The 57,671-nt window shown below is 68.4% G+C and carries 42 protein-coding genes and 1 riboswitch (1 of these 43 only partly in view); of the genes, 19 read left to right on the top strand and 23 right to left on the bottom strand.

Going from position 1 to position 57,671, the window contains the following annotated elements; genetic code table 11:
* Both QO033_RS15975 and QO033_RS15970 read left to right on the top strand, forming a co-directional pair.
* Nucleotides 1-900: a CpsD/CapB family tyrosine-protein kinase gene (locus QO033_RS15975; RefSeq protein WP_284481983.1), complete on the top strand. Its 900-nt coding sequence runs from the start codon at nucleotides 1-3 to the stop codon at nucleotides 898-900.
* A 129-nt stretch (nucleotides 901-1,029) separates the two neighbouring features.
* Nucleotides 1,030-2,277 carry a GumC family protein gene (locus tag QO033_RS15970; protein ID WP_284481982.1) on the top strand — a complete coding sequence of 416 codons (1,248 nt, stop codon included), beginning with the start codon at nucleotides 1,030-1,032 and terminating at the stop codon, nucleotides 2,275-2,277.
* 132 nt (nucleotides 2,278-2,409) lie between these two features.
* Here the strand turns inward: QO033_RS15970 and QO033_RS15965 are convergent, their stop codons facing one another.
* Nucleotides 2,410-3,774 (bottom strand): oligosaccharide flippase family protein, encoded by a 1,365-nt coding sequence (locus QO033_RS15965; RefSeq protein WP_284481981.1) that lies wholly within the window; start codon nucleotides 3,772-3,774, stop codon nucleotides 2,410-2,412.
* A gap of 273 nt (nucleotides 3,775-4,047) precedes the next feature.
* On the opposite strand from QO033_RS15965, the gene QO033_RS15960 reads away from it, so the two are divergent.
* Complete coding sequence (locus tag QO033_RS15960) at nucleotides 4,048-5,262, top strand: glycosyltransferase (protein ID WP_284481980.1); 1,215 nt, start codon at nucleotides 4,048-4,050, stop codon at nucleotides 5,260-5,262.
* Between the two features lie 16 nt (nucleotides 5,263-5,278).
* Here the strand turns inward: QO033_RS15960 and QO033_RS15955 are convergent, their stop codons facing one another.
* The 8 genes from QO033_RS15955 to QO033_RS15920 all read right to left on the bottom strand — a co-directional run bounded on the left by QO033_RS15955 (nucleotide 5,279) and on the right by QO033_RS15920 (nucleotide 23,520).
* Nucleotides 5,279-6,124, bottom strand: coding sequence for a glycosyltransferase family 2 protein (locus QO033_RS15955; RefSeq protein ID WP_284481979.1), 846 nt, complete (start codon nucleotides 6,122-6,124; stop codon nucleotides 5,279-5,281).
* Nucleotides 6,121-7,857 (bottom strand): hypothetical protein, encoded by a 1,737-nt coding sequence (locus tag QO033_RS15950; RefSeq protein WP_284481978.1) that lies wholly within the window; start codon nucleotides 7,855-7,857, stop codon nucleotides 6,121-6,123. The genes QO033_RS15955 and QO033_RS15950 overlap by 4 nt, the downstream gene beginning before the upstream one ends.
* Complete coding sequence (locus QO033_RS15945; protein WP_284481977.1) at nucleotides 7,854-8,807, bottom strand: hypothetical protein; 954 nt, start codon at nucleotides 8,805-8,807, stop codon at nucleotides 7,854-7,856. The genes QO033_RS15950 and QO033_RS15945 overlap by 4 nt, the downstream gene beginning before the upstream one ends.
* Before the next feature lie 67 nt (nucleotides 8,808-8,874).
* Nucleotides 8,875-9,576, bottom strand: coding sequence for a 4'-phosphopantetheinyl transferase family protein (locus QO033_RS15940; RefSeq protein ID WP_284481976.1), 702 nt, complete (start codon nucleotides 9,574-9,576; stop codon nucleotides 8,875-8,877).
* Nucleotides 9,573-14,231: a MupA/Atu3671 family FMN-dependent luciferase-like monooxygenase gene (locus QO033_RS15935; protein ID WP_284481975.1), complete on the bottom strand. Its 4,659-nt coding sequence runs from the start codon at nucleotides 14,229-14,231 to the stop codon at nucleotides 9,573-9,575. The genes QO033_RS15940 and QO033_RS15935 overlap by 4 nt, the downstream gene beginning before the upstream one ends.
* Entirely contained in the window at nucleotides 14,228-15,235 is a 1,008-nt protein-coding gene (locus QO033_RS15930; RefSeq protein ID WP_284481974.1) for a glycosyltransferase family 2 protein, read from the bottom strand. The genes QO033_RS15935 and QO033_RS15930 overlap by 4 nt, the downstream gene beginning before the upstream one ends.
* A 4-nt stretch (nucleotides 15,236-15,239) precedes the next feature.
* Complete coding sequence (locus tag QO033_RS15925; protein ID WP_284481973.1) at nucleotides 15,240-21,749, bottom strand: type I polyketide synthase; 6,510 nt, start codon at nucleotides 21,747-21,749, stop codon at nucleotides 15,240-15,242.
* Nucleotides 21,750-22,077: 328 nt separating this feature from the next.
* Complete coding sequence (locus QO033_RS15920) at nucleotides 22,078-23,520, bottom strand: hypothetical protein (protein WP_284481972.1); 1,443 nt, start codon at nucleotides 23,518-23,520, stop codon at nucleotides 22,078-22,080.
* Nucleotides 23,521-23,774: 254 nt separating this feature from the next.
* Between QO033_RS15920 and QO033_RS15915 the strand changes: the two genes are divergently transcribed.
* Nucleotides 23,775-24,533, top strand: coding sequence for a WecB/TagA/CpsF family glycosyltransferase (locus tag QO033_RS15915; protein ID WP_407682122.1), 759 nt, complete (start codon nucleotides 23,775-23,777; stop codon nucleotides 24,531-24,533).
* A gap of 45 nt (nucleotides 24,534-24,578) precedes the next feature.
* Here QO033_RS15915 and QO033_RS15910 read toward each other — a convergent pair whose 3' ends face one another.
* Nucleotides 24,579-25,550, bottom strand: coding sequence for a glycosyltransferase (locus QO033_RS15910; RefSeq protein WP_284481971.1), 972 nt, complete (start codon nucleotides 25,548-25,550; stop codon nucleotides 24,579-24,581).
* A 177-nt stretch (nucleotides 25,551-25,727) separates the two neighbouring features.
* On the opposite strand from QO033_RS15910, the gene QO033_RS15905 reads away from it, so the two are divergent.
* Complete coding sequence (locus QO033_RS15905) at nucleotides 25,728-26,663, top strand: glucokinase (protein WP_284481970.1); 936 nt, start codon at nucleotides 25,728-25,730, stop codon at nucleotides 26,661-26,663.
* A gap of 35 nt (nucleotides 26,664-26,698) precedes the next feature.
* Here QO033_RS15905 and QO033_RS15900 read toward each other — a convergent pair whose 3' ends face one another.
* The 4 genes from QO033_RS15900 to QO033_RS15885 form a co-directional block, all read right to left on the bottom strand.
* Nucleotides 26,699-30,346, bottom strand: coding sequence for a translocation/assembly module TamB domain-containing protein (locus QO033_RS15900; RefSeq protein ID WP_284481969.1), 3,648 nt, complete (start codon nucleotides 30,344-30,346; stop codon nucleotides 26,699-26,701).
* A 2-nt stretch (nucleotides 30,347-30,348) separates the two neighbouring features.
* Entirely contained in the window at nucleotides 30,349-32,166 is a 1,818-nt protein-coding gene (locus QO033_RS15895; RefSeq protein WP_284481968.1) for an autotransporter assembly complex protein TamA, read from the bottom strand.
* Nucleotides 32,167-32,395: 229 nt separating this feature from the next.
* A complete protein-coding gene (locus tag QO033_RS15890; RefSeq protein ID WP_284481967.1) occupies nucleotides 32,396-33,385 on the bottom strand; it encodes a type I glyceraldehyde-3-phosphate dehydrogenase in 990 nt (329 codons plus the stop codon).
* Between the two features lie 79 nt (nucleotides 33,386-33,464).
* Nucleotides 33,465-33,794: a hypothetical protein gene (locus QO033_RS15885; RefSeq protein WP_284481966.1), complete on the bottom strand. Its 330-nt coding sequence runs from the start codon at nucleotides 33,792-33,794 to the stop codon at nucleotides 33,465-33,467.
* A gap of 195 nt (nucleotides 33,795-33,989) precedes the next feature.
* On the opposite strand from QO033_RS15885, the gene QO033_RS15880 reads away from it, so the two are divergent.
* The 6 genes from QO033_RS15880 (at nucleotide 33,990) to QO033_RS15855 (ending at nucleotide 42,722) form a co-directional block, all read left to right on the top strand.
* Entirely contained in the window at nucleotides 33,990-34,997 is a 1,008-nt protein-coding gene (locus QO033_RS15880; protein ID WP_284481965.1) for a hypothetical protein, read from the top strand.
* Nucleotides 34,998-35,100: 103 nt separating this feature from the next.
* Nucleotides 35,101-35,189: riboswitch (glycine riboswitch) on the top strand.
* Between the two features lie 157 nt (nucleotides 35,190-35,346).
* The gene (gcvT, locus tag QO033_RS15875; protein WP_284481964.1) at nucleotides 35,347-36,471 is read left to right on the top strand and encodes a glycine cleavage system aminomethyltransferase GcvT; all 1,125 of its coding nucleotides are present in this window, start codon (nucleotides 35,347-35,349) and stop codon (nucleotides 36,469-36,471) included.
* Nucleotides 36,472-36,496: 25 nt separating this feature from the next.
* Entirely contained in the window at nucleotides 36,497-36,856 is a 360-nt protein-coding gene (gene gcvH / locus QO033_RS15870; protein ID WP_284481963.1) for a glycine cleavage system protein GcvH, read from the top strand.
* A gap of 371 nt (nucleotides 36,857-37,227) precedes the next feature.
* Nucleotides 37,228-40,077: an aminomethyl-transferring glycine dehydrogenase gene (gene gcvP / locus QO033_RS15865; RefSeq protein ID WP_284481962.1), complete on the top strand. Its 2,850-nt coding sequence runs from the start codon at nucleotides 37,228-37,230 to the stop codon at nucleotides 40,075-40,077.
* 139 nt (nucleotides 40,078-40,216) lie between these two features.
* Nucleotides 40,217-41,260 carry an NAD(P)/FAD-dependent oxidoreductase gene (locus QO033_RS15860; RefSeq protein ID WP_284481961.1) on the top strand — a complete coding sequence of 348 codons (1,044 nt, stop codon included), beginning with the start codon at nucleotides 40,217-40,219 and terminating at the stop codon, nucleotides 41,258-41,260.
* Nucleotides 41,261-41,486: 226 nt separating this feature from the next.
* On the top strand, nucleotides 41,487-42,722 hold the full coding sequence (locus tag QO033_RS15855; RefSeq protein ID WP_284481960.1) for an acyl-CoA dehydrogenase family protein: 1,236 nt from the start codon (nucleotides 41,487-41,489) through the stop codon (nucleotides 42,720-42,722).
* 308 nt (nucleotides 42,723-43,030) lie between these two features.
* Here the strand turns inward: QO033_RS15855 and QO033_RS25265 are convergent, their stop codons facing one another.
* Nucleotides 43,031-43,228, bottom strand: a complete 198-nt coding sequence (locus QO033_RS25265) for a GNAT family N-acetyltransferase (protein WP_321170048.1) — start codon at nucleotides 43,226-43,228, stop codon at nucleotides 43,031-43,033.
* 330 nt (nucleotides 43,229-43,558) lie between these two features.
* A complete protein-coding gene (pepT, locus tag QO033_RS15845; protein ID WP_284481959.1) occupies nucleotides 43,559-44,800 on the bottom strand; it encodes a peptidase T in 1,242 nt (413 codons plus the stop codon).
* Nucleotides 44,801-44,906: 106 nt separating this feature from the next.
* Between pepT and QO033_RS15840 the strand changes: the two genes are divergently transcribed.
* Nucleotides 44,907-45,449 carry a flavin reductase family protein gene (locus tag QO033_RS15840; RefSeq protein WP_284481958.1) on the top strand — a complete coding sequence of 181 codons (543 nt, stop codon included), beginning with the start codon at nucleotides 44,907-44,909 and terminating at the stop codon, nucleotides 45,447-45,449.
* 137 nt (nucleotides 45,450-45,586) lie between these two features.
* On the opposite strand, the gene QO033_RS15835 is transcribed toward QO033_RS15840, so the two are convergent.
* Nucleotides 45,587-46,126, bottom strand: a complete 540-nt coding sequence (locus tag QO033_RS15835; protein WP_284481957.1) for an adenine phosphoribosyltransferase — start codon at nucleotides 46,124-46,126, stop codon at nucleotides 45,587-45,589.
* A 366-nt stretch (nucleotides 46,127-46,492) separates the two neighbouring features.
* Here QO033_RS15835 and QO033_RS15830 point away from each other — a divergent pair, with 366 nt between their 5' ends.
* Nucleotides 46,493-46,666, top strand: a complete 174-nt coding sequence (locus tag QO033_RS15830; RefSeq protein WP_284481956.1) for a hypothetical protein — start codon at nucleotides 46,493-46,495, stop codon at nucleotides 46,664-46,666.
* Nucleotides 46,667-46,728: 62 nt separating this feature from the next.
* Here the strand turns inward: QO033_RS15830 and QO033_RS15825 are convergent, their stop codons facing one another.
* From QO033_RS15825 to QO033_RS15815, 3 genes are all read right to left on the bottom strand, one after another.
* Nucleotides 46,729-47,358: a LysE family translocator gene (locus tag QO033_RS15825; RefSeq protein ID WP_284481955.1), complete on the bottom strand. Its 630-nt coding sequence runs from the start codon at nucleotides 47,356-47,358 to the stop codon at nucleotides 46,729-46,731.
* A gap of 109 nt (nucleotides 47,359-47,467) precedes the next feature.
* Nucleotides 47,468-47,662 carry a hypothetical protein gene (locus QO033_RS15820; RefSeq protein ID WP_284481954.1) on the bottom strand — a complete coding sequence of 65 codons (195 nt, stop codon included), beginning with the start codon at nucleotides 47,660-47,662 and terminating at the stop codon, nucleotides 47,468-47,470.
* A complete protein-coding gene (locus QO033_RS15815) occupies nucleotides 47,659-49,272 on the bottom strand; it encodes an FAD-dependent monooxygenase (protein WP_284481953.1) in 1,614 nt (537 codons plus the stop codon). Before QO033_RS15815 ends, QO033_RS15820 begins: the two co-directional genes overlap by 4 nt.
* An 81-nt stretch (nucleotides 49,273-49,353) precedes the next feature.
* Here QO033_RS15815 and QO033_RS15810 point away from each other — a divergent pair, with 81 nt between their 5' ends.
* Entirely contained in the window at nucleotides 49,354-50,034 is a 681-nt protein-coding gene (locus tag QO033_RS15810) for a helix-turn-helix transcriptional regulator (protein WP_284481952.1), read from the top strand.
* Between the two features lie 194 nt (nucleotides 50,035-50,228).
* On the opposite strand, the gene QO033_RS15805 is transcribed toward QO033_RS15810, so the two are convergent.
* Both QO033_RS15805 and QO033_RS15800 read right to left on the bottom strand, forming a co-directional pair.
* Nucleotides 50,229-51,110: an S-methyl-5'-thioadenosine phosphorylase gene (locus QO033_RS15805; RefSeq protein ID WP_284481951.1), complete on the bottom strand. Its 882-nt coding sequence runs from the start codon at nucleotides 51,108-51,110 to the stop codon at nucleotides 50,229-50,231.
* A 120-nt stretch (nucleotides 51,111-51,230) separates the two neighbouring features.
* Complete coding sequence (locus QO033_RS15800) at nucleotides 51,231-52,943, bottom strand: translocation/assembly module TamB domain-containing protein (RefSeq protein ID WP_284481950.1); 1,713 nt, start codon at nucleotides 52,941-52,943, stop codon at nucleotides 51,231-51,233.
* 204 nt (nucleotides 52,944-53,147) lie between these two features.
* Here QO033_RS15800 and QO033_RS15795 point away from each other — a divergent pair, with 204 nt between their 5' ends.
* The gene (locus tag QO033_RS15795) at nucleotides 53,148-54,761 is read left to right on the top strand and encodes a SulP family inorganic anion transporter (RefSeq protein WP_284481949.1); all 1,614 of its coding nucleotides are present in this window, start codon (nucleotides 53,148-53,150) and stop codon (nucleotides 54,759-54,761) included.
* A gap of 216 nt (nucleotides 54,762-54,977) precedes the next feature.
* On the opposite strand, the gene QO033_RS15790 is transcribed toward QO033_RS15795, so the two are convergent.
* On the bottom strand, nucleotides 54,978-55,583 hold the full coding sequence (locus QO033_RS15790; protein WP_284481948.1) for a flavin reductase family protein: 606 nt from the start codon (nucleotides 55,581-55,583) through the stop codon (nucleotides 54,978-54,980).
* A 127-nt stretch (nucleotides 55,584-55,710) separates the two neighbouring features.
* Here QO033_RS15790 and QO033_RS15785 point away from each other — a divergent pair, with 127 nt between their 5' ends.
* The 4 genes in view from QO033_RS15785 to QO033_RS15770 are tightly spaced (at most 60 nt apart) and all read left to right on the top strand, a layout consistent with a single transcriptional unit that may run on beyond the window.
* Nucleotides 55,711-56,205 (top strand): GNAT family N-acetyltransferase, encoded by a 495-nt coding sequence (locus tag QO033_RS15785; RefSeq protein WP_284481947.1) that lies wholly within the window; start codon nucleotides 55,711-55,713, stop codon nucleotides 56,203-56,205.
* A gap of 60 nt (nucleotides 56,206-56,265) precedes the next feature.
* A complete protein-coding gene (locus QO033_RS15780; RefSeq protein ID WP_284481946.1) occupies nucleotides 56,266-57,060 on the top strand; it encodes an EcsC family protein in 795 nt (264 codons plus the stop codon).
* 52 nt (nucleotides 57,061-57,112) lie between these two features.
* The gene (locus QO033_RS15775; RefSeq protein ID WP_284481945.1) at nucleotides 57,113-57,565 is read left to right on the top strand and encodes a DUF1178 family protein; all 453 of its coding nucleotides are present in this window, start codon (nucleotides 57,113-57,115) and stop codon (nucleotides 57,563-57,565) included.
* Between the two features lie 4 nt (nucleotides 57,566-57,569).
* On the top strand, nucleotides 57,570-57,671 hold the start of the coding sequence (locus QO033_RS15770) for an SDR family NAD(P)-dependent oxidoreductase (protein ID WP_284481944.1). The gene runs 540 nt beyond the window's last position; 102 of the gene's 642 nt are visible here — the first part of the coding sequence; the start codon lies at nucleotides 57,570-57,572; its stop codon lies beyond the right edge, outside the window.

The raw sequence follows: 57,671 nt of genomic DNA, 5'->3' as shown, positions 1-57,671 counted from the left end.
ATGAAAGACTATCTTGAAAGCGATCTGGTGTCGGCCGAGGGTGAAATCCTCATGTCCGCTCCGTGGAATGCAGTTGAAGCCGACGACGCGAAACCGATGAACCGTCAGGACCGCAGGATTTTCCGCCGCAAGGCCGCCCGTCAGCAGGCGGAGCAGGAGGGGCTGCGCTTTGATCGCGAGCCGGCGCGCAACCTGCCGGCGCCGCTGCCGGAGCCCTGGGAACGGCTGCACCGGGTCAAGCCCGGCGCCAAGGGGCTGGGGGCGAAACGGGCGCCGCTGGTCAACCTGTTCCGGGACACCCCCGCGGCCCGGTCGTTCGACCTGCTGCGCACCCGCCTGATGCAGACGCTGCGGACCCAGGGCTGGCGCAGGATCGCCGTTGTCGCCCCGACCGAGGGCTGTGGCGCCACCTTTACCGCGGTGAACCTGGCGCTGAGCCTGGCGCGGGTGCCGGGCAGCCGCACCGTGTTGATGGATCTGAACCGCCGGACCCCGGGTGTCGCGGCCGCGCTGGACATCCACGGGCATGGCCGCATGGATGCCTTTCTGGGCGGTGCGCTGTCGCCGATCGAACATCTGGTACGCTGCAGCGACGGTCTGGCGCTGGGTCTGGCCGATGCCGCCGATCCCAATGCGGCAGAGAGCTTTCACGATCCGCTGACCGTCCGCGCGCTGGACGACATGGTGCTGACGCTCGATCCCGATGTGGTGATCTACGATCTGCCGCCGGTCCTGTCGCATGACGACGCCGCCGCGATCCTGCCGCATGTCGACGGGGTTCTGCTGGTCGCCGACGGCACCCGTACCACCGCCGACCAGATCCGCGCTTGCGAGGATATCCTGGGCGAGCAGACCGAGCTGCTCGGGGTGATCCTGAACCGGGCCCGCACGGCCGGTTGAACGGGGTTCAGACAGAGTTTATCGACAAATCGCCTTAGTTTTGCCGGGTTGCTGTGGTGCTTTGCACCCCGGTGGCCCGGCAAACGGGCTGAGGCGGGCGGTGCCCGTCAGCTGTTGAGGTGAGGTTGCATGGGCCCGATTCTATCGTTTCAGGATTTTCTCGACATGCTGCGCCGGCGGGCGTGGGTGATCCTTCTGGTGATCGTGATCGGGTGCGGCCTGTCGGTCTTCGCGGCGCTGAACCAGAAGCACAAGTACAGCTCGACCGAGGTGATCCAGGTGGTGCAGCCGAAGATCGCCGACGATCTGGCCCGCAGCACCGTCGAGGGCACCCCGGCCCGGCGGTTGCAGCTGATCGAGCAGCGGGTGATGGCGCGCGACAGCGTGCTGAACGTGATCCGCGAAAACAATCTCTATGCCGACATGCCGGCGCTGACCGACAATGAAAAGGTCGACCTGTTGCGCACCTCGGTCAATATCAACGGCCTGTCGGGCAATGGCTCTCCCGATGGCTGGGTCTCGGTGGTGACGGTCACGGCAGAGATGCCGACCGCGCAGCAGGCGCAGCAGATCGCCCATGAATTCGCCCGGCTGACCATCGAGCTCAGCAATGAAAGCCGGCTGGAACAGGCGCGGGAGACGCTGGCCTTCTTCACCGCGCGCGAGGAGACGCTGCGCGATCAAATCTCCCGGGTCGAGGAAGAACTGGCCGAGTATCGCAAGCAGAATGAAATCGCGCTGCCCGGCACGCTGGAAATCCGGCGCGAGGAGATCACCTCGATCAACTCCGAACTGCTCGGCATCTCGCAGGAACGGATCCGGATCGAACGCGCCGCCGATCTCAGTCGCCGCAATGACCGCCCGGCCACGGCCGAACGCAAGCTGGCTGACTTCAACGATCAGCTGACCACGCTGGATGCGCAGGAGAAACTGCTGCGCGACCGCAAGGGGGAGCTGGAAAACTCGCTGCAGAGCTCGCCGCAGGTGGAGCGCCGCGTCGGCGCCTTCGACCGCGAGCTGGATCAGCTGCGCGGCCAGCTTGAGGATGCCTCCTCGCGCCGGACCGAGGCGGAGGTCGGCTATCGGCTGGAAACCCAGTCGCAAAGCGAGAGGCTGACGGTGATCGAACCGGCCAACCTGCCGGATTACCCCTTTACCCGTAGCCGCAAGAAACTGGCGGTGGCCGGGGGCATGGTCAGCGTGGTGATGGCGCTGGCGCTGGCCTTCGTGCTGGAATTGATGAACCCGGTGATGCGCACGGCGGCGCATATGGAGCGCGATCTGGGCATCCGCCCGGTGGTGTCGGTGCCCTATCTCGACACCCGGCGGCGGCGCCGGCTGTTCCGCCGCGACAAGCGCCGCGATCACGCCGCCTGACAGGTGCGCCAGCGCGGGGTCGGGCAGGGCCATGATCCCGGGTCGGTGGCGCGGGGATGTGTTTACTCACCTTAGATTTTTTGGGGGGCGGTTCGGAACCGGCCCGGGCCCGGCGCGGAAGACGGCTTCGGATCAGAACGGCGCGCCCGGCACCTGGATCACCAGCGGCCAGTGCAGCCAGAGCGCAAAGGCGCAGCCCGCCAGGGTCAATGTCCAGAATCCCAGATCGGTCAGCGGATCCCAGACCCGGTGCCGGCGCGCCAGCCAGACCAGCGCCGGATAGGTGACCATCTGCGCCAGCGCCATGGCGGTGATCGCGCCGAACAGGCCGAACCAGATCACCCCGGCCAGGATCAGCGACACCTGCGCCACCGCGCGTACTGCCGAATAGATGAAGAAACTGCGGCTGTCGCCCGCCGCCAGCGCCGCCTGATCGTAGGTCATGCCGAGCGCCGAGGGGATCAGGGCACAGGCCATCATCGTCACGATGGCGCCGGAGGCCAGATAGCGGCTGTCGTACATCAGATTGACCAGCGCCGGGCCAGCCAGCGACATGGCCAGCGACAGCACGCCCATGCCGGCCAGCAGGCCGATCCGCAGGAACCGCTGCCGCCGGAAGTTCTCCGGCGCCGCATGGGCGGGGCGGTCACGGAAGATCGGGATCAGCAGCCGGTTGGTCACCGAATGCCCCATCATGGTGGGAAAGCTCGCCAGGAAGAACCCGATGTTATAGAGCCCGAGCATCTGCATGGTCAGGAACCGGCCCAGGATCAGCCGGTCGCCCTGGCTGGTCAGGAACCACAGCGCGGTGCTGAAGAAGATCCAGCGCCCGAAGCTCATGATCTCCTGCGCGGTGTCGCGGTCCCAGCGCAGCCGGTTGCCGGGGCCGGGCAGGAACCAAAGGGTCAGCAACACCCGGGCGGTGGACTGGAAAATCCCCCCCATCACCAGCGCGATCACCGATTGGGTGATCAGCCCGACCGTGATCATGGCGGTGATACCGATCAGCTGGCTCAGCAGCTCCAGCACTGTCAGCCGGCCCAGCAGCAGATGCCGGTGCGCGGTTTCGATCTTCATCGGCGCCAGCCCGGTGATCAGCGAGGCGACGCCAGCGATCGGCAGATAGAGCGCGAGAGAGGGCTCGTGATAGAACTGCGCCATCGGCAGTGCCAGAACGCAGGTCCCGGCCCAGAGACCGAAGCCGCGGATCAGCTGCAGCGTCCAAGCGGTGTCGAGGAAATCGGGGTCGTCGCCGCGCTTGTTATGGGCGATGGCGGGGCCGATGCCGATATCGGAAAACAGCGCCAGACCGACGGTGACAAGCGACACCAGCGCCATCAGACCGAAGGCCTCGGGGAACAGGATGCGGGTCAGCACCAGGTTCGAGACCAGCCGAAGCCCCTGATTGAGCCCATAGTTCAGGATCAGCCAGGAGGCGCTGCGCAGGGCGCGCGCCATCAGGGTATTGCCCTTGAATGCGGTCAGGACTCTGCTCACGTCTGCGGTCTGCCTCTGGTGCGGCCGCGGCACGCGGCGGAATTGGGCTGCAGGCTAGGCCCGGGGGCAGGGCGGGTCAATCGCGCGGCGCGGCGCGGGCGGAATCGGCTGCGGGGTGTTGCGCGGGTCTTGGCAAAGCTGCGTCGATCCGGGCATTTGGCCGGCGAACGAAACAATTCCACTGGCTCGGGGACGGCTGGGGACGGCGCCGCTTTCCTCAGTGGCAGCCGGCGGTTAGGGTCGTCCCACCGTCAGCCCGAGGAGTGCCGTGCCGTGAAGATCGCTTATGTGCTGAACACCTATCCGCTGCCGTCCCACTCCTTCATCCGGCGCGAGCTCAGGGCGCTGGAGCGGGCCGGGATCGGGGTGCTGCGGCTGGCGATGCGGCGGGGCGACATGCCGCTGGTCGATCCGCAGGATCGCGAGGAAGCGGCCGCGACCGACTATGTGCTCGACCGCGGCGGGCGCGGGCTGATCGCCGGGTGCGTGGGCCGCATGCTGCGGCGCCCGGCGGACGGTCTGGCGGCGCTGCGGCTGGCGATCCGGGTCGGGCGTGCCTCGCCCGCGGGGGTTCTGCGGCATCTGATCTATCTGGCCGAGGCGGCCGAGGTCGCCCGCCGCTGCGAGACGGAGGGCGCCCAGCACATGCATGCGCATTTCGGCACCAATTCGGCCACGGTGGCGATGCTGGCCCATGCCTTCGGTGGGCCGGGCTACAGTTTCACCGTGCACGGGCCGGAGGAATTCGATGCGCCAGCGGCGCTGTCGCTGGGGCAGAAGCTGGATCGCGCCGCCTTTTCGGTGGCGATCAGCCAGTTCGGGCGCAGCCAGCTCTATCGCTGGGCAGCCTTCGACAGCTGGGCGCGCATCCGGGTGGTGCATTGCGGCATCGAACCCGGCGCCTTCGCCCGGCCCGAGCCGATGCCCTCCGGACCGCCGCGTCTGGTGTCGATCGGGAGGTTCGCCGAACAGAAGGGGCAGATGATGCTGGTGCGCGCGATGTCGCGGCTGCGGGCGGAGTTCCCTGATCTGCATCTGGTCCTGGTCGGCGATGGCGAGATGCGCGGCGATCTGGAGCGGGCGATCGCCGATCACGGTTTGCAGGAGATGATCACGCTGACCGGCTGGCTGGACGAGGCCGGTGTGCGGGCCGAACTGGCCGCCGCCCATGCGATGATTCTGCCCAGCTTCGCCGAGGGGCTGCCGATGGTGGTGATGGAGGCGATGGCCGCCGCGCGGCCGGTGATCGCCACCTATATCGCCGGGATTCCGGAACTGGTGCGGCCGGGTGAAACCGGCTGGCTGGTGCCCGCGGGCGATGTGCAGGCGCTGGCCGATGCGGTGGCCGATCTGGTGGCCCAGCCGGAAGAGAGGCTGGCCGCCATGGGGCAGGCCGGGCGGGAACGGGTGCTGCAGCGCCACGATGCGGATCTGGGGGCCGCGCGACTGGCCCGCCATGTTGCGGCCAGCCTCGCGGGCACCGACTGATCGCGCCGGGGGCGACTCAGCGGCCGCGTGCCCAGCGGCTGTGATCGTCGTAAAGCGGTGTCTTCACCGCAAGGCTCACTGCGGCATAGACCAGGAAGCCGGCCGGATCGGTCAGCGCCAGCCGGGCCAGCCGCCGTTTGCCCGGCCGGGTCGCCAGCGCATTGGCCTCGAGCTGGGGAAAGCGCTCGGCGATCTCGCGCACGCCGATGTTCTGCCGCCGCCGCACCCGCACCAGATTGGCGAAGCCCTCCACCAGCGGCCAGGTGTAGAAGGCCGAGAGCCGCTCGCGTTCGGCGGGGGCGAAATTCAGCCGGGCGAAGGTGTCGTCCGAGATGATATCGGGCCAGGCCTTCCAGCGGCCGCGGCCGGCGGTATTCATCGCGAAGATGCCAAAGCCCGGCGCATCGGTGGTGACGAAGGGCAACCGTTCCCAGAACCGGCTGTAGAGCCGGGTCGCCAGGCTGCGCGCCTGGGCCACATGCGGGGTGCCGCTGGCGTAGCGGGGCAGGTCGGTGTCGAGCGCGCCGGCGATCTGCCGGAGCAGCGGCGGTGAAACCCGCACATCGGCATCAAGATAGACCCGGACCGCGCCTCGGGCCAGATCGTCGCCGCGGTTGAGCGCGCCGAGCTTGCCGCCGGCGGCCAGTTCGACCACCTGCAGCGTCCAGCCGCGCGCCGCGAAATCGGCGCCGTGCGCCCGGCTGCGGCCGGCGGTATCGTCCTGGCAGCCGTTGGGCACCACGATGGTTTCCAGGCCCCAGCCCTCGGGCAGCGGATCGGAGGCCAGGATCGCCTCCAGGCAATCGCCGATCCAGAGCGCCTCGTTATGCGCCGGCAGGATGATGCTGAGAAGTCCGCTCATAGGAAGGCCCTGATCGCCTCCCAGCGCGGGTTCTGATCGGAAAGATGGCGCAGCGCCCCCCAGCTGCCCCATTTGCTGGGCGTGCTGACATCGGTGAAGACGTTGAACAGCGCGCCGCCGGCGGCCTGCCAGCCATTGATCAGCTCGGTATAAAGCGTCGCCATTTCCGGGGTATAGTTGAAATGGGTGAAGAAGGCGGTGATGTCCTCCTCGTTCACCATCGGGCCGATGCCCACCAGATGGGTGCCGCCCTCGTACATGATCAGGTCGAGATCCCATTTGGCGGCGACCTCGGCGTGATAGGGAAAGACGGTCTCCAGCAGCCAGCTCAGCGAGCCGTCGGGATCGCCGCTGCCCAGCCCGTCGCGCATCTCGGCCCAGGCCAGGGCGGTGGCGACGTCGAATTTATGCGCTTCGACATAGCTGTCGCGCGCGGCACCGGTCAGGCCCTTGGCGGCGGCGGCGCTTTCGGCCATGGCGCGGCTGTCGCTCAGCCATTGGCGGATCAGCGGCGCGCGGTCCTCCATCCCCAGCGCGGCTCCGAAATAGCCGGTGATCGCATAGGCATCGAAATGGCTGGCGATCGGCGCCGCCTCCTTCGCCTCAGCCCGGACCAGCGGCGGGTCGAGGATATCGTGCTCCAGCCCGATCCAGCCGGTCTGGGTGCTGAGCACGTTTATCAGCCGTTCGCGCGCGCCGGTCTCGGCATAGACCGCGGACCAGATGTCGGCCGCCTGGCTGGCGCGCAGCGCGTAATATTGCACCCAGGCGGTATCGCTGTTCCATCGCTCCTGCGCCTGGGTGTGGGCCCATTGCGCCTGTTTGAACTGCCAGTTCCAGACTTCGTTGGAGAACTCGACATAAGCGTTCAGATCGGTCCAGAGGGTGTCGCGGGCCAGCGTGGCAAAGCGGCGGAGATAATCGTCATCGGCCAGATGCGGCATGTTGAACCAGGCGTCGACACCGATCCGGTTGGCGAGATCGATCATCACCTCAGCCGGTGCGCCGCGCAGCGCATAGGTATAATCCGAGACCTGTGGCCGGTCCTCCCAGCGCGACAGGGTGGAATCGTTGGTGGCCATCCAGTCCATGAAGCGCAGCGCCCGGAAGCCTTCCAGCACGCGCAGGAAATCGGGGTTGAAGACGGCACCGGCATCGAATTCCCGCACCCGGTCTTCGCGCACCACGGTGATGTTGCGGACGTGGTTGCCGCTGCGGCTGCGGTCGGTGCGCTGGATGCGGATATCGACCGGGCCGCTGCCCGGTTCGAAATCGAAGCGCACCTCGTTGTCGGCATAGCGGACGTTGCGACCGCGCAGGCTGACCTCGACGATGCCGTCGCCGTCGAACCGCAGCACATAGCGCCCGGCGAGCGATTGCGCTGCCTCAGGCAGATCGGTCAGCACCAGTGTCCCGATCGAGCCGAGCTCCGGCGGGATCTCCAGCGGCCAGCCGTGTTCGTCCAGATAACCGGCCTGGGCCAGATCGTCGTGGCTGGCGCCGCCCCATTGTCCCGACTTGTGGCCAATCCAGGGGCGGGCGGTCTTCATCACGTCGATGAACGGCTGCTCGACGCTCCAGTCGTTGATGCCGCTCAGCCCCATGCACATCGGCACGGACCCCACCGGCACCGGCGGGACGGTGCCGCCGGCCTGTTGCGCCCAGCTGCGCAGCGGCAGGCTCAGGCTCAGGGGGGCGGCAAGCGCGGCGGTCAGAAGGCTGCGGCGTCTCATCGGGCGACTCCGGTCTTGGGCAGGGAGGTCACGACCTCCCACACGGTTTCCTGCATCAGCCGGGCAACGTCCAGCGTCGGCGCATCGGCGGGGCTGCCATCGGCGCGGTGCAGCTGCGAGGGCAGCCCGATCGGTGATCGCCCGTAAAGCACGGCGTAATGGGTCAGCGCCACCAGATAATTACCCAGATCGCTGGGGTGAATCTGATCCTGCGTCCCGTCGGGCGCGCGGGCAAACAGATCGCTGCGGTCCTGCACGTCGTCCAGCCCGTCGAGTTCCTCGATCCGCCGCACGAAGCGGGCCAGGACCTGCCCGGCGGGGATCAGGTGGATCGGCCGATCGCCAACGTCCCGTGCCAGATCGGGCAGCAGCAGCCTGCCTTCCCAAAGCTCGGGCAGATCGCGGTCGAGCCGGGTCAGCCAGCCCTCCGCCGTATCGAGAGGATGCCAGCTTTCATAGAGATAGACCTGTGTGGCGGGATTGGCGGCGCGGGCCAGATCGGCCCATTTGCGCAGATAGACCGGGCTGTCGAAATAGCGGATGGCATCGCGCAGCTCGACCATCTCGGTCAGCACGACGGCATCGTAATCGCCCGAACCGATCGCCTCTCTCGCGGGGCGGAACCGGGGGGTGTCGTTTTCGACGTCGAAACCGTTGATCGTCTCTTCCGGTTCCCAATGCGCCTTGAGCGTGGTGCCCCAGCCCAGTTGCAGCTCATAGCGGTGCCCGGCGCCGGCCAGTTCCGCCAGCATCGCCGGCATGTCGCGTCCGACGAGGCTGTGGCCGAGATGAAAGACCCGCAAGGGGTGCGCCGGCGGCGGCAGCGGCGTGGCATAGGCGGCCGCCACCGTCGCGGCATCGGGCAACTTCGGGCGCGGCCAGAACCACCAGGCCAGCGCGGCGATGAGGGCAAGAAGGGGAAGGGAAAACAGAAACCAGCGAAGGAACATGGGTCGGCGGGCCTTTGGGTTGTCGGTCACGTCGGCAGCATCGATGTAAGCACGCGCACCGGCGATTTCACGCAGAAAGCGTGACGATCGTCGCGATAAGGCCCTGTCCGATGACAAAATGCCCCTGCAGCCTGGTTCCGCTGCGAAACGGCGGGATATCCTGCAGGAAATCGGCGCTGAACCGGCCGGTTTCCGGCTCCAGCCGGACCTCCAGTGTCTGAAAGCCGAACAGCCGTCCGCTCAGGGGGAATTGCGCCTTATAGGCGGCCTCCTTGGCGGAGAAGATCACCTTGGCGATCAGGCCGCGTCGCGCCGGGGGCAGGAGGGCGAGCCGGGCGGCCTCTGCCGGGGTGCAGATTGCCGGGATCAGGTCGAGCGGCAGCGCCACTTCTTCCTCCAGATCGATGCCAAGCGCGGAGAGGCGGCCGGCACGGGCCAGGACCGCGACACAGGCGTTGGAACAGTGGCTGATGCTGCCCACCACGCCGGCGGGCCAGACTGGCGCCCGGTCGATCCCGTGGGCAATCGCCGCCGGCGGCAGGCCCAGCTGCGCCAACGCGTGACGGGCGGCGCTGCGCCCGGCGGCGAATTCGCGCAGCCGGGCAGGGCGGGCGCGGGGCAGGCCGGCGCGCTCCTCGGGCCAGAGGGCGGGCTGGGGTGTCCGCGGATCGGTCGCGGCCACCGCCACATCCCGCGGCAGCAGCGACCGCACCAGCGCCCCGGCATCGGGGGCCGGGGAAGGCGCCGGCAGGGGCCGCGCCGCGGTCATCCGGCGCGCATCCGTCGCCGGTCGCGCATGGCGCGGCGCTTCGACATGGTCTCGGCCCGGGCCGGTTCGTCCGCCGCCGGTGTCTCCGGCTCGGGCGTGTCGGTGCCACCGCCGATATGCTCCGCCAGCCCGCCCAGGGTGGGAAAGCGGAAGATATCGGTGATCGACAGATCGGGCCGTTCCAGCGTGGTGCGGATCTCGCGATGCGCCTGCACCGCCAGCAGCGAATGACCGCCGAGCGCGAAGAAGTTGTCCTCTACCCCGATTTCCTCGGCGTTGAGCCCGAGGATTTTCGCCCAGATCGCCGCGATCTGCGCCTGCGGTCCGGCCGCGGGCTGGGTGGCGGGCGTTGCCGGGGCGTTGCCCGGGGCTTGTGCCGAGACGCGCGGGCGCGGTGCCCGGGTCGGGGCCGGCGCCGGCAGCGCCTTGCGGTCGATCTTCTTGTTGGGGGTCAGCGGGAACCGTTCCAGCGTAACGATATGGGCGGGCACCATCACCTCGGTCAGGTGGCGGGCCAGTTCGGCGCGTATCGCCGCCTCGTCGACAGCGCGGTCGGCGGTGACATAGCCCACCAGCCTGAGATCGCCGGGCGCCATCTCGCGGGCGACGACCACCGCGGCGGTGACGCCGGGCCAGGCGGCCAGCGCCGCCTCGATCTCGCCCAGTTCGATGCGCTGGCCGCGGATCTTCACCTGGTGGTCGGTGCGGCCGAGGAAATCCAGCTTGCCGTCCATCCGCCAGCGGACCAGATCACCGGTGCGGTACATGCGCAGCGGCTGCGGCCCGGTCAGATCGATTTCTGCAGCGAAGGGATCGGCGGGGAAACGCTCTGCCGTCAGCTCCTCGCGCTCCCAATAGCCGCGGGTTACCCCGGCGCCGCCGATGCAGAGCTCTCCGGGCACCCCGATCGGGGCGGGCCGGCCCGCCGCATCCAGCACGTAGACGCCGGTATTGGCGATCGGCGTGCCGACATTGACGGTGCCGCGCACCCCGGGGCCGACGGCCTCGCAGGTCGACCAGATCGTCGTCTCGGTCGGGCCGTACATGTTCAGGATCGCGGCGCCGGTGCATTCGCGCAGGTCTTCGACCAGATCGCCGGGCAGCGCCTCGCCGCCGACCAGCAGGTGTTTCACCCGGCCGAGCGCCAGCCGCGCCTCGTCGTTCATCGCGATCATCCGCGCCATCGACGGGGTGCACTGCATATGGGTGACGTTATGGCGGATGATCTGCGCGGCGAGCGAGAAATCGTCCGCCTCGGGTTCGCTGGGCGCATTGGCGCGCTTGAGCACCTGCGCCAGCGGCGTCAGCCCCTCCAGCACCAGATCGGGGGCGATGCCGTAGTCGATCAGGCAGGCAACCTCGTCCACGCCGATCCGCTTGAGCTGTTCGACCCGCGCCAGGCCGTCGGCCACGGTGCCGAAGAGGCCCGAGTCCTCGAAATACCGCTCGAAGGCGAAATCGAGGATCGCCTCCAGCTCCTCCTCGCCCAGCATGCCCAGATCCATGTCGAAGGCGTTGCTCACCCCCTTGGGTTTCTTGAAGGCGGGGAAGGCCCAGGCGTATTGCTTGATCAGCCCGGCGGCGGAGCGGAGGTAGTCCTTCATCGGGCCGCGGGCGATTTCGGCGGCCTCTTCGCGGGTGTCGGCCAGATAGGTGTGCAGCATCAGCGTCACGGTGAAATCGGCCGGATCGTGGCCGGCCTCACGCAGGGCGGCGTGATAGAGGCGGATCTTGCCGGCGACTTCCTCGATCGACTGGCCCAGCAGGTGGGTCAGCACATTCGCCCCGATCTGGCCCGCCTCTTTCCAGGTGTCGGGGTTGCCGGCGGTGGTGACCCAGATCGGCAGTTCCTTGGACACCGGGCGCGGCTGGGTGATCACCGCATGCGGGCTGCCATCGGCCTTGGGAAACTCCACCGCCTCGCCGCGCCACAGTTTGCGCAGGGTTTCGATGGTGGCGAACATCGCCGGCTTGTTGTGGGGCGGCGTGTTCTCCGGGCGCAGGATGAAATCGTCCGGCTGCCAGCCCGAGGCGATGCCAAGCGCGGCGCGCCCGTTGGTCAGGTTGTCGATCACCGCCCATTCCTCGGCGATCCGGGCCGGATGGTGCAGTGGCGCGACGCAGCTGCCGGCGCGCACGGCGATGTTCCGGGTCACCGCCGCGACGGCAGCGCCGGTGACGGCGGGGTTCGGGTAGGGGCCGCCGAAGGCGTGAAAGTGCCGCTCCGGCGTCCAGACCGCATTGAACCCGTTGGCATCGGCGAATTTGGCACCTTCCAGCAGCAGTTCGTATTTCTTCGGACCGGCGCCGTCGTCGTTGCCCCAATACATCAGGTTGAAATCGATCTTGCGGTCGCTGACCGCCAGCGGGCCTTTCGACACCACGGCGCGGTTCTCGTCGCCCGAGAGCACCAGCTTGAAGCCGCGCGCCAGGGTCCAGAACAGCTCGAGGACAGAGATGTCGAAGCTGAGGCTGGTCACCGCGAACCAGGTGCCGTTTTCCGGCACGCCGATCCGGTCATCCATGCCGGCGAAGAAGTTCGAGACGTTGCGGTGTTCGACCATCACCCCCTTGGGCAGGCCAGTGGACCCGGAGGTATAGATCAGATAGGCTAGATCGGCGCCGCCGGCACCGCCGTCGACATTCTCCGCCTGGGTGCCCAGCGTTTCGACCTGCAGGATTTCGGCTGGGCAGTTCGGCAGCTCCGTCTGCTGGGCGCCATCGGTGACGATCACCGCGGCGCGGCTGTCGCTGATGTAATGCGCGATCCGGTCGGCCGGATAGGCGGGGTCGAGCGGCACATAGGCGCCGCCGGCCTTGAGGATGCCGAGCGCGCCGATCACCAGTTCCGGGCTGCGGCGCAGGTAGATGCCCACCGGATCGCCGGGGCCGACGCCCATCTGCTTCAGCCGCGCCGCCACCGCATTGGCGCGGGCGTTGAGCGTGGCATAGCTCAGCACCTGATCCTCGAACACCAGCGCGGTGGCCTCGGGGGTACGGGCGACCTGCGCCTCGATCGCGGCGTGGATGGTCAGCTCCGGATCGAAGTCGCGGGCTGTCGCGTTCCATTGCGCCAGCGTCTTGCGCCGTTCCGAGGCCGGCAAGATATCGAGCGCGCCAAGCAGGCTGTCCGCCGCCGCCGCCAGCGCGGTCTGAAAGGCGGTCTCCAGCCGGCGGGCCAGCAGTTCCGCTTCCTCCTCGCCGATCCGCGCCCGGTCGATATAGAGCGTGGCACGATCCTCGCGCAGCGAGACGGTGGCAAGGCTGCCGGGTACCGGGCCGGTACCGTTCAGACCCAGCCCGATGGCCGGGGTCCCGTGCCAGGTGATCTGCGGGTCGCGGGCGACCAGATCGCGGGCGAAACCGCCGGCAACGCTCTGGGTCCGCGCGGTCTCCAGCGCTGCCTCGGTCTCCGACAGCGTGGCGCCGGCGCGGATTTTCAGCGGCACCCAGCCAGAGACATAGCCCGGCGCCAGCTGTTCCGAGGCGACCACCGAAGGGGTGGTCAGGGCGATATCGCCGAAGTCCTCGCCACTGCCGTTCAGTCCCCAGGCCAGCGCCGCCAGCGCCGCCTGGGACGCGCTCAGCCCGTCGGGCAGGGCGATCCGCAGCGCTTCCCAGTCGGGCGCGCCGGTGCCGGCGCCGGCCAGCGGCATCGACATCGGGTGCAGCGTGCCGAGAGCGCGGCGCCAATGCGCCTCTGCCCGCAGGGTGGCGGAGATCGCGGCGCCGAGACTATCGGCCTGCTCGGCGGTGGGGGAGGCCAGCGTCTCACCGGCCCGGACCAGATCGGCCAGCGTGACGGCGCCGCCTTCGGGGGTGGTCAGACGGCTCAGGTTCAGGGCGCCCTCGCTGGTGGCGACGGTCAGGCTTTCCCCATCCACCGCCATGACGTGGCCGGGCAGCCCCTGGGCGGCGCCGGCGGTCTCGGCCTGGCCGACCAGCAGCACCTGGCCCGCGATCTCCAGCTTCGGGCAACCGATCGGGTTCCAGTAGCCACCGAAATCCAGCGCCCGCACCAGCGCGGAAAGCTGGGCGGCGGGACGGTGAAAGTTCAGCCGCGCGGCGGCCTCGGGGCGGGCATCGCGGGCGAAATAGCTGCGCTGGCTCAGGTCCTGGGCCTGTCGCTGGGGCGCCTCGGCTTCCAGCTGGTCGATCACCCGCGGGAAGCTGTCCATCGCGGCGCCGTAGCATTTGGAGTTGAGACTGAAGGCGGTGTCGTCGGCGGCAATGGCAAAATGCTCCTGCGCCAACAGATCGCCCTCGTCGATGCCACCCTCGATCATGTGCCAGCTGATGCCGTAATCGCTCTCACCGGCGATCAGCGCCCAGACCGGGGCGTTCAGCCCGGCGTAGCGCGGCAGCGGCCCGTCGTGAAAGTTGATCGCGCCGCGGGCGGGCAGCGCCAGCACTGCCTCGGGGATCACGTTCAGGTTGGCGATGGAAAACAGCCAGTCGATGTCGTCGGGGGCGAACCGATCGCTTAGCGCGGCGATCTTCTTCTCCACCGGCAGGCCCAGGCCGGTGGCCCAGGCGCGGATGTCGGGATCGCGCGATACCACCGCGCGGATGTCGTGGCCACGGTCGCGCAGCGCGTCGCCGCAGCCGATCAACAGGGATTCATTGCCAATAAGTACGCAGGAAAACTGGGTCATTTGCTATCCTCGACGAGGGTGGCGGAAACAGGGGAAACGGTGGCGGCCCGTGGCGGCGGGGCCCCGAAGGCATGCACGATCAGATCGCGCAGGAAGTGATCGGGATCGGCCTGGGGTTTGTTCTGCAGCCGGCGCCGCAGCCCCCAGAGCATCTGCCCGGAGACCCGCGCCAGTGTCGCCGCAGCGGCATAGGCACGCCCGTGATTCTTGGTGAAGTAATAGCGGCGCGAGTCGAACCAGTAGCCCGGCGTACGACGCCAGGCCTTCATCCCGGTCGAGGCTGAGCCCAGATGCGCGATCCGGCTTTCGGGCACATACCAGGTGGCCCATCCTGCGCGAGACGCCCGCAGGCAGAGATCGGTTTCCTCGTAGTAGAGAAAGAAGGTCTCGTCGAACCCGCCGATCTGCCGGATCATCTCGCTCCTCAGCATCAGGCTGGCGCCGGCGGTCCAGTCGACCCGGGTCGCGCCCTCGGGGATCGGCAGGGCGACGACGGCATTCCTCAGCAGTCGGGTGAACAGGCCGGTGCGCACCGCGCCCTCGAACTCGCCGGCGACCGAGGGGAAGCGGAAGGCGGTGTGATGCGGTGTACCGTCGGTGCCGTGGACATAGCTGCCGGCCATGCCGGCGCTGGGCGTGGCGGCCAGGAAATCGCGCAGGATGCGGATGGTGCCGGCCTCGGGGAAGGCATCGGAATTCAGCAGGTAGTAGAAATCGGGGGTCCGCCCGTCGCTCAGCCCCTGCCGCATGCCGAAGTTCATTCCGGCTCCGAAGCCCCCGTTGCGATCGGAGGCGACCACCCTGAGCCGGTCGTTCCGGGTCCAGCCGCGCCCGGCGGCCTCCGCCGTCAGACGGGCGAAGGAGCCGTCGCCGGAATCGTTGTCGACGATGACGATCTCGCCCGCCATCCCCTCCATCGCCGCCAGCGCGGCTTCGGCCGATTTCAGCGTCAAATCCGGGGTGCGGAAATTCAGCAGGATCGTCAGGACAGTGGGTTCGCTCATGATCTTACTCCGCCGCTTCGCGCAGGGTGCCGGCCAGCTCCGGGCTGTCGGGAGGCACCCCGGCCTCGGCCCGGTCGATGAAGCCCTTCATCTTTTCCGCCAGCACGCTGACATTCGGGACCAGAACCATGGAATCGTGATCCCCCGGCACCTCGACCACCCGGGTGCGTGGCACATGCGCGGTCCATTGGTTGTCCTCGAAGACATATTCGCGCGCCGCACTCACCCAATTGCCGCCCGAGACCTTCCAGTGCCGGTCCAGCGGCGGGCGGAACAGCACCATCGGCCCGTTCCAGGGTTTCAGCTCATAGGCGGCCAGCGAGTCGCGGAAGGCAGCCTCGATCTTCTCGTTGTTGAAGCTGGTGCCGGTGCTGACCAGCGCCGGGGCCCCGCGACGTTTCTGCAGTTCCCAGCGGATCCGGTTGCCGGCCCATTCGCTCAGATATCCGGCCCCCTTGCGGCGGATTTCCTGCAGCTTGATCAGCGCCTTGTCCTGGGCGCTCAGCTCCGGGCGCAGCGGCAGCGGGGTGTCGAGCATGACCAGCAACGCCACCTCTTCGCCGGCGTCTTCCAGCTGTCGGGCCATCTCATAGGCGGTGATACCACCGCCGGAGAAGCCGCCCAGCAGGTAAGGCCCCTGCGGCTGCACCTGGCGCAGCTCGGCGATGTAATCGGCGGCGGCCTCTTCCATCCGGTGATGCGGTTCGTCGCCGCCGATCAGACCGCGGGCCTGCAGCCCCCAAACCGGCCGGTCGCGACCCAGCATCAGCGCCAGATGGCGCAGGTTCAGGACGTTGCCGAACATGCCGGCGACCAGGAAGAACGGCGTATGGCCGGGCCCGCTGCCGCCCGCGCCCTTGTGCAGGGCGACCAGATGGGTGAAGGCGGGGGCGATCTCGGTCTGCGGCGCCTCGTCGCCTTCGGCGGTCTCGCCGGTGATGCCGGTGCGCGCGGCGATCAGGCCGGCAAGCGCGGCGACGCTGGGCGCCTCGAACAGGGTGGAGAGCGGGAATTCGACGTTATAGAGCCGGCTGATCCGGGCGAAGAGCCGCACCGCGATCAGCGAATGGCCACCGAGATCGAAGAAACTGTCCTCGACCCCGACCCGGGCGACCCCCAGCAGCGAGGAGAACAGCCCGGCCAGCGTCTTTTCCACTTCGGTGCGCGGGGCCACGTAATCGGTATCCAGATCGGGGCGATCGAAGCTCTGCGCCTCTTCCGGTTTCGCGGAGCTGACCTGGGCAGCCTGACGGATCAGCTGCGCCAGATCGAGACTGCTGACCAGTACCTGCGGCGCCCCCAGCGCCAGCGCCCGTGTCAGCGCCTCGGGGCCTTCCTCGGGGCGGATGCCCTGGGTGATGTTGTGGCGCAGCCGCTGTTCCTCTGGGCTGAGCGGGGCGTCCTGCGTGGCGGCGACCAGCCCCAGATCGGCGGCCCGGGCATCGGCGGTGCCGGCGGTGGCGAACTCCAGCGTGCCGGCGGTGCGGGTCATCTGGAAGCCTTCGACCTCGACACAGACATTGCCCTGGGGATCGGTCAGGGTGACGTCGAAGCTGACGAACCCGTCGGCCCCGGTCCCCGGGGTGAGCCGCATCCAGCTGCGGATCTCGCCCGGCAGCGGCGCGAAGACACGGATGGTGCGATAGCTGACCGGCACCCAGAGCGCGGTGTCGTCATAGCCCGGCGCCAGTGCGATGGCCCAGCCGGTGGCGAGGTCGAGGAGCCCCGGATGCATCAGATAGCCCCGGGCCAGATCGCCCCGGCACTGTTGCGGCAGGCTCAGCGTGGCGAGCCCTTCGCCTGCACCCATGGCACGGCGGCGCAGCACCTGCCAGCGCGGCCCGAAGCGCAGATGCGCCTCCTGTGGCGAATGCAGGCAATCGTCCGGGCCGGCCACCTCCGGCGCGCCGCAGCGGGCGGCGATGGTGCTGAGATCGAGCGGAGCAGGGACGGCCAGATCGCCGCGCGTCACGATCTGCGCCTGGGCGTTCAGCTCGTATCCGGCGGCCTCTTCGGCGCCGAGCGCGGCATGCACAGTGAGGTTCAGGCTGGCTTCGTCGGCCTCCAGCCGCAGGACGGCGCGGCGGGGCTGATCGTTGCCCACCCGCAGCGGCCTGAGGAAATAGAGATCACGGATCTCATAGGGCACGGCGACGCCATGGGCTGCCATCGCCTCTGCCGCCAGTTCGATATAGCCGGTGCCGGGCAGGAGCGCGTCGCCGGCGGCGGTACGGTGCTGGTCGAACACCCAGTCGTCCTGCGCGTCATAGGTCGACACGAACAGGCGGTTTCCGGCGGCATCGAAGCCGGTCTCGCGTAGCAATGGCTGATCGCAGTCCACCCGCTCGCTGAGCTTGCCGGCGCCGTCGCGGGCGGCCATGGCATCGGCGGCCATGCCGACCTGCGACCAGACCCCCCAGCCCACCGCCATCACCCGGGTCGCCGCGGCCTTGCGGGACTGGGCAAAGGCGTTGAGATATTCGTTCGCCGCCACATAGTCGATCTGCCCGGCCGGCGCCGTCGCGGTCGAGGAGGAGGAGAACAGCACCATCAGTTCCAGCATGCCGTCGGGGAACAGGGTGTCGAGCACCCTGAGCCCGGTGACCTTGGGGGCGAAGACCTGGGCGACGCCGCTCTCGGTCTTGGCGAGGACGGGGCCGTCGTCGATCTGGCCGGCGGCGTGGATCAGGCCGGTGATGGCGCCGAAGCGCTCCTCGGCCTCGGCCACCGCGGCGCGCATGCGGTCGATGTTGCAGACATCCGCCGCGATCGCCATCACCGCGCCGGTGCCGATCGCCTCCAGGTCCTGCAGGGCGCGGATGCGCCGGGCAGTGCGGTCGCTGGGGGCATGGCCGGCCAGGTAGGCCGCCCAGGCGTCGCGGGCCGGCAGCGGATCGCGGGCCAGCAGGATCACGTTGGCGCCATGATCGCGCATCAGCCCGGCGGCCAGCGTCAGCCCGATGCCGCCGAAACCACCGGTGATCAGATAGGTGCCGCCGGTCTTCCAGACCGGCGCGCCGCTCTGGTCCAGCGCCAGTGGCCGCCAGCTGCGGACATAGCGTTTCTCGCCCCGGCGCAGGGCGACCTCTTGGCCGGGCTCGGCCAGCAGTTCCTCCAGCGCCTGCGACGCCAGCGGGGCCAGATCGGCCCGGGGGGCCGCGCCGCCAATCGGCGCCAGGCGACGCTTCGGGGCGGCCGCAGGCAGGGCGATGTCGACCGAGGCCAGCGTCACCCCCGGCATCTCATGCGGGATCACCCCGACGGGTCCGGCGATCAGCGCCTTTTCGGGATAGGGCAGGCCCTCATCGTCCAGCTGGGCGGCACCATTGGTGAAGACGGTGATATGCAGCGGCTGTTCCAGCTCGGCCCCGCCGATGGCCTGGGCCAGATACATCAGGCTGAAGAACCCCTGTTCCAGCATCCGGTCGTAGAACGAGCCGCCGGGGCGGTGGCTTTCGTCCTGCGTCACCGGCCAGAAATGGCCGATGCGATCGGGGCTGCGGCCGGACTCGGCCAAATCGCGCAACAGGCTGTCATAGCCGAAGCGCCCCTGTTCGGGCGGCAGCAGATAGTGATCTTCCGCCAGTCGGGCATAGGTGTCGCCGGGACTGACCCGGGTGACGACATGGCCGGCGCCAGCCAGACGCTGGGCGACCTCGGCGGCAAGGCCGGCGCCCTCGTCGAAGATCAGCCAGGTCTGCTTGGCCGCGTCGCCCAGGTCGCGGTCGACGTCGATCTCGCAATCGGCGGGGCGCGGCCGCCAGGCCGGACGATAACCCCAGCGCGCCATGTCGTCGACGCGGGAGAGCGCAACCTCGCCCTCCACCGTGACCTGCGGCTTGCCGGGCTCGATGAAATAGCGGCTGGCCTGGAAGGCATAGGTCGGCAGCGGCAGGCGCTGGCGTTTCGCCTCACCCCAGATCTGGTCCCAGTCGGCTTCGATCCCGCAGGCCCAGAGCCGGCCGATGCCGGAGAGGAAATAGGCGTCGTCGGCGATCTCCTGTTGCGGGTGGCGCAGCGAGCTGATCACCTGCCCCGGGCCCACGGCATCGTTCATCTGCGCCAGAGAGCTGAGCGCGCGGCCTGGGCCTACCTCCAGAAACACCGGTTTCTGGCCGGCCGCGAGCGCGGTGATGCAATCGTCGAAGCGCACGGTATTGCGCAGCTGACCGACCCAATACGCGGGATCGGTGGCCTCTTCGGCGCTGAGCGGCGCGCCAGTGCGGTTCGACAGGATCTTCATCGTCGGCGGCGACAGGTGGATCGACCGCAGGAAGGCGCCGAATTCCGCCAGGATGGGGTCGAGCATGCGCGAATGCGCGGCGATGTCGATCTGCACCCGCTGGTGATCGATTTCCTGCGCGCTCAGGGTTTCGGACAGCCGGTCCAGCGCCGCCTGCGGGCCCGACACGGCACAGAGCCGGGGGGCGTTGACGCTGGCGATGTCCAGGTCGTCGCCGATCAGCGCCCGCAACTCGGCCTCGGGCAGCGATACGCTCAGCATGCCGCCCGCTGGCACGGTGTCGAACAGCCGGCCGCGCAGCAGCACCAGATCGATGCAATCCTCGAACGACATCACGCCGGCCAGACAGGCGGCGGTATTCTCGCCCATCGAATGGCCGACCAGTGCCGACGGCCGCGCGCCCCAGCTGATCCACAGCTGGGCCAGCGCATATTCGACGATCATGATCAGCGGCAGTTGCACCGAGGGTTGCGTCAGCTTCGCGTCGGCCTCGGCCTGCGCCGCGTCATCCCCCGGCAGCCAGAGCGCGCGGATATCGAAATCGAGCTTCGGTTCCAGATGGTCCAGACCGCGATCCATCCAGTCGGCAAAGACCGGCTCGGTCTCGTAAAGATCGCGGGCCATGCCGGCATATTGGGCGCCGCCGCCCGGGAACATGAAGACCAGATCGGGGCGGGCGCCCAGCCGGTCATGGGTGAAAACCTTGCGCGGATCGGCCTCTTCCAGCAGACGGGCGGCCTCTTCGGCGTTCTCGGCGACCAGCACCCGGCGTTTGTCGAAGCCACGGCGGCCTTCCTTCAGGGTGAAGGCGACATCGGCCAGCGGCAGATCGGGATTGGCGCGCAGATGCGCCGCCAGTGCCCGGGAATTGGCGTCGAGCGCGGCGCGGGTGCGCCCCGACAGGCAGAGGATCTGGAACGGGAATTCGCTCTCTTCCGACGCTTCGCGTTCGGGTGCCTCCTCAAGGATCGCATGGGCGTTGGTGCCGCCCACCCCCAGTGCGTTGACGCCGGCGCGGCGCGGTCCCTTGTGCGACTTCCAGGGAGTCAGCCGGTCGGCGACGGTGAACGGCGAATGGTCGAAATCGATGGCCGGGTTCGGCGCCTCATAGCCCAGCGAGGGCGGGATTTCCCCGTGTTTCAGCGCCAGCGCGGTTTTCACCAGCCCGGCGACGCCGGCGGCGGTGTCGAGATGGCCGATATTGGTCTTGACCGACCCCAGCAGGCAAAAGCCGGTCTCGGCCGTTTCCTTGCGATAGGCCTCGGTCAGGGCGGATACCTCGATCGGGTCACCCAGATAGGTGCCGGTACCGTGGCATTCGACGTAATCGATGGTGTCGGCGGGCACGCCGGCCGCCTTCAGCGCCAGCGCCACCGCCTGCGATTGACCGTCGACCGAGGGCGCCAGATAGCCAGCCTTGGCGGCGCCGTCGTTATTCACCGCGCTGCCCTTGATCACCGCCCAGATATGATCCCCGTCGGCAATCGCGTCTTCCAGACGCCGCAGTGCCACCACCCCGGCGCCGGAGCCGAAGACGGTGCCCTGCGCCCGGTGATCGAAGGCGTGGCAGTGGCCGTCGGGCGAGAGAATTTCGTTCTCCTTGTAAAGATACCCGCGGCCCTGCGGCAGCTCGATCGTCACGCCGCCGGCCAGGGCCATGCCGCAATCGCCGGCGCGCAGCGCCCGGCAGGCGTAATGCACCGCCACCAGAGAGGTGGAGCAGGCGGTCTGCAGGTTGATCGACGGCCCTTTCAGGTCGAACACATGGCTCACCCGGGTCGACAGGAAATCCTTGTCGTTGCCGGTGTGGCGCAGCAGGAACATGCCCACGTCCTGCACCAGCCCGGGGTTGGAGCAGATGTTGAAGTAGAAATAGCTGCCCATGCCGCAGCCGGCATAGACGCCGATGGGCTCGGACAGGGTTTCGGGCGGATGACCGGCATCTTCCATCGCCTCCCAGGCGACTTCCAGGAACTTGCGGTGCTGCGGGTCGAGGATCGCCGCCTCCTTCGGGGAAAAGCCGAAGAACTCGGGATCGAACATGGCGAAATCGTCCAGCGGCGCTGCGGCCGGGACATAATTCGGGTCGGCGATCAGGGCCGGGTCCTCGCCATTGGCGAGGAGCTCTTCCTCGCTCAGGCGGACAATCGATTCCGTCCCGTTCCGCAGGTTCTGCCAGAACGCCGGGGCTGAGCCCGCGCCGGGCAGACGTACGGAAAGGCCGACGATGGCAATATCGCCGCTGCTGCTATGCTTCTCGTTCGATGCCATAAAGTGACCAAACGCTCCGATATTATCCCACGTCGGCCCCCACCGACATTCAGAATAGACAGTTGGCCGCTTTGCCAACAGATTAAATTTTGATGGATGTCCCGCGATCATCCGTAAGTGGCTAGACTGGCGTGATAAAACTTTCACGCTTCGGAAAACTCCGATGCAGGTCTTTGCACAATACATATCTTCGCCCGCCATTGGGGCTCGGATAAGGATAATTTGTGGCGATTTCCGCCGCAAATCGGGCGGCATTTCTGCACTCACCCGAAAGTTGTGCGCTGCATCCCGGGTGCAGGTCTGGTTGCCTGCCCCGGTCCGGGGCCTGTCACATCACTGTGCGGCGCCCCTTGGGACGGCGGCGGCCGATCACCGGTTGGCGGCTTGCGCCGGGGCTGGCGGCGGCTGCCGAGCTACGGTCACGGGCCAGGCGTGGGTCCTCGGCATGGCCCAGCACCGCTCCGGCACACAGCCAGGTCAGCGGGATCAGCGTGGCGTTGACCAGCATGTCGATCATCGTCGCCGCCACGATCAGGGCGACGGGGGCGGCGTAGACCGACACTTTTTGGCGCCGTGCCCGCAGCGCGATCAGCGCCAGGGGCAGCGCCAGCAGCCCCATTTCGGCGATATAGCCCAGCCAGCCGAAGGTGCCGAAGACGATGATCCAGCGGCCGTCCGGCACGGTACGGACCTGTCCGTCCATGGCGTCCATGATCAGGTTGCGGCCCCAGCCGCCCCAGCCGAACAGCGTCTTGTCATGGGCGCGCTCCAGCAGGATTTCCTCGTTGGTGAAGCGATAGGCGAGCGAGGCGGCACGTTCTTCGCTGATCGCGGCGGCGCGCTCCAGAATCGCGTCCAGCGGGATCAGCCCGGCATTGCGCAGCATCGGATAAAGCACCGCCACCGCCGCCAGACCCAGCGCCACCCGCAGTTGCCAGCGCGGGCTGGCGAAAATCACCACCGGCAGGAAGCTCAGCGCATAGAGCTGCGAGGCGAGGCTCTTGCAGAGGTAGAGGACCCCAGCCAGATAGACCGTGGCCAGGATCATCCGGAACCGTGCCTCCGGCTCGGCAGAACGGGTCAGCGCCGCGGCGGAGAGCAGCGCGGTGAACATGAAGAAGGCCAGCCACAGCGCATGCGGCAGGAACACGATCGGCCGGAAGCCACCATCCCGCATCATCTGTTCGAAGGAATGCTGGAAGAAACCATAGACCCAGACATTGATCTGCGGGCTCAGCCGCACCTCGATCAGCGACGGCAGCGTATAGATCAGCCCGCCGATCATGATCGCCTTGAGCAATTCGCGCAGTCCGGTTTCGGTCGACAGCAGGGCGCGACCGATGAGGAACGGCAGGATGGTGATGGTCTGTTTCACCATGACCGAGACCAGATCGTGAATCCGTACCCCGGGGATCACATAGCTGTGGCCGTAATCGTCGCGATAGACTGCCGGGTCGCCATTGGTCAGGACCGTCGGAATCGTGCCCAGCAGGAACATCAGCACCAGCACCCGGCCGGGCACCGATTTCGGCAGCAGCGGCACCGAACGGTGCAGCATCAGCACTGCCAGCAGGAAGGCCATCAGATTCGGAATCGATTCCTTGTCCATCGCCGGAATCAACGGCAGATCGAAATTCGCGACCGGCGGCAGCAGCAGATAACCGCCCAGAATGCACCAGATCACTGCGCGTTCTGGGGGCATGCGCTTGACCATCACGATGCAGACCAGCGGCCAGCACAACAGCATCAGCATGGCAAAGGCATTGGGCATGGTCGGACGGCTCGGGGTCTGCTCGGGGACGGGGCGGTTTCTGTTGGGGTGCCGCCGACAAGGCAAGCCGGCCGACCCGGGGGCACTCTAGCAACTCCGCCGGGCGCTGTCGCGCCCTGTCGTCGGCAGGATCGGGGAAGTGGCGCAAAGACTGGCAGGGATACAACGGCAGCGCGGCAATTCCCGTCAGACTCGTCACCCGGATTGTTCGGCGTGGCGATTCGCGCCTATCACCGTGGCAAGGAGATTACCCCGTGCAATTCGATTACCCCGGCCAGACCATTCACATCAACATGCCGACCCAGGGCGCCCTGCTGGGCGAGGTGCGGCGCCGGTTTCGCGCCGGTGAGGGGTTTGCGCTGGCGACCGTGAACCTGGATCATCTGGTGAAGATGCGCGCCTCGGCGGATTTCATCCGGGTCTATGCCGGGCAGGATCTGGTGGTGGCGGACGGCTGGCCCATCGTGATGCTGTCGCGGCTGGCGGCGCGGCCGGTCGACCTGATGCCGGGATCGGATCTGATTCTGCCGCTGGCGGCGGTGGCGGCCGAACAGGGGGTGCCGGTGGCGCTGGTCGGCAGCACCGAGGTGGCGCTGGAGGATGCGCGCCGCGATCTGACCGCCCGGGTGCCGGGGCTGAAGATCACCCTGGCCGCCGCGCCGTCGGGCCGCTTCGATCCGGAGGGCGCGGAGGCGGCCGAGATTCTCGCGCGGCTCGATGCGGCGGGCATCCGGCTGTGTTTCCTGGCGCTGGGGGCGCCGAAGCAGGAAACCCTGGCGCTGCGCGGACGCAGCCTGGCGCCGGCGGTGGGCTTCGCCTCGATCGGCGCGGGGCTGGATTTCCTCGGCGGGCATCAGGTCCGGGCGCCGCTCTGGATGCGCCGGGTCGGGCTGGAATGGATGTGGCGAATGCTGAGCAGCCCGGGCCGGATGGTGCCGCGCTATGCCCGCAGCGCCGCGGTGCTGCCGGGGCAGGTGCTGAAGGCACTGAGGCTGCGCTGGTCCCGGGGCTGAGACCTCTGCGATCGGGGCGGCTCTCTCTGGCGGGTGTCCCGGTTCTCACTTGTATTCCATGATGCCCCGCCGCCGTCCGCGCAGCCGGCGCAGGTGAAATTCCAGCGCGCCCTGCGCCTCGGCGAATTTGCCCAGCATCGAAAACAGCGCGGTTTCCCAGCGTCCCGCCCCGTGCCCCCGCAGCGCCAGCCGCAGCATCTGGGCCGGATAGATCAACACCAGCAGCGCCGCCCAGGGGCTGACCGCCAGCAGTCCGAGGATCGCCAGCGGCAGAACCGCCCCCCAGAGCAGCGCGCGGCGGGTTTCGCGCAGCCAGTGGCGTTCCGGCGCCCGGCCATGCAGAAACGCGCCCTCGGCAAAGGCATGGCCGGCGCGCCGGCTGCGCCGCCACCATTGGCCGAACCGCAGGATCTGGGCATCGTGCAACGTCATTTCCGCATCCAGCCGCCAGATCGTCCAGCCGGCCCGGCGCAGACGCAGGCACATCTCCGGTTCCTCGCCGGCGATCAGATCGTCGCGAAAGCCGCCGATTTCGGTCACGGCGGCGCGGCGCACCAGCGCATCGCCGCCGCAGGCCAGCGCCTCTCCCGGCGGGGTGTTCCACTCCCGGTCGCAGAGCCGGTTGTAGACCGAGGCCTCGGGGTGGCGTTCGCGGCGCCGGCCGCAGGCCACCGCGGCACGTGGATGGGCGGTGAGGAAATCGCGCGCGGTGGCGATCCAGTCGGCATCGATGGTGCAATCGCCATCGACCAGCTGCACGAAGGTGGCCGCGTCTCCGTCCAGCGCCGCCAGCCCGGCATTGCGGGCGCGCGCGGCGGTAAACGGCAGGCTCATGTCGAGCTCGACAACCTCCGCCCCCAGCGCCCGGGCGGCAGCGACGCTGCCGTCGGTCGAGCCGGAATCGACATAGACGATCCGCCGCGCCGCGTCGCGCATCGAGCCTAGGCAATCGAGCAGCCGCTGGCCCTCGTTGCGGCCGATCACCACCGCATCCACCTTCTGCCCGTCCGATGTCATGCCCGCTCCTCGCCGCTTTCGGGCAGCCTAACCGCTTCGGCGCCGGCCGCAAGCGTCGCGGCGCTCTTGGCGCGGGGCGGCGAATGGGGCAGCCTGCGGTAGAGGCAATCAGGGTTTGGTTCTGGGGATTTGGTGGTCGGGACCGGGCGAGCGGAACCGGCGCAGGCGGGGGCAGGGATGACAAGGCAGGGACCGGCATTGCTGGCGGATGTGGGCGGGACCAATACCCGCGTGGCGCTGTGGCAGGGCGGGCGGCTGATCCAGCCGCAGCGCTTCGCCAATGACGCGGCGGCGGGGCTGCTGCCGCTGCTGGCGAGCTATCTGCACGAGGCGGGGGCGCCGCCGCTGTCGGCCGCCGCCCTCGCCATTGCCGGGCCGGTGGGGCCGGGGCCGCTGCGGCTGACCAACCGCGACTGGGTGATCGACCGCGCTGCGTTGATTGCGGCGCTGGGGCTGCCCGGCGCGTCGGCATTGCGCTGCTTGAACGATCTGGAGGCGCTGGCGTTGGCGCTGCCGGGATTGGCGCCGGCGCAGCGGCAGCCGCTGCGCGACGGCAGCGGGCCGGGGAACGGCCAGGCGCTGGTGCTGAACCTGGGCACCGGAGTTAACGCCGGGCTGGTGCGCCGTACCCAGGCCGGGCCGGTCGCCTGGGCGCTGGAATTCGGCCATGCGGCGTTGCCGGCGCCGGTGCAGGCGGCGCTGGGACCCGGGGCTGGGGAGGCGGCGCCGCCGGCGACGATGGAGGCGCTGTTCTCTGCCGCCGGGCTGGGCTTTCTCTGCCGTCAGGCGGGGGGCGAGATGGGGCCGCCGGAGGCGATCCTGGCGCGCGCCGCTGCCGCAGAGGGGCCGGCGCGGCAGGCGGCGCTGCGGATGGCCCGGCTTCTAGGGCAGGTTCTGCAGCAGTTGGTCTGGTTCTATCTGCCGCTCGACGGGATTGTCCTGGCCGGTAGCCTCGCCCGTGCCCTCATCGGCTGGCCGGAGGGGCGGGCGGCCTGTCTCGATGCCTTCGACGCGCCGGCGGAGCCGGGGGCCGGGGTGGCACTGGCGCTGATCCTCGATGACGCGGCGGCGCTGACGGGACTGGCCGCGGCCCTGCCGGGCGTTTCCCGGTGACCGGCCCGTAGCCGGCGGCTGAACAGCAGCGCGCCTCAGTAGTCCTTTTCGAAGAACAGGCCGACCCCGGTGGAACCGGCATTGTCGACGCTGCCCTTGACGGTGATCGCATCCGTCAGATCGAGGTTCAGGTTCACCTCGGTGTCGCCCTTGGTGTTGATCGTCACGTCGGTATAGACGTTGTCCGACAGATAGGCGCCAGCGCCGACCTGCCCGGCGCCGCTGGCATCGGTGCCGACATCCAGGGTGCTGATGCCGGTGGCTCCGCGCATCTTGTCGGTGACCCCGCCGGAGCGGCCCAGAGTGGCGAGAGAGGCGGCCATCTTGGCGATCATGAAGGGCGACAGATCCGACACCCGGGTGCCGAAGACCAGCATCGCCAGCGCTTCTTCCGCCGGGCGGTCGGGGTCGGCGGTCACGCTGATCTTGGGACCGCTCATCGGGCCGGCGATCTCGATGGTGGCCTTGCCGTCCTCGGTCGTGGTGGTGGAGGCAAAATCGACATAGGGCTGAAGATCGCCCTGCAGCGAGACCTCGCCCTTGGTCAACTTCAGCCGCCGGCCCAGCAGGTCGAGCGTCCCGCGCACCAGGGAGATCTGGCCGGAGGGTTCGATTGCCGAGGTGGTGCCGCGGATGCGCAGGTCGCCGCCCAGCTCGGCCTGAACCCCGAAGCCGCGGGCGAAGACCTTGTTATGTGCCAGCAGCGCGATGTCGAGCCCGATCGGCGCGCTGCCGCCACCGCTGCCGGCATCGGCGGACTGGATCAGGCCGGCCCGGTCGCGGGTGGCGCGCACGGCGGCGGGTTCGCCGATATGGCGGATGCCCTCGGGGATGGGGGCGGCGGCGGCGCTGCCGGAGACGGCGGTCAGGTTGATCTCGGTCTCGCCGAACTCGACCTGGCCGGAGAGCGTCGGGCCGGCGGTCAGCGGTCCGGCCAGCAGCAGCCGGCCGTTGGCGGAGGAGGTCACGCTCTGGTTGTCGGTCAGGATCAGGTTCTGCAGGTCGATGCCGATGCTGCCGTCAAAGGGCGCATTCAGCGACACCGGGCCGCTGACCCGGAACCCGCCACCGGCGCCGAGAGAACCGGTCATCGCCAGATTGGCGCGGGCGGCGCCGATGGTGATGGTGGCGGCGATATCCTCGATGGTCTGCGCCGCCGAGGGGATCGCCATCCGCGTGCCGGAGGTGGAGATGGTGCCGCTCAGCGCCTCGACCGAGGGGGGGCCTTTCAGCGCGAGATCGAAATTGGCGCCGCCGGCGACCGAATTGGGCTTGAGGAAGGGGTTGGCGCCTTCCAGCCGCAGGGTGCCCCTGGCGGTGATATCGGCGGTGCCGGCAGCCTCATCGAAGGTGCCGGCCACGGTGGTGGCGATGTCGGAGGGGCCGCTGGCCCGGGCGTCGATGGTCCAGACCCCGCTCTGGCGCCGGGCGGTGCCCTTGGCGGCCAGCCGGCCGACAAGCTCGGGCAGGAACCGTTCCAGCCGGTCGAGCGCGGCATCGAAGGTCAGATCGGCATCGCCGGAGGGATCGAAGCTGCCGCTCAGCTTGGCCTGGGAACTGTCAGGGCCGGCCAGCGCCACATCGCCCTGCCAGATGCCCGCCTTGCTCTGTGCCCGTCCCCGGGCGGTGAGCGGGCCGGAAATCTGCGGCACGAACCGTTCCAGCCGGTCGAGCCGGGCATCGAAGGTCACATCGGATTCGCCGTTCGGATCGAAGGAGCCGGAGAGATCCGCATGCGAGCTGTCAGGGCCCTTCAGGGCGATATCGCCGTTCCAGAGCGTGCCGGTCTGTTTCAGATCGCCGGTCAGCGTCAGCGGGCCGGAGATATCGGGCGTCAGCCGTGCCAGATCGTCCAGCGCGGCAGAGAGGGTCAGCGCGCTGTCGTGGGTTTTCAGCGTGCCGGCGGCGGAGGCGCTCAGCGCCTGACCGTCCAGCTCGAACTGATGCAGGGTGATGCCGTCGCCACCCCGCGCCAGCGCCAGTGTCAGGGTGGAGGGGCCGGCGATCAGCGGGTCGAGCTGGTCGATCCCGGCGGAGAGATCCTGGGCCCGCATGTTCAGCGCCAGATCGAAGGTGCCGTTCAGCGGCGCCCCCTTGCCGGAAAGCTCGGCGGTGACGGCCCCGCCGAGGGACTGCCCCGCGAGATCGGAGAACCGCGCCAGATCGGCGGCGCCCAGCCGCAGGGTGCCGTCCATCTCCAGCCCGCTGTCGAAGCCCGACAGCGTGCCGGTCAGCGTCGCGTTGTAATCGTCGCCCTTCAGTTCGAATCCGTTGAACTCGAAGGCGCCGCCGGCATCGCGGGCGATCTCGCCATCGAGGGTGATGTCGGAGCCGATGGCGCGCTGCTGCGCCGCATCGGCCAGCGCCAGCCCGGAGAGCGCGGCTTGGATATCGCCCCGGATGGCGAAGCCGGCGCTCTGATCCAGGGTGCCGGTGCCGGTCAGGGCGGCATGCGACAGGCTGAGGTCGGGCTGTGTCAGCCGGTCGGCGCTCAGCCGCAGGTCCCAGCCGTCGCCGTCGGCGCGGTCGAAGGCCATGGCGAAATCGGCCATGCCCAGGGTGGTGCGCGCCCCGCTGAGCGGCAGCAGCACCTCGTCGCCGGAGGGGGGCGTGATGCCGCCCTGCATCTGCAGCGCGTCGATCTCGCCGCCGGCGGCCAGCGCCAGGGTGCCGGTCAGGCGCAGCGCGTCCGAGCTCAGGTCCAGCTGGCTGATCTCGACCCGGCCGTCGGGGTCGTTCTGGCCGCGCAGCGTCAGGCGGGTATCGGTGCCGAAGAATTCGCGGTAATCAAGGGGCAGCATCGGGGTGACATCGCCGGCCAGATCGGCGGCGAAGCCGATGCCGGTGGCGGCGGCGGGATCGGCCCCGGCGGCGGGTTCCAGACCGCTCAGCCGGACCTGGCCGCCCAGCCGTTCGGCATCGCCGGTCACCAGCGCCAGATCGGCGGTGAAATCGCTGACCACCCCGTCGCCCTTGGCGGTCAGCAGCAGCGGCGGCTTGTCGGGCATGTTCAGCAGGCTCGACACCAGGCCGCCGGCATCCTCGACCAGTTTCAGGTCCAGCCCGATATGCCGGGTCTGGTTGGAAAACTGCGCCATCAGGCTGACCGCGTCGCCGGGCCGGTCCAGCCGGGTCACCGCCAGGTCGGTATCCAGCGCGCCATCGGCCAGCGTCAGCTTGCCGCCGAGCTTGAGCTCGGCCGCCATGCCAAGCAGCTCCGCGCCCAGATCGAGCTTGTCGACGCCGAGCTCGCCGACTTCGATCGACACCGGCAGGTCGGGCAGCGAGAAGGGCGTCGCCTCGGGGGCGGGCAGATCGGTTGCGGCACTGGCCACCGGCGCGCGTTCGACGATGATCTCATCGGCGGTCAGCGCGTTGACCGAGAACCGCCCGCGCACCAGCGCCAGCCGGTTCCAGTCCAGCACCGCGCCGCGCACCGTCAGCCAGACGCCCTTGTCGTCGGCCACCCGGATTTCCTGGATGGTGGCGCGCGAGCTGAAGGCGCCCTCCAGCCCCGTCACGCTGATCTTGCGATCGTCGCCCGAGAGGGTGTTTTCCAGAAAGCCGACCAGCAGGCCGCCGGATTCGCTGGCGTCCTTGCCGCTTTTTTCCTGCGCCGGGGCGAAGACCGGGGCGGAGACCGTCAGGGTCACCAGGGTGACCAGAACCAGATGCCGTTTCACGCTCAAAATGCCTGTCCGATGCCGATGTAATATTGCAGCCCCTCGCCGGTGTCGCCGCCTACCGGATAGGCCAGATCGAAGCGGACCGGGCCGAAGCCGCCGAGATCGTAGCGCACCCCGAGCCCGGCGCCGGAGTGGCTGGCGGTATCGCTGCCGATGAAGGAGGAGGCGTCGACCGCGCCATAGTCCAAGAAGCCGACGGCCGAGATCTTGTCGGTGATCTGGCCGCGCAGCTCGACCGAGGCGCCGAGGAAAGAGCGGCCGCCGGCGGTCTTGCCGCCGACGTCGATGCCGAGCGAGTCATAGGGCTGGCCGCGCACGGTGCCGGCGCCGCCGGAGAAGAACAGCAGATCGGGGGAGACCTCGCTCTGGGCCGGGCCCACCACCGAGCCGAGCTGCAGCCGGCCGGCCAGCGTCAGCCGCCCGGTGGCGCCGAAGCTGCGATAGGCGCGGGCATCGGCCATAAGCCTGCCGCCGGACTTGCTGCCGGAGAGCCCGAAGAAGGGCATCGTCTCAAGTCGCAGCAGATGGCCGCCGCGGGCATTGACCGGGTTGTCGCGCTTGTCCCACTCCAGGGTGATCGGCAGCCCCAGATATTCGAAATCGCGGCCGTCGCCGAAGGCGTCATCGGCATTGGCATACATGCCCACCACCGCGACCTCGCCCACCAGATCGGGCGAGAACACGCGCCGGGCGCCGATCCCCAGGCTGGTGCGCGAGACCGAATAATGTTCGCGCTCAAGTTGTTCGATGTCGAAGGTGTAGAAGATGCTGTCGTCCGGTCCCAGCCGGTCCGGCCGGTCGAGGCGGATCCCGAGGCGCCCCTCGATATCCTCCGACCCGCCGATATTGCCGATCGAGGATTCGATCCTGAGCCGTTCGGCGCCGTGGAACAGGTTGCGGTGCATCCAGGCCATGCTGAGGTCGAGCCCGGCATTCGACGACATTTCCACCCCGAAGGAGATGCGCCGTTTCGGCATGTCCTCCAGCGTGGTGGTCACATCCAGCGTACCGTCGGGATTGGCGGTCTCGGCCTCGTGCAGGGTGACGGTCGAAAAGGTGCCGGTGCGCCGCAGCCGGGTGTTCACCGTCTGCAGCGTCTCGGGCGAATAGGTCTCGCCGGTGGGCAGGCCGGCGATGCGCTGCACCGCTTCCTCGCGCACGTCGGAATTGCCGGCGACGATCAGCTTGCCGAAGCGCAGCTTCTGGCCCGGGCGCAGCCGGACCTGGGCATCCAGCCGGGCGGCGGCGTGGTTGGCGGTGATGCGCTGGCTGTCGATGGTCGCCTTGGCATAGCCGGCATCGCGCCAGCCCTGCACCCCGGCGGCGGTGGCATCGCGGATCGCGCCGGTGCTGGCGGGCGCGCCCGGGGCGAAGGCCTCCGGCATCGCGGTGTTCTCGGCCAGCGGCGCGATCTCGGCGGTGCCGAAGCGGAACTGCGGGCCGGGCGCCACCTCGATTGCGATCCTGTCGATGCGGGAGGGCAGCGCCAGCGGGTCGATATAGGCGGCCTCGCGGCCATCGACGCGGATATGGATCACCGGGCTGAAATAGCCCCGGTCATAGAGCACCTGCACCAGCGTCTGGTAATCGGCCTGGGCGGCGGCGATCAGCTCCTGCACGTTGTCGAGCCCGCGGTCACCGGCGGACATCACCGCGGAGGCGGTCTTGAGGCTGTCCTGCAGGTCCTCGGAGGCGCCTGTGGCGGTCAGGCTGCTGTCGAGGGCCTGGGCATTGCCGGCGGCACAGGCGAGCCAGGCGCCGGCGCAGAGCGCAGTCATCCCGCGCCGAAGGGCGAATTTACGGCCCAAAGAACTCATCACACAGCTCCCGCTTTGGTCGTGCGGCGGGCGTTTCGGGGTCGCCACGTTACCGCTCCGACCGCCTCCGCCCCCTGTGAGTAGCATGCCAGATGTTGGGGGTGGAATGGCAAACGGCGACGAATCCCACAGCCGATTGCGGGTCGGCCGATTTTCGCTGTCTGCGCAGGCAGTTGGATGGGAGATTTCCGCAACGGAAATCTGGCCGTTCCCGGGGCGGCGCGCGGGATCAGGCGGGCGGCGTCATCCGCTCGGCGATATCGAGCATGCGGGCGGAGAATCCCCACTCGTTGTCGTACCAGCCGAAGATGCGGGCCTGGCGCGGGCCGATCATCCGGGTTTCCGGCAGCGCGATCACCAGCGAGTCGCAGCGCGCGCGCAGGTCTGAGGAGACCAGCGGCTGATCGATCCAGCCCAGCACCGGGCTGGCCTCGGCCGCCGCCTTCAGCGCGGCATTCAGGCTGTCCTCGGTCATGTCGCGGCCCAGCTGTACCACCAGATCGACGGCGGAGACGCTGGCCGTCGGCACCCGCACCGCGGCGCCGCTGACCCGCCCGGCCAGTTCGGGCAGGACCACGTCGATCAGCTTCATCGCGCTGGTGGTGGTGGGCACCATGGATAGGGCGCCGGCGCGGCTGCGCGCCAGATCGCCGCGCGGCGCGTCGACCATCGGCTGGCTGCTGGTATAGCAGTGGATCGTCGTCATATGACCGCGCTCGACCCCGGCGATCTGATCGACCACCTTCAGCAGCGGCGCCAGCGCGTTGGTGGTGCAGGAGGCGTTGGACACCATCTGTGCATCGCCGAGCGTGTCCTCGTTGGCGCCGAGCACGATGGTTTTCTCTGCCGCCGGCGACGGGCCGGAGATCAGCACCTTGGCGGCGCCGGCCTCGATGCCGCGATGGGCCAGATCGGTGGTGCGGGCGATGCCGGTGCAGTCCAGTAGGACGTCGACACCGGTCAGGTCCACCGCCCGGATATCGGGTTCATGCGACAGCGGGATCCGGCGGCCGCCTGCGGACAGGCAGCCATCGGCATAATCCACCGTTCCGGGGAAGGGGCCGAAGGTGCTGTCGTATTGGAACAGATAGGCGCAGGTCTCGGGCGGTGCGATATCGTTGATCTGCACCACCTCGATCCCGGTCCCCCGGGGCAATGTCAGGATCTGGCGCAGAATGCTGCGGCCGATCCGTCCGAATCCGTTGATCGCCACTTTCATGGCGCAGCTATGGCAGGAAGGTTGACCGACCTCAATCCCGCCCGATGTCGCGCCGGGGGGTAATCGTGCCGGCGGCGCGTCAGTCGCCGGCCGGGCAGCTCAGCTGGGTCAGCACATCGCCGGCAATGGTCTGATACATGCTGCTGTAGATCGCGGTGCAGCCGGTCGCGGCCTTGAAGGCGGCCATGGCCTGCACGGTCCGCAGCCGCGCCGGAGAGCCGAAGGGATCGAAGTTGTTCCAGTCGCGCATCGCCCGCCAATAGCCGGGCTTCTCCGGATCGGGGGCGACCGACCAGTTGCGGCCCATGACGGTGACGATCTTGACCTCCAGCTTGCCGGCGGCATGGCCCGCAGGCGCCAGCCCGAGCAGGCCGAGGGCGAGGGTGGCGGACAACAGCAGGGTCTTCATCACGGGACCTCCCGATGGTCTTTGGGTGTACAACGGCAGCGCGCCAGCCGGCCAGAAGGGGCGGGCGCCGCGCGGCCGGGTGATTTCAGCAGATATCGGCCGGGCTGTGAAGCCCCCGCGGGGCCGCCGGGCAGGCGTTGACTGCCCCGACCCTGTCCGTAAGCTGATGGCGGAACCGGGAAAGGAAGAGCGGCGATGCGACGGGCAGGGGGCCGGCGGGCGGCGGTTGCGGCGATGATCCTGCTGGGGCTGGCAGCGGTCTCTGCGGCGCAACCGGCCGATCAGGACTGGACAGTGTCGCAGTTCGACGACGGGTCCTATTTCAGTGCCACGCTGGCGCCGATGGGCGGGCCGGGGATGGCGCTGGTCTGTGGCGAACGTTCGCCGCGCGGCCTCTCGGGGCTCGCCACCGGCAATATGGAGCCTGACATCACCCCTGCCGGCGCCTTTCGGGTCTATATCAGCGACCGCACCATCGGGCCGCCGCGGCAGGAGGCGGAGCAGCGCGACGATGTGATGATCGTGGTGGGCGGGCAGACCGGCTTTCGCCTGCGCGGGCTGCGCTGGAACGAGCTGTTCTCGACCTGGCAGATCGATCTGCCGGCCGGCGATCCGTCGCTGGCCGCGATTGCCGCCGCCCCGGGGTTCGAACTGCGCCACCGGGGCGGGCGGGCGGCGCTTTCCTCGCAGGGGTTCGGCGCCGGGCTGAGCCGGCTTGCGGGCTATTGCCAGAGCATGTTCGCCGCCATCGGCAAGCCCTGGCCCGGGGCGGCAACGGCCGGCGGCGGGGCGATGCCGGCGCCGCGCCCGGCGATGCGCCAGATGGCAGTGGCGGAAACCGCGCGGGGCTGTCGCGGTCCCGCCACGCTGCGCCCGGGGGCGATCACCCCGGCCCAGATCGACGGCGACGGGGTCGAGGACGTGATTCTGAACTGGGCCGCGGTGCGCTGCCCGGGCAGCGCGCTGTCGCCCTTCTGCGGCATGTCGCAATGTCTGGTCAGCATCTATGTCAGCGCGCTCTATCCGCTCCGCGGCAAGCCGGTCAGCGTCTATGCGCCGTCGATGCGGTTGCAGCCCCTGACCAACGGCAATGACGGTGTCGCGCTCTCGGCCCGGCTGCCAGTCTGCCGCAATCTTTATGGCACCGACAGCTGTGAACAGATCTGGTACTGGACCGGTGCAGATTTCGTACCGTTACGCTGAATTCGCGGGCATCGCGTTGAAATGGGCCGAAACGGGCCGGGGGAGGTCGGAAATCGACGCTTTTTGCCTCTTGTGCGGCATCGGGCTTGTCGTTAACGTCGAAGCCGAGCGTGTGGGAGAACCGGGCCTAGGACCGGTGCCGAAGGAGCAACCGCCCCGGAAACTCTCAGGCGACAGGACCGTACGCTCGGATAGAACTCTGGAGAGTGGCGTTTGCGCGCCCGCCGAAGGGATAACGATCTCAGGCCAAAGGACAGAGGGGGCATCGCATGGCAGGCCGCGGCCTGCCGACTATGGGATGCCGGTGGATTTCGTCTGAGACGCCCCGGTCGACAACAGGGACGGGCCGATGACGGAGCTGCAGCGCACGCCGCTTTTCGATCTGCATGTGGAACTCGGGGGCAAGATGGTCCCCTTCGCCGGCTATGAGATGCCGGTGCAATACCCCGCCGGCATCATGGCCGAGCATAATCATACACGCGCCCGCGCCGGGCTGTTCGATGTCAGCCATATGGGGCAGGTGATCCTGCGCGCGGCCGATTACGCCGCCGCGGCGGCGGCGCTCGAGGCGCTGATCCCGATGGATGTTCTCGGGCTGGCCGAGGGGCGGCAGCGCTACGGGCTGTTTCTGAACGAGGCGGGGGGCATTCTCGACGATCTGATGTTTGCCAATCGCGGCGATCACCTGTTTCTTGTGGTCAACGCCGCCTGCAAGGCCGCCGATATCGCCCATCTGAAGGCGGCGCTGGAGCCCGCGGTGCGCGTGGAGGAGATCACCGATCGCGCGCTGCTGGCGCTGCAGGGGCCGGCGGCGGAAAGCGTTCTGACCGAATTCGCCCCGGAGGCGGCGGGGATGCGTTTCATGGATGTCCGCACGCTGGAGCTCGACGGGATCGAGGCCTGGGTGTCGCGCTCCGGCTATACCGGTGAAGACGGCTTCGAGATCTCGGTGCCGGCGGCCAGGGCCGAGGCGCTGGCGCGGCGGCTTCTGGCGCATGACTCGGTGGCCCCCATCGGGCTCGGCGCGCGGGATTCGCTGCGACTGGAGGCCGGGCTCTGCCTCTACGGTCACGATATCGACACCGGCACCCTGCCGGGGGAGGCGGCGCTGAGCTGGGCGATCCAGAAGGTGCGCCGCGCCGGTGGCGCCCGGGCCGGCGGATTTCCGGGAGCGGCGGCGGTGCTGGCGCAGCTGGCCGAGGGGCCGGCGCGCAAGCGGGTCGGGCTCAGGCCGGAAGGGCGCGCGCCGATGCGCGAGGGCGTTCCGCTGTTTGCCGAGGCCGAAGGCGGCACGGCGATCGGTCAGGTCACCTCCGGCGGGTTCGGCCCCACGGTCGGTGGCCCGGTTGCCATGGGCTATGTGCCGGCCGGTCTGGCCGCGCCGGGCACCCGGCTTTTCGGCGAGGTGCGGGGCAAACGCCTGCCGGTCGCCGTTGCGGCGCTGCCCTTCGTTGCCGCCAATTTCAAACGCTAAGACCAGTCCAAGAGGGAACTCCCAGATGAAATACACCGAAGAACACGAATGGCTCCTGCCCGAGGGCGATCTGATCACCGTCGGCATCACTGCCCATGCCGCCGAGCAGCTGGGCGATGTGGTTTTCGTCGAGCTGCCGGAGCCGGGCACCGAAGTGTCGAAGGAAGACGAGGTGGTGGTGATCGAGAGCGTCAAGGCCGCCTCCGACATCCTGGCGCCGCTGGATGGCGAGATCGTCGAGGTCAATACCGCCATCGTGGACAACCCGGGGCTGGTCAACGAGGACCCGGAGGGCGAGGCCTGGTTCTTCAAGATCAAGCCCTCGGACTTGTCGCCGATGGACGATTACATGGACGAAGCCGCCTACAAGACCTTCGTGGGGTAAGGCGCGCCAGGGAAACGATCCGGCGGATCGTTTCCAGCGCCGAACGGGCGGAAGCCCCGGGAAAGCGCGCCCGGGACACGATCGGGCAGCAAAATGTGCCGCCAGAGCGGGGTTTGCTCCGCCTCGCATCAGCGCCGGCCGGGCGATGGCCCCGGGGCTATGTGGGGATGCGTCCTCCTTTTGGGCGGGCGCAGGGATCGGGTCAGCGCCGGCCCGACCGGTGAGACGCTGCCCGGGCCGGGGGAGCCGCCCGCCCTGCGGGAGCCTCCGGCGGGAGTATTTGGACAGAGAAGAAGCCCGGGGGCGGAGGTCATCGTGCCCGGTTCATGCGAGACAACGGGGGGCGTCGCGCCCTCCACAGGGATGATGCCATGACTTACACGCCCACCGATTATCAGCCTTACGATTTCGCCAACCGGCGCCATATCGGGCCTTCGCCCGCGGAGATGGAGGAGATGCTGGCCACCGTCGGTGTCGACAGTCTCGACGCGCTGATCGCCGAGACCGTGCCCGAGGGTATCCGCCAGGCGGCGGCGCTCGACCTCGGGGCGCCGAAGTCGGAGCGCGAGCTGCTCTGGCACATGCGGGCCGTGGCGGAGAAGAACAAGGTTCTGACCTCGCTGATCGGGCAGGGCTATTACGGCACCATCACGCCGCCGGCGATCCAGCGCAACATCCTGGAGAATCCGGCCTGGTACACCGCCTATACCCCCTATCAGCCGGAGATCAGCCAGGGCCGGCTGGAGGCGCTGCTGAACTTCCAGACCATGATCAGCGATCTGACCGGTCTGGAGATCGCCAATGCCTCGCTCCTGGACGAGGCCACCGCCTGCGCCGAGGCGATGACCATGGCGCGGCGGATTTCCAAATCCAAGGCCGGCGCCTTCTTCGTCGATGAGAACTGCCATCCGCAGAATATCGCCGTGGTGCAGACCCGGGCGCGGCCGCTGGGGATCGAGGTGATCGTGGCGGCGCCGGAGGCGCTGGAGCCGGGGGCGGTCTTCGGGGCGCTGTTCCAGTACCCCGGCACCTACGGGCATGTGCGGGATTTCACCGTGCCGATCGCGGCACTGCATGAGGCCGGCGCGGTGGCCATCGTCGCGGCCGATCCGATGGCGCTGACCCTGCTGAAGGAGCCGGGCGCTATGGGGGCCGATATCGCCGTGGGCAGCGCCCAGCGGTTCGGCGTGCCGATGGGCTACGGGGGGCCGCATGCGGCCTATATGGCGACCAAGCAGGCCCATGCCCGGGCGATGCCGGGCCGGCTGGTGGGGGTCAGCGTCGACAGCCTGGGCAATCGTGCCTACCGGCTGGCGCTGCAGACCCGCGAACAGCATATCCGCCGCGAGAAGGCGACCTCGAACGTTTGTACCGCCCAGGCGCTGCTGGCGGTCATGGCCTCGATGTATGCGGTGTTCCACGGTCCCGACGGGCTGCGCGCGATCGCGCAGCGAATCCATCTGAAGACCGCCGAACTGGCCGAGGGGCTGCGGGCTGCGGGCTTCGCGGTGGAGCCGGAGTGCTTCTTCGACACCATCACCGTCGAGGTTGGCCTGTTCCAGCGCGGGGTGCTGCAGGCGGCGGTGCGCGAGGGGCTGAACCTGCGCCGCGTCGGCACCACCAAGGTGGGGATCTCGCTGGACGAGGCGACACGGCCGGCGACGCTGGAGGCGGTCTGGCGGGCCTTCGGCGTCAGCCGGGAGGCCGGTGGCGCCGAGGTGGGCTATGTCCTGCCGGAGGGGCTGATCCGCGAAAGCGGCTACATGGATCACCCGATCTTTCACATGAACCGGGCCGAGACCGAGATGATGCGCTATATGCGGCGTCTGGCGGATCGCGATCTGGCGCTGGACCGGGCGATGATCCCGCTCGGCTCCTGCACGATGAAGCTGAACGCGGCGGCGGAGATGATGCCGATCTCCTGGCCGGAGTTCGCCGATCTGCATCCTTTCGTGCCGGCGGATCAGGCCGAGGGCTATGCCGAGCTGATCCACGATCTGAGCGAGACGCTGTGCCAGATCACCGGCTATGCCGGGTTTTCGCTGCAGCCGAATTCTGGCGCGCAGGGGGAATACGCCGGGCTTCTGACCATCGACGCCTGGCATCGGTCGCGCGGCGACAGCACCCGCAAGACCTGCCTGATCCCGGTGAGCGCCCATGGCACCAACCCGGCCAGCGCGCAGATGGTCGGCTGGAAGGTGGTGCCGGTGAAGACTGCGGCCAATGGCGATATCGATGTGGAGGATTTCCGCGCCAAGGCGGAGAAACATGCCGGCACGCTTGCGGCCTGCATGATCACCTACCCCTCGACCCACGGGGTGTTCGAGGAGACGGTGCGCGAGATCTGCGAGATCACCCATGCCCAGGGCGGCCAGGTCTATATCGACGGGGCCAACATGAATGCGATGGTAGGCCTGTCGCGGCCGGGCGATCTGGGCGGCGATGTCAGCCACCTGAACCTGCACAAGACCTTTTGCATCCCGCATGGCGGTGGCGGCCCCGGCATGGGGCCGATCGGGGTGAAGGCGCATCTGCTGCCCTTCCTGCCGGGGCATCCGCAGACCGGCGGCCAGGAAGGGCCGGTATCGGGGGCGCCCTATGGCTCGCCCTCGATCCTGCCGATCAGCTGGGCCTATTGCCTGATGATGGGCGGCGAGGGGCTGACCCAGGCGACCCGGGTGGCGATCCTGAACGCCAACTATATCGCGGCGCGGCTGTCCGGGGCCTATGAGGTGCTCTATCGCGGCGGGCGGGGCCGGGTGGCGCATGAATGCATCATCGACACCCGCCCCTTTGCCGATAGCGCCGGGGTGACGGTGGACGACATCGCCAAGCGGCTGATCGACTGCGGCTTTCACGCCCCGACCATGAGCTTTCCGGTCGCCGGCACCCTGATGGTAGAGCCGACCGAGAGCGAGACCAAGGCCGAGCTGGACCGGTTCTGCGATGCGATGCTGGCGATCCGCGAGGAGATCCGGGCGATCGAGGAGGGGCGGATGGATGCGGAGAACAACCCGCTGAAACATGCGCCCCACACGATGGAGGACCTGGTGCGTGACTGGGACCGCCCCTACAGCCGCGAACAGGGCTGCTTCCCGCCCGGCGCCTTCCGGGTCGACAAATACTGGCCGCCGGTCAACCGGGTGGACAATGTCTGGGGCGACCGCAACCTGATCTGCTCCTGTCCGCCGATGGAGGCCTATGCCGAGGCGGCGGAATAAGCGGACCGACGCGGGGGGCGGGCTTTCGGGCCCGCCCTTCGATATTTTGGACCCCTGGCGGGGGCGGGGGAAGGTGGGACCGCCCTGGCGGGCGGTGCCTCCGGCGGGAGTATTTGGGCAGAGAAGAAAGGGGGGGGCGGTGCGCGTTATCGTCGTCGGGGCAGGTATCGTCGGCGCTTCGGTGGCCTGGCATCTGGCGCAGGCGGGTGCCGCGGTCGAGGTGCTCGAGGCCGGGGCGTCGCCGGCGGCCGGCGTGACCGCCCGCGCCTTCGGCTGGGTCGGGCTCGGCGCGCAGGGACCTGAGGACGATCCGGAGCTGTTTGCCCTGCGGCTTCGGGCGATCGGGGAGCACGCCCGCTGGCGTGCCGCGCTCGGCACCCGCTATCCGCTGTCGGGGCAGGGGGCGCTGGTCTGGCGTGCGGATCCCCGGGACACCCAGAGAGTGATCGACTGGCACCGCAAGCAGGGCAATCGGGTCGAGGCGTTGGATCGCGCGGCGGTGGCGGCGCTGGAGCCCGGGCTGCATCGGCCGCCGGAGCTGGCGGCCTGGTTCCCGCAGGATGTGGCCAGCGAGCCGCCGGCGCTGGCACGGGCGGTCCTGGCCGATGCGCCCGGTGTCGCGCTGCGTTGCGAGGCGCGGGTCGTCGCCCTGGAACCGGGCATCGCGCTCCTTGCGGATGGGACCCGGGTGACGGGCGATGCGGTGGTTCTGGCCAATGGGGCGGCGGTGACAGATCTCTTGCCCGGCCTGGATGTCGGCCGGTCTCCGGCGGTGCTGATCGAGGGGCGGGCACGGCTCAGGGGCAGCGGCCGCATCCTGTGCGGCCCGGACTTCGAACTGCGATCGGTCTCCGGCGCCCGGATCGTTCTGGCCGAGTGGTTTCCCCCCGAGGGGGAGGCCGGGCTGCCGGCGCTGGCGCGGGCGGCGGCAGCGGCGCTCAGCCGGGAGTTCGCGACAGAGGTGACCCTGGCGGCGCCTCAGGTCGGGCAGCGGCCGGTCACCGGCGATGGCCGGCCGATGCTGGGACCGGTGCCGGACCATCCCGGGCTCTTTCTCGCGGTGGCGCATCCGGGGGTGATTCTCGCCCCGTTCCTCGGGCGGCTGGCGGCAGAGGCGGTTTTGGGCCGGACAGAGGCGCGCGGGAGGGGAAAATTTCATCCCAGATATCGCGTGTCCTCCTGAGATCGTCAGACGATCTGAGTTATTGTTTTGCTTGGCGAAATTCCCTTCCGCATGTTTCGCGGCTTGCCGAAGGCTTGGGGATTTTGGGAAAAACTCAGCGATTTTCAGGGGATGCGGGTGAAAATCTTGCTCCGATGCGCTGGACATTTGCCGCGTTGCCGCGCAGTCTCACCCGCGATGAGAGGATCGGGAGTGCCCGGTCGGTCAAACGGGAGGGAGAGCCGTAATGAACATGTCATTCACCATCCGTGAGGAGAACGCCAAGCTCCTCGCGCGGGTCCGCGACATGATCCGCAACGAGGTGATGCCGCTGGAGGAGGAGTACCAGCAGGAGATCGGCAAGGAGGATCGCTGGGTCTATACTGCGCGTCAGGCGGAGATCCTGGAGGGGCTGAAGGCCAAGGCCAAGGCGGAGGGGCTTTGGAACTTCTGGCTGACCGACAGCGACAAGGGCTTTGGTCTGTCGACGGTGGAATATGCCTATTTCGCCGAGGAGATGGGCAAGACGCCGCTGGGGGCGGAAGTGTTCAACTGCTCCGCGCCGGACACCGGCAACATGGAGGTGCTGGAGCGCTACGGCACCGAGGCGATGAAGGAAGAATGGCTGAAGCCGCTGCTGGAGGGCAAGATTCGATCCGCTTATCTGATGACGGAGCCGGACGTGGCCAGCTCGGACGCCACCAACGTGTCGATGTCCTGCGTGCGCGATGGCGACGACTACATCCTGAACGGGGAGAAGTGGTGGTCCTCCGGCGCCGGCGATCCGCGCTGCCAGGTCTATATCACCATGGTGAAGACCGGTGGCGAGGACGCGCCGAAGCACCAGCGCCATTCGATGATCGTGGTGCCGGCGGCAACCCCGGGGATCGAGATCCTGCGCGCGATGGAAGTCTACGGCCATGACGATGCGCCGCACGGCCACATGCATATCCGCTTCACCAATGTGCGGGTGCCGGCGGAGAACCTGCTGGTGGGCGAGGGCAAGGGCTTCGAGATCGCCCAGGGCCGCCTCGGGCCGGGCCGCATCCACCACTGCATGCGCGCCATCGGTCAGGCGGAGATCGCGCTGGAGCGGATGTGCAAACGGTCGCTGGATCGCGAGGCCTTCGGCAAGAAGCTGGCGCAGCTCGGCGCCAACTACGACATCATCGCCGAATGCCGGATGGAGATCGAGATGGCCCGGCTGCTGTGCCTGAAGGCGGCCTGGTACATGGATCAGGGCGATGCCCGTGCCGCGGCGCCGTGGATCAGCCAGATCAAGGTGGTCGCCCCGCGCACCGCGCTGAAGGTGATCGACGAAGCGGTGCAGATGTTCGGTGGCGCCGGCGTGTCGCAGGACACGCCGCTGGCGACCGCCTGGACCCATGTGCGGACCCTGCGCCTGGCCGATGGCCCCGACGCGGTGCACCGCCGTCAGGTCGCCCGGACCGAGCTGAAGAAATACACCCAGGAGAAGGTCTGACCCTTACCGGGAACCTTCAATCAACGATCAGCGGGCGGTCCCTCGGGGCCGCCCGTTTCGTTGGGGTGGGCGCCTTTTCCGCGGTTCGGAGATGTCGTAGGGGGTGAGAATGCGTAAGTCCGGTGAAGAGAACGACAGGCTGCGCCTCTGCGTTCGGCGGGTGTTGGCGGCCTGCAGGGCGGGCATCCGATCCCATCGGGGCGCCTATGGCAGGCTCGGGAGCCTGAAAGTCTATCTGAGGGCGCTCGCGGTCAGCACGGTCTTCTTGCTGCTCGCCTATATTCTTTTGTCCTGAGGGGGGACGCGGGTCAGCCTCCGTCCGGCCCGAAGACATAGCGATAGACGGTGTTCTCATAGGTCTGATCGGCAATGCGGAACTGGGTCTGGCCGACTTCCCCGAATCCCCGGGCGCGGTAGAAGGCCCGGGCCGGGGTGTTTTCCGAATTCGTCGCCAGCCAGACCGAGGCTGCGCCCTGATCGCGGCATCGGGTACATGCGGCCTCCAGCAGCGCCCTGCCGCGGCCCCTGCCGTGGTGGCGGGGCTGGACGTAGAGAGGGTGGCGATTTCCCGGTCCGAACAGCCGGCCACCGGGGTCGGCGCCCCGGCAGTGACGCGAACGAAACCACCGATGCCTTCCGCATTGTCGGAGACGAGCATGGTTTGGCGGGGATCGGCGATCAACGCTGCCATCTTCGCGGTGGTGAACTCCGCCAGCGCGTAGTCGGCGAAGAAGCCGTTGACGCCGCGCCGCTGATAGGTGCCGAGCCAGACCTCGATCGACAGGGCGGCGAGGCTGGAGGCGTCTGCGGGTGCGGCCGTGCGCAGGGACATCGGCTCAGTCCGGGGCGGCGGCGAGGCGGACCAGTTCAAGGCAGAGCTCGGTCGCCCGGGCCATGTCCTGGACCGAGATCCATTCCAGCGGCCCGTGGATGTTCTGCATGCCGGTGAAGAGATTGGGGCAGGGCACCCCCATTTCGGTCAGTCGCGAGCCATCTGTGCCGCCGCGGATCGGGATCGACACCGGGTCGAGGCCGATGTTGCGACAGGCCTGCTGTGCCAGCTCGACCGGCGTCATGTCCTGTTCCAGCCAGTAGCGCATGTTGCGGTATTGCGGGCGGATGGTGCAGGCGATGCGGGCGCGCGGCTCCGTCGCCTGCACGGCGGCGCAGACCTGTTCCAGCAGCCGGCCCTTGGCGGCCAGCCCTTCGCGTTCGAAATCCCGCAGGATGAAGCGGATCGTCATTTCCGAGGCGCCGCCGGTCATGTCGGTGGCATGGATGAAGCCTTCGCGGCCCTCGGTCGTCTCCGGCGTCATCGTCGCCTGCGGCAGCGTCGCGATGATCTTGGAGGCGAGATGAATGGCATTGACCAGCTTGCCGGTGGCAAAACCGGGGTGGATGGAGACGCCGGTGACGGTGACCTCGGCGGCATCGGCCGAGAAGGTCTCGTATTCGATTTCGCCGACCTTGCCGCCATCGAAGGTATAGGCGAAATCCGCCCCCAGATCCTTGGGCAGCGCCTCGGCGACACCGCGGCCGATCTCCTCGTCCGGGGTGAAGGCGATGCGCAGGGGGGCGTGTTTCCGTTCCGGGTCGGAGAGCAGGTGGCGCGCGGCGGTCATGATGATGGCGACGCCGGCCTTGTCGTCGGCGCCCAGCAGCGTGGTGCCCGATGCGGTGATCAGGTCGTGGCCCTGCTTTTCCGCCAGATAGGGAGAGGTGTCGGGCGAGAGCCGCAGCTCCGGATCGTCGGGAAAGCTGATGTCGCCGCCGTTGTAGCCCTTGATCACCCGCGGCTTGACGCCAGTGGCGTTGAATTGCGGCGCGGTGTCGACATGGGCGAGAAAGCCGACTGTGGGCCCCGGCAGGGTGCCGGGGATGGTGGCGAGCACGGTGCCATAGTCGGTCAGCACCACGTCCTCGGCGCCGATCTCCTTCAGCTCGGTCTCCAGCAGGCGCAGCATGTCGAGCTGGATTTCGGTGCTGGGTGCGCCCGGGCGGTCCTCGTCGCTCTGACTGTCGATCGCGGCATAGCGGGTGAGACGGTCTTCGAGCTCCTGATCAAATTGAGGTTGCATCGACTCTCCTGTATCTTCGCCTCAGAAGGGAACCGGCTGGTCGCGAGAGTCAAGGGGTGGGTGTGGCGCAGGCGGCGGTGAAACGGTGGTGAACAGGAGTAACGGTATGACCCCCTACGATCTGGGCAAGGTTTTCACGCTGATGGAATCTGGGCCGGTGGTTCTGGTGACCACCAATGACGGCCAGCGCGACAATGTGATGACCATCACCTGGACCATGGTTCTGGATTTCGCCGGCACCCTGGCGATCACCACCGGCCCGTGGAACCATTCCTTCGGTGCGCTGCGCCGGACGCGGGAATGCGTGATCGCGCTGCCGCCGGTCGACATGCTGGACCAGGTGATCGGGGTCGGGACCTGTTCCGGCAGCAGCACCGACAAATTCGAGGCTTTCGGCCTGACCCGCCGGCCGGCAGAGCGGGTGCGGGCGCCGCTGATCGCCGAGGCGCTGGCCAATATCGAATGCCGCGTGGTCGAGATGATCGAGCCCTATACCATCCTGGTGCTGCAGGCGGAGGCCGCCTGGACCGATCCGACCCGCGCTGAGACGCGGCTGCTGCATGCCGTGGGTGACGGTACGTTTATTACCGACGGCGAGCGGCTGGACCGGCGCGCGGCGATGCGCAACCGGTTGCCGCCGGGTTTTTGAACGGGGGGCGTCGGGTGGCCGGCCGGGGAGGGGGGCTGTCTGCCCCCTCGCGGCCCGGGGGCCGCTTCCCCCCGAGGATATTTGGGCCAGATCGAAGGGGCGCCGGAAAAACAGGCGCGGTGACCGGGCGCGGGCGGTCAGAGCCCTTCGAAGCTGCAGAGCGCGTGGACGTTCATACCCATCTCCTGCAGCCGCTTGCGGCCGCCGAGATCGGGCAGGTCGACGATGAAGGCGCAGCTGACGATCTGGCCCTGCAGGCGTTCGATCAGCTGGATCGCCGCGCCGCAGGTGCCGCCCGTGGCCAGAAGATCGTCGACGATCAGCACCTTTTCACCGGGGGCGATGGCATCGTCGTGGATTTCGACGATCGCCTCGCCGTATTCCAGCTTGTAGTCTTGGCTGAGGGTGCGGCCGGGCAGCTTGCCCTTCTTGCGGATCGGCACGAAGCCGACCGAGAGCTGGTGCGCGATGGCGCCGCCGAGGATGAAACCGCGCGCTTCGAGCCCGACGACCTTGTCGATGCGTTCGCCGGCATAGGGGTGCAGCATCTGGTCGATGGCCATGCGAAAACCGCGTGGATCGGCGAAGAGCGTGGTCACGTCGCGAAACAGGATCCCCTCATGCGGGAAATCGACGATGGTGCGGATGTAGTCCTGGACCTGTTTGGTCTGCTGCATCTGGCGGGCTCCGGCTGACATTGTGACCTGCCGGGTGTCGCCGATAGGCGCCGCGCATGCAAGCCCCGCATGGGGCGGTTCCGGCCGGATCGGGCCGGGGGCGAGACCTGAATGATCAGATCGCCCCCTGCCGTGGCCCGAAGCTCAGCGTTTGGCTTCGCGGAAGCTGCGGTAGAGCGCGGCGGGCAGCCAGCTGAGGTGCGGTTTTGTCCAATCCCGTCGATCCCGGGTCAGAAGCGCCTGTGCGGTATAGAGGTGCATTTGCCTTTCCTTTCGTTTTGTTGTTACGTCGGTGTGACCGATGTACTATGCAATGTATATACACTGCATATACGAAAATTCAAGGCTTCCCGGGACGGATCGCGCGTGACGAAGAAAGACGGCAAGGCTGCAGGCAAGAAAGACAGCCAGTTGGTGCTGCGTTTGGACAAGGGCGAACGGGATGCCTTTGTCGATCTGTGCAAGGCGCTCGACACCAGCGCGGCGCGGGAAATCCGCCGCTTCATCCGCGAGTTCATGAAAGAGCACGACAAGTCCTGAGCGCGCCGTCGCCTGCCGGCGCCGATCAGGCCGGGCGGAGAGGGCAGGCCGGACGCAGGGGGTCAGGCCGGGCGGCGCAGGAAGGCGGTGGCCAGCCCCATACCCATCAGCGTCAGCCCGCCACTGCGGGTCAGTCCGGTGATCACCCGCGGCCGGCCGATCAGGCGGCGCAGCCGGTCGGCCAACAGCGCATAGGCCAGCGCGTTCAGCGCCGCCAGCGTCACGAAGGTAGCGATCAGGATGGCGAATTGCGGCAACAGCGGCAGTTCCGGGCGCAGGAACTGCGGCACGAAGGCGACGAAGAAGGCGATCGACTTCGGGTTCAGCGCGGTGACCGCGGCGGCATGGCGGAAGACCCCGCGGGCGGTGATGTCGCTGACCCGGCTCAGCGCCTGGATACCGCTGGCCGGCGCGCTGCGGAAGAGCTTCCAGCCCATCCACAGCAAATAGGCGGCACCGATCCATTTCAGCACGGTGAACAGCGTCGCCGAGGCCATGACCAGCGCTCCCAGCCCCAGCAGCGAGGCGGTCATCGCGATGAAATCCCCCAGGGCCACCCCGGTGGCAGAGGCGACGGCGACGCCGCGTCCCTTGCTCAGCGCATAGCTCAGCACCAGCAGCACGGTGGGCCCCGGGATCAGCAAAAGCGCGGTGGCGGCGGCGACGAAGGTCAGCCAGAGGTCAAGCGGCATCGGAATACTCCCTTCACGATCGGTTGAGAGAGCCGGATTTGCCCGCCCCGGTCAAGTCCTGCGGTGCGTGTCCCGGATGACGGGCAGCGGGTCGGGCCGGTCAGGCGGGTCAGGCCGGCGCCCCCTCCGGCAGCAGCCCCTGGCGGCATTCGGCGATCACCGCCAGCGCCTGGGGCGTGTCGTCCAGGGTTTCGGCCAGCGCCAGCGCCAGCTTCGCCAGATAGAGCGCGTGGTCGGTCCGGGGCAGGGTGCCGAGGGTTTCGGCCATCGCCTCGTACAGGCGTTCGAGATCGGCATCGGTCATGCGGTCGTCTCCTCGGTGCGGGCCAGCAGACGGTTCAGCGTCTGGCAAAGGGTTGTCGCGTCGGCCTGGTGCCAGCGGCCGGCGATATGGAGATCCGGGCGGATCAGATAGGCGGTGCCGGGCCGGGCGCCATAGGCCCGGCCCACCGGGCCGTCGGCGGGCAGATCGACCAGGGTGAGCGCGGGATCGTCGCAGGCGGCCGCGCCGGCACCGAAACGCAGCAGGGTGAACCCCGGGCCCATCCGGTCGGAGAGAAAGCCGGTCTCCAGCGCCACATCGGGCATCAGCGCGCCGGGGATCGGGCCATCGGAAAATGCCGGGTCGTCGGAAGCGGTGGCCGGGCTTGCGGCATAGGTATAGGGGGTCATCTGCCGCGGATTGGCCAGCCGCCCGGCCGAGGACCGGGTCAGTGCCAGTGACAGTGCCGCATCGCGCATCAGCCGCCAGCCGGCATCGGGCGGGGTCATGAAGCGGGTGCTCTTGCCGGCATTGGCGAAGACATCCAGCGTGGCGCCGCGCCGCTCTGGCGTATAGCTGTCGATCAGCGCTTCTCCGGCCTGCCCGGTCAGCACGAAGGCCAGCTTCCAGCCGATGTTCTGCGCATCCGCCAGCCCGTTGTTCAGCCCGCGTACGCCGAAGATCGGCACGATATGGGCGCTGTCGCCGACAAAGATCACCCGGCCGTCGCGATAATCCTCCAGCGCCAGCGTGTTGGCGGAATAGACGCTCCACCATTCCAGCTGCCAGGGGCTGTCCTGGCCGATCTCGGCCAGCACCGCGGCGACGGCGGCGCGCACGTTCTCTTCCCGGGTCGCCTCTTCGGCGCTTTCGTCGTCGCGCAGCTGATAATCGATGCGCCAGATATTGTCGGGCTGGCGGTGGATCAGCACGGTGCCGCCGGGGCGGCTGACCGGATCGAACAGCGCCCGGCGGATGGTGGGATAATCATGCGCCATCTGCACGTCGGCGATGACATAGCGGCCCTCGTAATTCTCTCCCTGCAGCCGCAGCCCGCGCATCTGCCGGATCGCACTGCGGGCGCCGTCGGCGGCCAGCACCCATTGGGCGGGCAGGGCATAGCTGCCGCCGGGATCGCTGACCGTCAGGGTGACGCCCTGGGGCTCCTCCGAGATTCCGGTCACCTCGCTCTGCCAGCGGGTCTCGATCAGCGGGTTGGCGGTGACGGCCTGCCACAGGAAGGCCTCGATATACTGCTGTTGCAGATTGTACATCGGACGGAACTTCTCATCCGCCGAATCCGGCATGTCGAATTCCAGGATCTGCCGGCCGCGGTAAAAGCTGCGCCCCCGGGTCCAGCCCAGAGCCTTGTCCAGAAACGGCTGCAGCGCCCCCAGGCGCTCCAGGATGTAATAGCTCGACCGCGAGATGCAGATGGCGCGGCTGCCGTCGTTGAAGGTGTCCTTGCGGTCCAGCAGCAGGCTGCGGATCCCATATTGCGCCAGTGTCAGCGCCGCCGTCATCCCCACCGGACCGGCGCCGGCGATCACCACCGGGCGACGCGTCTCGGGCCCCGGGGTCCGCACCGGGGCAGGGAAATGCGGATAGGTGAAATAGAGCGAATCGAGCTCGCCGCGTCCCGCTGGTCGCATTCTGGGTCCTCCCGTCTGGTCTCTGTTCTCTGTACCGGGGCGCGGGAACGGGGTAAGTCCTCTTTTATGGGGGACAAGGGCATGGGGCAGAGCGAGATCAGGGCCATCGACGCCTGCCTGGGCCACACCGGCCAGGACGGCTGGGCGGCCCCGTTTCTCGATCTGGTGGTGGCGACCGGCGCGGTGCAGGTGATGGTCTTCGCCTATGATGCCGATCACGCCGCCTGTCTGCTGTCGCGCAATTTCCGCGCCCAGGCGCTGGGCGGGGCGCTGGCGGAAAGCTATCTCGACGGCTGGTATCGGCAGGACCCGCTCTACGCCCGGGTTCTGGCGCTGGCGCCGGGGGCGCTGAGCGTGGTCACCGGCGGGGCGCCGGGGCCGGAGGACTATCGGCTGCGCTTCTTCGAACGGCCCGGACTGGCGGGCAAGACGGCGGTGCTGGCCGCGGGCGCGCGCCTGCGGCTGGTGCTCAACCTCTACTGGGAGGTTCTGCCGCGCGACGAGGATGCGCTGCTGCCGCTGCTGGGGCGTCTGGCGCTCTTGCATTTCGAGGCGCGGCTGAGCGAGGCACCGCCGGCGCTGGCGGTGCTGTCGGAGCGCGAAAGAGCGGTTTGCCTCGGCATGCTCGCCGGCAAGAAGGCGGAGGAGATCGCCGACGATCTCGGGGTCGCGGCCTCCAGCGTGGTGACCTACCGCCGCCGCGCTTATGACAAGCTCGGGATCTCCTCGCGCGGCGCCTTGTTCGCGATCTGCCGACGCTGAGCCGGACCTGCCCCCACCGGCCCCGCGCCGCCGCCCATGCTGCGCCACCGCCGTCTTTTTCTGGCCCGAAATATCCCGGGGGAGGCCGCAGGCCGGGGGCAGCGCCCCCAAGAGGCGCCGGCCGTCGGAAACACCGGCCCATTGGAAGTTCCCGGTGCGGGGGAGAGGCCTGGCAGACCGCGCCCGCCGCCCCCTCAGTCGCGGTTCAGAACCCGCCCGGCCACCGCATCCAGCTTCGCCACCAGATCGGGGTCGCGCTTCTCCGGCGCGGTCATGATGGCGAACTCCAGCGCGTGATCGCAGCCCTGCCGGCAGGGCGCGCGCTCGACCCCCAGGATTTCCGGCAGCCGGCGCACCTTCTCGCGGCCCTTTTCGGCGTTACCCATCAGGGTGGCGACGATCTGGGTGATCTCGACCTCGCCGTGATCGGGATGCCAGCTGTCGTAATCGGTGATCATCGCGACCGAGGCATAGCACAGCTCGGCCTCGCGGGCGAGCTTGGCCTCGGGCATGTTGGTCATGCCGATCACATCGGCGCCCCAGATCTCGCGATACATCTTCGATTCCGCCAGGCTGGAGAACTGCGGCCCCTCCATCGCCAGATAGGTGCCGCCGCGATGCACCTTGATGCCGGCATCGCGCGCCGCGGTCTCGCAGGCGTCGCCCAGCCGGTCGCAGGTGGGATGCGCCATGCTGACATGGGCGACGCAGCCGGTGCCGAAGAAGCTCTTGTCGCGGGCGAAGGTGCGGTCGATGAACTGATCGACGATGACGAAATCGCCCGGCGCCATCTCCTCGCGGAACGAACCGCAGGCGCTGATCGAGATCACGTCAGTCACCCCCAGCCGCTTCAGCGCGTCGATATTGGCGCGATAGGGCACATCGGTGGGGCTGAGGAAATGGCCACGCCCGTGCCGGGGCAGAAACGCCAGTTCGACCCCGTGGAGCCTGCCGGTCAGGATATCGTCCGATGGCTTGCCCCAGGGGCTCTCGACGCTGACCCAGCGGCGGTCTTCCAGTCCCTCGATGTCATAGAGCCCCGAGCCGCCGATAATGCCGATTTTGGTCTTGGTCATGGAATTCGCCCTGATTGTCCGTTGCCGGCGAGATTACCCGCCGGCCCGGGGGATGCAACCGCAGGTCGCAGCGCGGTCCCGGCTCCGGCGCCGGCGGCGGCGGGGCTGCCCAAATTCGGCTCAGTCCCGGCGGATGATGCCGGTGATCGCGGCCGCCCCCAGCGCGGTGACGATCCAGCCGGCCATCTGCAGCAGGAAACCATAGCGCCAGAGCCTGCGGCCCCAGTTGCCACGCTCGGTCGACGGCGCCCAGGCCGCGGTCTGGCCCAGGTCGATGATCGGGATCACCAGATCGGCGGCCCAGGCATAGCGGTTGAAGGTTTCCCAGTCGCGGCCGGCCTCGGCTGCCGATGACCAGAGCGCGGCGGGATTCTCGACGCTCACCGCCAGCGCCTGCCAGCGGTCGGACATCTGCACCGGCCCGGAATTCGGCGCGAAATCGCCGGAGGTCCAGGCCATATGCGACAACCATACCGCGACGGCCCAGAGCCCCAGCAGCGAGAGCAGGCTGCGGAAGGGATAGTATCCGTAGCCCACCACCCAGCGCAGCAGCTGGTCCCAGACCCAGAGCCCCGGGCGCAGCGCATAGGCACGGATCGCACGCAATCTGGTACGAAAACTGCCGTCGAGTTCCACATGCAGACGCTGGCGTATATCCGCCTGAATCTTCTGCTCGCGCCGCGCCAGCACCTTCCGCGCATCCCGGTCATGCCCCATCTCCCGCAGCACCTTGGCAAGCTGGGTATAGGGCTGAGGGAAGAAGATGCCGCCCCAGCTGTCGCCCTTGGCCAGCCAGCGCAGGCGGGTGCTGGCGTCGGTTAGGGCGCCGGAAATCCGGTCATAGGTGAAGCCATCGAGATAGAGACGCCCACCATCGGGCCAACAGTCCGGATCATCGACCAGATCACCGATATGCGCGGCGCTGAGGTCCACCGATCCGGCCTCAACCGTCACGCGGCGCCAGAAAAAGCTGTCGGTGACCTGTAACCGCTGCGCATTTAGCGCCCTTTCCCCCTCCACCCCGGCGAATCTGGCGTCTTCGCATGCAAACTGGCCTCCGATGGAAGCGCCGGAGAGACGGATCTCGCCGGTCGCGGTGACGCCGCGCAGGAAAACGGAGGTAGTCACCTGCACGTCTTGCGCGTTCAGCGCAGGCTTGCCCTTCGCCCCGGTGAAGTGAGCGCCCTCGCAGTCCAGTTGGCCACCGATGGAGGCTTCGGCGAGGCTGAGCTCACCTGTCGCGGTGATGCCGCGCAAGAAAACACTTCCGGCCACCTGGGCGCCCTCCGCGGTCAGCGCACCGTTGTTCTCTGTTCCGGTGAAGCGGGCACCCTCGCAGTCCAGTTGGCCACGGATGGAGGCGCCGGCGAGGCTGAGCTCGCCTGTCGTGGTGACGCTACGCAGAAAAACGTTACCACTAATCTGCGCGGCCTGCGCATTGAGGCCGGGCAGGTGGCTTTCGTTGACGTTCAGAGATTGAAACCGGGCTTGTAGGGCGATGATCATCTGCCCGAAGCGGCAAGCCTGGAGGCTTGTTTCCCCCTTCGCCGTCTGAAACGACAGATCGAGTTGCCCCTCCACATAGGCCCCGGCGAGGTTCACACCCCAGCCCTGAATCTTGCACCTATCGCATCCTCCGAGGATCAGATAGCGCAACACTTCGGCCCGCACGCGCCGATCTGGGTCAGGTGTCCCGTCGGGCGGCAATGTGCCGTCGCCGAGGGTGCATGCCTCCTCCGCCCGGCAGGCGGTGATCAGCTTTTGCTCCGCCGGGGTTAGCCAGGCATTGCCGCCCCGATCCTCGATATCCTGCCAACAGGTGATGATTGCCATGATCCGCCCTCCGCCGGGCAGCCTAGCCTGCCCGGATGCCAGACGGGAGATGAGACCTCGCGGCACTGCCCGTGATCTGTGCTCTCATTGCCCCGCTGTCCGGCGCATCGGCCCGCCTGCATTGACGTGCCGGGGGGTAACCCTGTAAACGCTGCGCCGCAGCAAAGACAAATGTCCCGCCAAACCCAATCCCAAGGAGCATCCATGCCCCGCGCCCTTCTGGCCGCCTTCGCCTCCCGTATCGACAAACCCGACCTGCGCTGGATGCCTGACGAGGGCTTCAGTCTCGGCCGGTTGAGGATCGAGCTTCTCTCCGGGCTCACGGTGGCTTTGGCGCTGGTGCCCGAGGCGGTGGCCTTCGCCTTCGTCGCCGATGTGCACCCGCTGCTGGGCCTCTATGCTGCCTTCATCATCGGGCTGGTGACGGCGCTGATCGGTGGCCGGCCGGGGATGATCTCGGGCGCGACCGGGGCCATCGCGGTGGTCATCGTGTCGCTGGTGATGAGCCACGGGGTCGAATACCTGCTGGCGGCGGTGGTGCTGATGGGGCTGATCCAGATCGTCGTCGGCATCATGCGATGGGGCAAGTTCATCCGGCTGGTGCCGCATCCGGTGATGCTGGGGTTCGTCAACGGGCTGGCGATCGTGATCTTCCTGGCGCAGCTGACCCAGTTCCGGGTGCCGGCCAGCGCCGCCACCGGTGGCGGGGCGTGGCTGTCGGGCCTGCAGCTCTGGACCATGCTGGGGCTGGTGGCGTTGACCATGGCGGTGATCCACTTCATCCCGCGGGTGACCCGGGTGGTGCCGGCGCCGCTGGCCGGTATCCTGGTGACCGCCGTGCTGGTGATCGCCTTCGGCCTCGACGTGCCGCGGGTGGGCGACATGGCCTCGATCAAGGGCGAGCTGCCGGTGTTCCACATCCCCGCCGTGCCGCTGACCTGGGAGACGCTGCAGATCGTGCTGCCCTATTCCATCATCATGGCCGCGGTCGGGCTGATCGAGAGCCTCTTGACGCTGAACCTGGTGGGCGAGATCACCGGCAAGCGCGGCGGCGCCAGCCAGGAATGCATCGCCCAGGGCACCGCCAACGTGCTGACCGGCTTCTTCGGCGGCATGGGCGGCTGCGCCATGATCGGCCAGTCGATGATCAACGTGAAATCCGGCGGCCGCACCCGGATCGCGGCGATCTTCGCCGCGCTCTGCCTGCTGGGCTTCATCCTCTTCGCCTCGCCGCTGATCGAACAAATCCCGCTGGCCGCGCTGGTCGGCGTGATGTTCATGGTGGTGATCGGCACCTTCGCCTGGAATTCGATCCGCATCCTTGCCAAGGTGCCGCTGATCGACGCTTTCGTCATCGTGCTGGTCACCGTGGTGACGGTGTTCGAGGATCTGGCGGTGGCCGTGGTGGTCGGCGTCATCGTCTCGGCGCTGGCCTATGCCTGGAACAACGCCAAGCGGATCCACGCCAAGTCGTATGAAACGCCCGAAGGCGCCAAGGTCTATCAGATCCAGGGGCCGCTGTTTTTCGGCTCGACCGACGGTTTTGTCGAGCTCTTCTCGCCGAAAAGCGATCCGGCCACGGTGATCGTCGATTTCGCCGACAGCCGGGTGGTCGACCAGTCGGCGCTGCAGGCGATCGAGGCCCTGGCCGCGAAATACGAGGTGGAAGGCAAACGCATCCAGCTGCGCCACCTGAGCCGCGATTGTCACCGGCTGCTGACCAAGGCGGGGCATCTGATGATCGACAGCGACGATGATCCCGATTACGAACTGGCGGTGGATTACTCGGTCAAGACCGGCATCCTGGGGTCGCACTGAACCCATGTTGGCCGCCCGCCGCAGGGCGGCGACAGGGGGGGCGCTGCCCCCCACGGCCTACGGCCTCCCCCCCGGGATATTTCGACCAGATCGAAGGCAGATCGCCCCCTTCGATCTGGTCGAAATATCCTCGGGGGTGAATTGGCCCGGCAGGGCCAAGAGGGGGCAGACAGCCCCCTGTGCCGCGCCCGCCGTGGCGGGCGCCTCGGGGGCGGGTCAATCGTCGGGACGGGTCATTTCGAAGGTGTCGGTGACGCGGGCGAAGTCGCGATAGCCGAGGCGGGCCAGCGGCTGGAAGCTCAGCACATCGAACCGACCGTCTTTCAGGCAATCGTCGCGCAGGTGGATGCCGGTGATCTCGCCGATCACCAGCACGTTGTTTTCTCCCTTCAGGTCGACGATCCGGGTCATCCGACATTCCAGCGCGGCCGGGGCCGTGGCGACGCGGGGGCAGGCGATGGTGTCGCATTCCACGGCATCGACCCCGGCATGGATGAATTCATCGACCTCTTTCGGCAGTGTCGCAGAGCTGGCGTTCAGCGCCATGCGATCGTCGTAGCCGGCGATATTGACGCAGAATACCCCGGTGGCGCGGATATTGGCGACGCTATCCTTGTCGTTCCCCTGATCCGGCTTCAGGCCGGTGCTGGCGAACATCACCTGCGGTGGCGTATAGGCGACCAGATTGCAGAAGGAATAGGGCGCGAGGTTGTTGATCCCCGCAGCGCTGCGGGTCGATATCCAGCCGATCGGGCGTGGCGTGACGATGGCGTTGAGGGGATTATGCGGCAGGCCGTGGCCGTCTTCGGGGCGGTAGAACATGTCGGCGGCTCCTTCTGTGCGTGTCTCAGGCATAGGGGGGACCGGGAGCCGGGGCAAGCGATCCGCTTGACCTCGCCGACCCAGATGCTAGGGCCGCAGCGGTCGACAGCAAGCGGAGGGCGCGCAGGTGATCGCACTGCAGCCGGAACAGCCGGAAGATTGGTGGGAGGTGGAGGCGCTCTATGACCTCTGCTTCGCGCCGGGGCGCGAGGCGCTGTCCTCCTACCGTCTGCGCGACGGGGTCGATCCGGTGCCGGGGCTGTGTCTGGTGGCGCGCGACAGCGATGGCACGGTGGCGGGCGCGATCCGCTACTGGCCGGTGCATGTCGGTGCGACCGACGCGCTGTTGCTGGGACCGGTGGCAGTTCACCCGACCCACCAGGGCGAGGGGCTCGGCGCCTTTCTGATCGAAAAATCCCTTGAGGCGGCGCATGCCAGCGGCTGGGACCGGGTGATGTTGGTGGGCGATGCGCCCTATTACAACCGCTTCGGGTTCACCCGGCTCGACGGGGTGGAGATGCCGCCGCCGACCAACCCGGACCGGGTGCTGGGGCGCGATTTGACGCCGGGGGCCTGGGCGGGAATCGCGGGGGCGGTGACCCGCTGGAGCACCCCGGGCTGATCTGCCGCGGGTCTTGAAACGCCGGGGCTGCGGGCCGATCTGTCTGACAGGAGGGATCCGATGGACCATCTGGTGATACCGGCCGCTGACAGCCCCATCGACGCCGAGTCAGAGCTGGACCGGCTGGCGGCGCGCTATCGCGCCGCGGGCGGGCCGGGGCTGCGGCTGCTGACGCGGCTGGGGACCAGTGCGGAGGGGTTGCTGGAGCGGTTGCCGCCGCCGCTGCGCGCCGGGCTCGGCGCCGCGACGGAGCGGGCGTTGCACATGTCGATGGGCGCGGCGGAGCGCAGCCGGCGGTTGCTGCCCGGCGGGTCTGAGCGGGGGATGTCGGCGCTGACCTCGGTGCTGGGTGCGGCCGGCGGCTTTGCCGGTCTGCCCGGGGCGCTGGTGGAGCTGCCGGCAACCACCACGGTGTTGCTGCGGGCGGTTCAGGGCGTGGCGGCGCAGCATGGGTTCGATCCTTCGGCGCGGAATGTGCAATTCGACTGCATCCAGGTCCTGGCGGCGGCGGGGCCGCTGGCAGGCGACGACGGTGCCGATCTGGGCTTTCTGTCGCTGCGGCTGACCCTGACCGGGCCGGCGATGCAGCGGATGATCGGAACGGTGGCGCCGCGGCTGGCGGCGGCGCTGGGTCAGAAGCTGGCGACCCAGACCGTGCCGGTGCTAGGGGCGGTGGCCGGGGCCGGGGTGAATTACACCTACAGCCGCTATTATCAGGAGATGGCGCATGTGCATTTCGGCCTGCGCCGCCTGGCGATCGAGGCGGACCGGCCGCATGACGATCTGGTCGCGGGACTGGCGGCCCGGCTGGCCTCAGGGCGCGGCGCGCGTCCTGCAAACCCGGGTCAGGCTTGATCTTTAGCCGCCGGTGGATATGTAATCGGTTACTCTCCAAGAGGATCCCGGGATGATCCAATATGCGCTCAAATGTGCCGAGGGGCACACGTTCGACAGCTGGTTCCAATCCGCCGACGCCTTTGACAAGCTGGCGGGCGCGGGCATGGTGCAATGCGTCGTCTGCGGCTCGACCAGGGTGGAAAAGGCGCTGATGGCGCCGCGGGTCAGCCATGGGCGGGACACGGATGCGCCGCAGCCGCCGGCGGCAGAGGCGCCGGAGCGGCCGCTGACGGCGCCGGCCAATGCGGCGGAACAGGCGCTGGCCGAGCTGAAGCGCAAGATCGAGGAAAACTCAGAATACGTCGGGATGAATTTCGCCGAGGAGGCGCGCGCCATTCACGAGGGCGAGGCGCCGGAGCGGCCGATCTACGGCGAGGCCAAGACAGAAGAGGCCCGCGCACTGATCGAGGACGGCGTTCCTGTCACCCCCTTGCCCTTCTTGCCGAACCGAAAGGCCAATTGAGCTCATGCATGTTGTGATCACCGGTGCCGGGCGCGGTATCGGCAAGGCGCTCGCCGACCGCTATCGCGCGGCTGGCCATCGCGTCACCGGCACCGCCCGCGACGGC

The sequence above is a fragment of the Pseudodonghicola flavimaris genome, assembly GCF_030164425.1.
Taxonomy (GTDB): Bacteria; Pseudomonadota; Alphaproteobacteria; order Rhodobacterales; family Rhodobacteraceae; genus Pseudodonghicola; species Pseudodonghicola flavimaris.
This window is presented reverse-complemented; position numbering and strand designations above follow the sequence as displayed.

What these genes read in the sequence shown, in the direction of transcription:
- QO033_RS15975 (WP_284481983.1), top strand. Translation starts at nt 1, where the DNA reads ATGAAAGACTATCTTGAAAGCGATCTGGTGTCGGCCGAGGGTGAAATC.
- QO033_RS15970 (WP_284481982.1), top strand. Translation starts at nt 1,030, where the DNA reads ATGGGCCCGATTCTATCGTTTCAGGATTTTCTCGACATGCTGCGCCGG.
- QO033_RS15955 (WP_284481979.1), bottom strand. Translation starts at nt 6,124, where the DNA reads ATGAGCGGACTTCTCAGCATCATCCTGCCGGCGCATAACGAGGCGCTC.
- QO033_RS15950 (WP_284481978.1), bottom strand. Translation starts at nt 7,857, where the DNA reads ATGAGACGCCGCAGCCTTCTGACCGCCGCGCTTGCCGCCCCCCTGAGC.
- QO033_RS15945 (WP_284481977.1), bottom strand. Translation starts at nt 8,807, where the DNA reads ATGTTCCTTCGCTGGTTTCTGTTTTCCCTTCCCCTTCTTGCCCTCATC.
- QO033_RS15940 (WP_284481976.1), bottom strand. Translation starts at nt 9,576, where the DNA reads ATGACCGCGGCGCGGCCCCTGCCGGCGCCTTCCCCGGCCCCCGATGCC.
- QO033_RS15935 (WP_284481975.1), bottom strand. Translation starts at nt 14,231, where the DNA reads ATGACCCAGTTTTCCTGCGTACTTATTGGCAATGAATCCCTGTTGATC.
- QO033_RS15930 (WP_284481974.1), bottom strand. Translation starts at nt 15,235, where the DNA reads ATGAGCGAACCCACTGTCCTGACGATCCTGCTGAATTTCCGCACCCCG.
- QO033_RS15925 (WP_284481973.1), bottom strand. Translation starts at nt 21,749, where the DNA reads ATGGCATCGAACGAGAAGCATAGCAGCAGCGGCGATATTGCCATCGTC.
- QO033_RS15920 (WP_284481972.1), bottom strand. Translation starts at nt 23,520, where the DNA reads ATGCCCAATGCCTTTGCCATGCTGATGCTGTTGTGCTGGCCGCTGGTC.
- QO033_RS15910 (WP_284481971.1), bottom strand. Translation starts at nt 25,550, where the DNA reads ATGACATCGGACGGGCAGAAGGTGGATGCGGTGGTGATCGGCCGCAAC.
- QO033_RS15905 (WP_284481970.1), top strand. Translation starts at nt 25,728, where the DNA reads ATGACAAGGCAGGGACCGGCATTGCTGGCGGATGTGGGCGGGACCAAT.
- QO033_RS15895 (WP_284481968.1), bottom strand. Translation starts at nt 32,166, where the DNA reads ATGAGTTCTTTGGGCCGTAAATTCGCCCTTCGGCGCGGGATGACTGCG.
- QO033_RS15890 (WP_284481967.1), bottom strand. Translation starts at nt 33,385, where the DNA reads ATGAAAGTGGCGATCAACGGATTCGGACGGATCGGCCGCAGCATTCTG.
- QO033_RS15885 (WP_284481966.1), bottom strand. Translation starts at nt 33,794, where the DNA reads ATGAAGACCCTGCTGTTGTCCGCCACCCTCGCCCTCGGCCTGCTCGGG.
- QO033_RS15880 (WP_284481965.1), top strand. Translation starts at nt 33,990, where the DNA reads ATGCGACGGGCAGGGGGCCGGCGGGCGGCGGTTGCGGCGATGATCCTG.
- gcvT (WP_284481964.1), top strand. Translation starts at nt 35,347, where the DNA reads ATGACGGAGCTGCAGCGCACGCCGCTTTTCGATCTGCATGTGGAACTC.
- gcvH (WP_284481963.1), top strand. Translation starts at nt 36,497, where the DNA reads ATGAAATACACCGAAGAACACGAATGGCTCCTGCCCGAGGGCGATCTG.
- gcvP (WP_284481962.1), top strand. Translation starts at nt 37,228, where the DNA reads ATGACTTACACGCCCACCGATTATCAGCCTTACGATTTCGCCAACCGG.
- QO033_RS15855 (WP_284481960.1), top strand. Translation starts at nt 41,487, where the DNA reads ATGAACATGTCATTCACCATCCGTGAGGAGAACGCCAAGCTCCTCGCG.
- pepT (WP_284481959.1), bottom strand. Translation starts at nt 44,800, where the DNA reads ATGCAACCTCAATTTGATCAGGAGCTCGAAGACCGTCTCACCCGCTAT.
- QO033_RS15840 (WP_284481958.1), top strand. Translation starts at nt 44,907, where the DNA reads ATGACCCCCTACGATCTGGGCAAGGTTTTCACGCTGATGGAATCTGGG.
- QO033_RS15835 (WP_284481957.1), bottom strand. Translation starts at nt 46,126, where the DNA reads ATGCAGCAGACCAAACAGGTCCAGGACTACATCCGCACCATCGTCGAT.
- QO033_RS15825 (WP_284481955.1), bottom strand. Translation starts at nt 47,358, where the DNA reads ATGCCGCTTGACCTCTGGCTGACCTTCGTCGCCGCCGCCACCGCGCTT.
- QO033_RS15820 (WP_284481954.1), bottom strand. Translation starts at nt 47,662, where the DNA reads ATGACCGATGCCGATCTCGAACGCCTGTACGAGGCGATGGCCGAAACC.
- QO033_RS15815 (WP_284481953.1), bottom strand. Translation starts at nt 49,272, where the DNA reads ATGCGACCAGCGGGACGCGGCGAGCTCGATTCGCTCTATTTCACCTAT.
- QO033_RS15810 (WP_284481952.1), top strand. Translation starts at nt 49,354, where the DNA reads ATGGGGCAGAGCGAGATCAGGGCCATCGACGCCTGCCTGGGCCACACC.
- QO033_RS15805 (WP_284481951.1), bottom strand. Translation starts at nt 51,110, where the DNA reads ATGACCAAGACCAAAATCGGCATTATCGGCGGCTCGGGGCTCTATGAC.
- QO033_RS15800 (WP_284481950.1), bottom strand. Translation starts at nt 52,943, where the DNA reads ATGGCAATCATCACCTGTTGGCAGGATATCGAGGATCGGGGCGGCAAT.
- QO033_RS15795 (WP_284481949.1), top strand. Translation starts at nt 53,148, where the DNA reads ATGCCCCGCGCCCTTCTGGCCGCCTTCGCCTCCCGTATCGACAAACCC.
- QO033_RS15790 (WP_284481948.1), bottom strand. Translation starts at nt 55,583, where the DNA reads ATGTTCTACCGCCCCGAAGACGGCCACGGCCTGCCGCATAATCCCCTC.
- QO033_RS15780 (WP_284481946.1), top strand. Translation starts at nt 56,266, where the DNA reads ATGGACCATCTGGTGATACCGGCCGCTGACAGCCCCATCGACGCCGAG.
- QO033_RS15775 (WP_284481945.1), top strand. Translation starts at nt 57,113, where the DNA reads ATGATCCAATATGCGCTCAAATGTGCCGAGGGGCACACGTTCGACAGC.